Source organism: Polyangium sp. 15x6, from assembly GCF_029960785.1.
Classification (GTDB): Bacteria; Myxococcota_A; Polyangia; order Polyangiales; family Polyangiaceae; genus Polyangium.
This window is the reverse complement of the sequence record NZ_JASBQE010000070.1, coordinates 1-57,671: the sequence shown is the minus strand read 5'-3', so window position 1 is coordinate 57,671 and position 57,671 is coordinate 1. Positions and strand designations below refer to the sequence as shown.

Genomic DNA, 57,671 nt, shown 5'->3' with positions numbered 1-57,671 from the left:
GATGCGCCGGGGCTCTTCGCAACGAGCCCGGACGACACGCACGGCGAGGTGGAGGTCGTCGAGGCTGCCAGCGGGTTCGACGCGCTCCGCCTCCTGCCGCGCGGGAACTACGACCTCGTGATCACCGACATCAACATGCCGGACATCAACGGGCTCGAGCTCCTGCGGTTCATGCGCGACAGCGAGCGGCACCGGAAGGTCGCCACGATCGTCATCTCGACGCAATCCTCCGAGAAGGACCGGGCGCGCGGCCTCGCGCTCGGCGCCGACGCGTTCCTCGCGAAGCCCTTCACGGTGGAGGCCCTGCAGCGCGCCATCACGACGATCCTGCAAGCGCGGAGCTCCCTTCCGGCCGAGAGCAGCGAGGGGTCGCGTTGACGAGCGAGAGCGAACGCGCGCGCGAGGAGTTCTTCTCCGAGGCGCAGGAGATCGTCGAAGGGCTCGGGCGAGACCTGCTCGCGCTCGACGAGGCGCAGAAGTCCGGCCACGTCGACCCGGATCTGATCAACGACGTCTTCCGCGCCGTGCACACGCTGAAGGGCCTCGCGGGCCTCTTCGGCGCGACGCGGATGTCGAGCCTCTCGCACAAGCTCGAGGAGCTGCTCGACGATCTTCGCCTCGGCAAGGTCGACGTCACGGCCCCCGTGCTCGACCTGCTCTTTCTCTCGGTGCAGCTCTACGGCAAGCTGCTCCAGGCCGAGAAAGAAGGCCGCGATCAGCCCATGCCGGAGCTCGAGAAGCTCCTCGCGCAGCTCGATCGCGGGGCGAGCGCGGGCGGCGGAGCGGGGAGCGGCGGGCACATCATCGACCCGAACCTGCTCGCGGTGCTCACCGAGTTCGAGGAGCACAAGCTCAAGACGAACATCGCGCAGGGCAACACGCTCTACCGGCTGAAGGTGCGGTTCCAGCTCGCGACGATCGACCAGGGGCTCGACGAGCTCAAGGCGACGGCGAAGCCGCACGGCGACATCATCACGTACCTGCCCGCGAGCGACGGCGACGACATCGACTCGATCACGCTCGAGATCCTGATGGGCTCGCGCGCCTCGGCGTCCACGCTGCGGAACGCGCTGCACCACCTCGGCGTGGAGGTCGAGGAGCTGCCGCGGCAGGGCGGAGGGCCCGCACCCGCGGCGGCGCCCGCGCCTGCGCCGGTCGTCTCCGCGCCCGTGCCGGCGCATCACATCCCCACGCCCACGCCTTCGCCGCCGCCGGTCGCGCCGAGCGGCGTGCCGAGCGCGATGCCGCCGCTCGGCCATGCGCCGCTCGACATGACGGCGCCGCACCCCTTCCCGGCGCCGCGCCTCGACACGAGCGCGAGCATCCCGCCGAAGGCGCAGGAGCTCGGCACGATCAAGAGCGTCGCGCAGACGGTGCGCGTCGACATCCAGAAGCTCGACGTCCTGATGAACATCGTCGGCGAGCTGTCGATCGTGCGCACGGAGCTCGAGCGCCTGCTCGAGAAGATGCGCGACGCGCACACGAACCGCGAGCTCCGGATCAACCTGCACCGGCTGCAGCGCGACTTCGAGCGCAACGTCATCAGCCTGCGCCGCGGGATCCTCGAGGTCCGCATGGTCCCGCTCGGCCAGGTCTTCGACAAACTGGCGCGCGTGGCCCGGCAGATCAGCCGCGAGGCCGGCAAGCAGGTGAACCTCGTCATCACGGGCGCCGAGACCGAGGTCGACAAGCTCATCGTCGAGGAGCTCAGCGATCCGCTCATGCACATGATGCGGAACGCGATCGATCACGGCATCGAGGAGCGCGAGATGCGCGAGGCGGTGAACAAGCCCGCCGTGGGCACGATCGCGCTGAACGCGTTCCAGAAGGGCAACCACGTCGTCATCGAGATCGAGGACGACGGCAAGGGCATCGACACGGAGCGCCTGCTCGAGAAGGCGATCCGGATGGGCGTCGTGCAGGCGGACGAGGCGCGCACGATGAGCCGCCGCGAGGTCCTGAACCTGATCTTCGTCCCCGGCCTCTCGACGAAGAGCGCCGTCAGCGAGATCAGCGGACGCGGCGTCGGCATGGACGTCGTCAAGACGAACATCTCGAAGCTCGGCGGCGTGATCGACGTCCAGAGCGAGCCGGGCATCGGCACGAAGTTCACCGTGACCCTGCCGATCACGCTGGCGATCATCAGCGCGCTCATCGTGAAGGTGAGCGACCAGCAGTTCGCCATCCCGCTCGCGAACGTGCAGGAAGCCGTGTGGCTCGACGTCGAGGCCGTGCGCGTGATCGACGGCCGCGAGGCCGTCACCTTGCGCGGCAGCACGCTCCAGCTCTGCTACCTCGCGCGCCTCTTCGGCCTCTCGGACACGCCGGATTCGAACGGCACCGGCCCCTTCGGCGCGAGCATGGAAGTGCCGCCGATGGGCCCGGTCGCCGGGGTCCCCCCGCGCGGCTCGCTGCGCAGCGAGAGCATCCGCCAGGACTACGCGGCCGCGGCCTTCCCGTATCGCCCCGCGGGCACCTCCTCGCCCTCCGCGCGGACCGCGCTCGCGCCGCGGCAGAGGCGAAGGTTCATCGTCGTCACCGCGGTCGGCACCCGCCGCCTCGGCCTCGTCGTCGACTCGCTCGTGGGCGAGCAGGACGTCGTCATCAAGGGCCTCGGCCCGAGCCTCAAGAACGTCGCGGGCTTCGCGGGCGCCACGCAGCTCGCCGACCAGCGCATCGCGCTCGTGCTCGACGCGCCCGCGCTCGTCGAGGAGATGTTCGCGCACGCGGATCGTGCCCGCATGCACGGAGGGACCCATGGCTTCTAACCTGGCCCGCCGCACCTCCTCCGCGGTGGTCCCCGCCGCCGCGGGCGCCAAGCGCAAGAAGGCGCAGCGCGATCGTGGCCCCATCACCGAGTACCTCGCGTTCCGCCTCGCGGGCGACGTCTACGCCGCGCCGGTCTCGATCATTCGCGAGATCCTGAAGCTGCACCCGCTCACGCCCGTGCCGCGCGCGCCCTCGTCGATCATGGGCATCATCAGCGTGCGCGGGCAGCTCGTCACGGTGATCGATCTGCGCCGCCGCCTGCGCCTCGCCGAGGGGCCCGTCACGAGCAAGGCGCGCATCCTGCTCGTCGATCCGATGGGCGTGGAGCTGCTCGGCCTCTACGTCGACGAGGTCTTGCAGGTCTATCGCCTCGCCGACAGCGAGATCGAGCACACGGCGACGGCGCTCGGCGGCGAGGTCGCGAGCTACATCGCGGGCATCGCGCGGCCTGCGCAGGCGCAGGCGACACCGCAGGAGGGCAAGGGCGTCGCGTTGAAGAGCGTGGGCGTCGTTCGGCAGAACGCGTCCGTGGTCATCCTGCTCGATTTGAAGGTGGTGCTTTCGTCCTGACGGCTCGCCGATCGGGAGAGACGGACCCAGATGCCCGACTATGGCCAGAGACACCGCGCCGATCCCCAGAAGAGCCTCGTCGGCTTCGTCGTGGGGGACGTGCACTACGCGATCGGGATCGGCCAGGTGCGCGAGATCGTGAACCCCTTGCCGGTCACGCCGCTCCCGCACACGCCGCCCGAGGTCTCGGGCGTGGCCGATCACCGCGGCGACGTCGTGCCCGTCCTCGATCTGCGCGTGCGCTTCGGCTTGCCGCCCTCCGAGGCGACCCGCTCGACGAAGTGGATCCTCGTCGACGCCGGCGTGCGCATGGTCGGCCTCGTCGTCGACGCCGTCTCCGAGGTCTTCGGCACCGGCGCCGACGAGATCCGCCCGACGCCTCCCGTCGGCGGCGGCCGCGATCTGCGCGGCATCTCGGGCGTCACGAACCACAACGGACTGCTCGTCTTCGTGCTCGATACGAAGCGGTTCACGGAGATCGTCGACGACATCGCCGATGTCCTGCCGCCGGTGGACGACCTGTGAGGAGAGCGCCGTGAACCCCCCTTCGAGCCGTTCCGTCTCGCCTCTGCTGATCGAAGCGGCCCTCGACGCCGCGGACGCCGAGGAGCGCCGCCAGGCCACCTCCCTCGCCGCGGACTTGCCGCTTTACGACGCGCTCCCGCTCCTCGTCCGCGCGCTCGGCGACACCGACTGGCGCGTGCGCAAGGAGGCCACGTACGCCGCGCGCGCCTTCATCCCGGCGCCGAGCCTCATCGCGGCCATGGTCAAGGCGTTCGAGCCCTGCGACAACGTGGGCCTCCGCAACGCCGCGATCGAGGTCCTCGCGAACTGCGGCAGCGCCGCCACGGCGCCCCTCGAAGCCTCGCTCGCGCGCCTCGACGCCGACGGCCGCAAGCTCGCCGTCCAGGCCCTCGGCTACACGCGCGATCCGCACGCCCTCGTCATCCTCGAGCGCTCGCTGCGCGACCCCGACGAGAACGTCCGCCAAGGCGCGGTCGAGGCCATCGCGCAGCTCGGGCCGATCGCGCCCGTCGAGGTCCAGCGCCTCCTCTTCCGCTGCCTCGACAGCGCCGATCCCTTCGCCAGGCTCGCCGCGCTCGAAGGCCTCAACGCCCTCGGCGCCGTGATCCCCTGGGAGCGCCTCGCGCCGCTCCTCGAGCACCCTTCCTTGCGATCGGCGGCCCTCTCGGCGGCCGCCGCCTCCGACAGCCCCGCGGCCGCCTCGGCGCTCGCCCGCATGCTCCACAAGGCACGCGGCGGCACCTTCATGCAGGCCATCGCCGCGCTCGCGCGCCTCGCCGAGGGCCCGCTCCTTCCGGCCGTCACCGAGGCCCTCACGGCCGAGGGCCCCGAGCTCGGCGAGCGCCTCGTCCGCGTCGCCACGGCCGAAGGCAGCGACCCGCCGCACCACCGCGCCATGGCGCTCCTCCTCGCCGCGGTCGCGCGCGCCCCCGGCGTCGTGGAGGCCGCGGTCCGCGCGCTCGCCGAGGAGACCTTCACCGAGCAGGCCGAGCGCGCGCTCATGCTCCTCGGCCCTGCGGCGCTCGAGGGGCTCGTCGTGCAGTTCGCGTCCAGCAACAGCCCGCTCCCGGGAGACGTGCGTGCTGCCCTCATCGAGGTCGCGGCTGCCATCGCGCTCTCGCCGGGCGCGCCCGCTCGCCCCTACACGCTCCTCGCGGCCCTGCGCAAGGTCGCGCTCGAGGACGAACGCCGCGTCGCCACGAGCGCCCTCTTCGCCCTCTCGAAGCTCGGCACCGAGGACGACCTCCAGCTCGCTGCGCACCTCGTCGCCTCGCCGAGCCGCCCTGTCGCCCACGCCGCCGAAGGCGCGCTCGCCTCGCTCGCGACCCGCCACGAGAAGGCTGCGCGTGCGCTCGGCGATACCCTCGTGAACGAGGCTGGCGACAATACCTTCGCCGCCGCGATCATCCTCGGCGCCCTCGCCGCCACGCGCAGCGCCGAAAGCCCGCCCCCGTCGCCCGGCGACCTCGGCTTCCTCGCGCGCGCCGCCGCGGCCGAGGACGTACGCACGCGCCGCGCCGCGATCGGCGCCGTCGCCGAGATCGGCGGCGACTCTGCGCTCGACGTCCTCTCGCTCGCGCTCGCCGACGAAGAACGCGAGGTCCAGCTCGCCGCGGCCCGCGCACTCGGCTACCTCGGCGCGGCGGCTCGACGGCGCGAAACCTCGCCCGACGCGCACGAGCCCCCGAGCCTCCGCACCATCCTCGACATCGCGGGCCGCTCCATGGATGCCGAGCTCGTGGCCACCGCGATCCGTGCGCTCGGCGAGGCCCTCTCCACGATCCCGCCGGACGCTGCGGGGCGCGCTGCGGCCGCGCTCATCGAGGCCCTCGCGCCGCTCGCCCGTGAGGCCGAAGCCGCCGTGGCGATCGCCGCGGCCGAGGCCATCGGACGGCTGCGCTGGGGCACGGCCGGGAGACAGCCGGCCCTCGTCGCTGCGCTCGACCATCCGGACGCGGCCGTCGTCAAGGCGGCGATGCTCAAGGTCGAGACGAGCGGCCCCGACGGCGAAGCGCTCCTCCGTTTGCTCGACCATCCCTCGCCCGACGTCCGGCTCCTCGCGGCCGAGACGATCGCGGCCAGCGACAATACGAGCTTGCGGGAGCGCCTGGCGCAGCGCGCGTCGCACGAGCTCGATCGGGACGTCCGCGACACCCTCGAGGGTGCGCTCTCGTCGATCCGGTGGCGGGGGGAAAGGGGCTTCTTCGGGTCGTGATGCGCTTCCCGGATGAGATCCGCCTTGCGCCGGACGAGTTCCGCCTCTTGCGGGATCTCATCAACCAGCATTGCGGCATCTCGCTCAGCCCCGAGCAGCGCCCCGTGATCGAGCGGCGCTTGCGCGAGCGCCTCAGCGTGCATGGGCTGCACTCGTTCGGCGAGTACTACCAGCTCCTCCGCTCGCCGGACCGGGGCCGGGCGGAGCTCGACGAAGCGCTCGACCTCGTCACGATCAACGAGACCTATTTCTACCGCGAGGACTACCAGCTCACGGCGCTGCGCACCGAGCTCTTCCCGATGCTCCGCCGCCCGCCGCTCTCCCGCGAGAGCCTCTCCATCTGGAGCGCGGGCTGCTCCACGGGCGAGGAGGTCTACTCCATCGCCATCACCGCCAAGGAGGCCGGTTTGTCCGGGCGCCGCGACCTCCGCATCTTCGGCAGCGACATCTCGCGCCGCTGCGTGGCCCACGCGCGCCGCGGCGTGTATGGCTCCTCCTCGTTCCGGGCGATTCCGCTTGACCTCAAACGAAAGTATTTCATCGAGAAGCCCGACGGCATGCACGTGCAGGACGACCTCCGGGCGTGGTGCCATTTCGGCCATTTGAACCTGCTCGATCCGGTCCGGGCCTCGGTCGTGGGTCGGGTCGACATCATTTTCTGCCGCAACGTTCTCATCTATTTCGACGACGCCTCGCGGCGCCGCGTGATCGACATGTTCTACGATCGACTCCTGCCGGGCGGGTTCTTGCTCCTCGGCCACTCGGAGTCGCTCCTCAACGTCTCGACCGCGTTCGAGCTCGTGCATTTGCGAGACGACCTCGTCTATCGAAAGCCCATCACGACCTCGCGGTTTGCCCCGCAGGGTCTGGAGGGCGGAGCGCACGGATCGGGGAAGCCATGAGCACTTCGGCAAAGGATGCAGCAGAGGTGAAACGGTGGTGAAGACCGGTCCGCTGCGGGTACTCGTCGTCGACGACTCCGCCTACAACCGAAGGAACATCGCGGACATCCTGACCGGCAGCGACGAGGTCGAGGTCGTCGGCAAGGCGGGCGACGGCGAGGAAGCGCTGCGCCTCGCCTTGAGCCTCAAGCCCGACGTCATCACGCTCGACCTCGAAATGCCGAAGATGGACGGTTTTACCTTCCTCCGCATCCTCATGGTGCGGCAGCCGACGCCCGTGATCGTCGTGTCGAGCTACAGCCAGAAGGAAAACGTCTTCAAGGCCCTGGAGCTCGGCGCCGTCGACTTCGTCGCCAAACCCAGCCAGAGGCTCGCGCCCGACGCCGCGCTCCGCCGTGAGATCCTCCAGAAGGTCCTCCTCGTCCGTTACCTGCGCCCGCTCGCGGCCGTGAGCCAACGCAACAGCGCCATCCCGCCGCTCCCGCGCTCCACGGCCACGCCGCCCGTCCTCTCCACGGCGCAGCCCGACCAGCCGAGCGCGCGCTCCGTCGCCAACATCGCGGCGCGCTTCATCGTCGGCATCGGCTCCTCGACGGGCGGACCGACGGCGCTGCTCGAGATCTTGAGCCGCGTCCCCGAGAAGTTCCCCGGCGCGATCCTCATCGCCCAGCACATGCCGGAGAAGTTCACCCGCACCTTCGCCGAGCGCCTCGACAGGAAAAGCTCGATCCGCGTGAGCGAGGCCGTCGACGGCGACCTCGTCACGGCGCGCAGGGCCTTCATCTGCCCGGGCAAGATGTGCATGGAGGCGGTCATCTCGCAGAGCCCGAGCGGCATGGGCTGGAACGAGATCCGCCTCCGCGTCGGTCCACCTTCGCAGCACGACCGCTACATCCCGAGCGCCGACCGCCTCCTGCGCAGCCTCGCGCCTGTCGGCTCGCGGGCCTACGGCGTCATTCTCACGGGCATGGGCGACGACGGCGTCGCCGGCGCCCGCGCGATCCGGGCCGGCGGCGGCACGATCATCGCCGAAAGCGAGGAGACCGCGGTCGTCTACGGCATGCCACGCGCCGCGGTGAAGGCCGGCGTGGTGAACGAGGTGATGGGGCTCCCCCAAATCGTGGATTGGGTCGCGCAGCTCTCCTGATCAGGAACGCCGCGAACGCGCCTTTTTGGTGCTCTTTTTCCGGCGCCTTCCGCGGCGCTTGCGGGCTCTTCCGGGACGGCCGGTGCTTCCTCGTCTGGCGCGCAACCGAAGCAACCCCTCGCCCCCGCGCGAAAGTTGACCCCGCGTCCCCACCATGAGACACCCGCCTTCGGGTCATGCGCTTTCGAAAGGCCGCACGCGCGTTCGTCACGGCCGGCTGGCTCCTCGCCGGCGCGCTCGTTTCTCTGCCGGGCTTCGCCCAGCCCAAGCCCGCGCCTACCGGCGTGAAGCCCGCGGCCCCGAAGCCTGCGGCCCCGAAGCCCGCCGGCAAGCCCAAAACCCAGGCCGCCAAGCCTGCGCAGAAGCCCGCCGCGAAGAAGCCCACCGGCAAAAAACCCGCCACGCGCAAGCCCGGCGAGCCCGGCGAGCCCGACGAGAATGCCCGCCGCGCCATCGCGGGTTTGCCCCCGACGCAGCATCGTGGCGTCGACGAATCTGCCGAGCTCCGCGCCCTCCGTGAGCTCGACCTCGCCCTCTTCTCCCCCGCGCCGAATGCCGGTGCTCCCTGGCCCTCGGACGACCTACCCACCCTCGATCGTGGCGGCCCCGTCCTCCTCGCCACCGGCGTTCCCCCGTCGGCACCACTCCCGGCTCCGCTCAAGCCCCCGGCGCCGACCGACCTCTCCTTCATCAAAAAGCTCGACCTCCCCGACATCCCCGTCCGCTGGGATGCTCGCGTCCTCCGCTACCTCGAGTTTTACAAGAACAACCCTCGCGGCCGCGCCATGGTCGCCTCGTGGGTCAAGAAGAGCGGCCGTTACGGCGCGGCCATTCGCCGCGTCCTTCGTGAACAGGGTTTGCCCGAGGACGTCGTCTGGCTCGCGCTCGTCGAGAGCGGGTTCGATCCGACCATTCATTCCCCCGTCGGCGCCGCCGGCCTCTGGCAATTCATGCCCGAGGGCGCCCGCATCTATGGCCTCACCGTCGACCGCTGGATCGACGAGCGCCTCGACCCCGAGCGCTCCACGCTCGCTGCCGCGCGTTACCTCTCCGACCTCCACCGCCGCTTCGGAACCTGGGAGCTCGCCTTCGCCGCCTACAACATGGGGTATGGCGGCCTCCTCGCCTCCATTCGCAAATACAACACGAACGATTTCTGGGAGCTCAGCCGCCTCGAAGCCGGCCTCCCGCTCGAAACGGCGCTGTACGTCCCGAAGATCGTCTCCATGGCGATCGTCGCCAAGAATTGCGCCGTCTTCGGCTGCGACGGCGTCGAGCCCGAGCCTGCGGTCACCTTCGACAAACTCGCGGTCGGCCACGGCGTCGCGCTCCGCACCGTCGCTGCGGCGGCCGGCGTCGATCTCGACGCCGTCGAAGACCTGAATCCCCAGCTCCCCGTCGGCCGCACCCCGCCGCTCGGCCCCGACGCCAAGGAGGGCGCCTCCTTCGTCGTCCGCGTCCCGCCCGGCACCGGCGCCCGCGCCGCCAAGACCGTCGCCAAGCTCCTCGAGCGCGAGGACAAACTCGAGCGTCACCTCGTCCGCTGGGGCGAATCGATCGAGGACATCGCCGCCCTCCGCGGCACCACGAAGAGCACCCTCCTCTCCCTGAACGGCCTCCGCTCCGGCGAGCAAGTCCGCCCCGGCACCGTCCTCCTCGTCCCCGAGGGCGGCCCCGACAAACCCACCGTCGCCAGCGTCTTCTCCGGCGCCCGCGGCGAAAAACCCATCATCGTCGTCCCTGCGGAGACCTACGCCTACCCCGATCGCCGCCGCATCTTTTATCGTGTCGTCGCCGGCGACACCGTCCGCGAGGTCGCCTCCGCGCTCTCGGTCTCCGCCGCCGAGCTCTCCCGCTGGAACACGCTCGACCCCTCGGCCACCCTTCACGACGGAATGACCTTGCAGGTCTTCGTCCCGCGCGAGCGCGCCCTCACGAATGCGCTCGTCCTCGAGGACGCCGAGGCCCGCGTCCTGCCCGTCGGCTCCACCGAGTTCTTCACCCATTTCGAGAACCTCAAGGGCCGCAAGCGCCTGGAGATCGCCGCCGCCGAGGGTGACACCTGGCGCGGTTTGTCGAAGCGATACAATCTCAGCCTCGGCATGCTCGAACGCATCAACCACCGATCGCGCACGAGCGCCCTCGCGCCGGGCGACAAGATCGTCGTGTACGTCGCGCAGCCGAGCCCGCCCAAGGCCGCGCCGCCTCCCGCCAAGGAGACCCCGGACGACAAGGCCGAGGCCGTCGCCGTCGCGCAGCCCGTCGAGGACAAACCCGCGGCGGCCGAGGAGCCCGACGAGTCCAAGCCGGACGACAAGCCCGCGGCCGACGAGGGGCCGACCAAACCCGCGACGTTCCGCAACGAAACCCCGGCGCCCGCCCCCGACAAGCCTGCGGCCAACAAGCCCGCGGCCGACAAGCCTGCGGCCAACAAGCCCGCGGCCGACAAGCCTGCGGCCAACAAGCCCGCGGCTGACAAGCCTGCACCCGACAAGTCCGTGACGCCCAAGGAGCCCCCGGCGGCGCTCCCCCCGCCTGCCCCCTGATTTTCTCGTAGCCAGCCACCGGGCTCGCGCGCGATGATGGAAGCCGATGCGCCGCGCTAGCTCTCTGCTCCTCGCTTTGCTCCCGACCCTCGCCCTCGTCGGCTGCACCTCCGACGAGGACCCGCAGACCACGCCCCCGCTCCCTGGCCCCGCGGAATGGAACCGCGACGTCGTCCCGCCGAGCGACGACGAGGCCGCCGCGAAGCGGACCTCGTGCGGGTACACGGAGGGCATGCTCCCCGCGGAGACGCAAGGGGCGTCGCGCCCCTACGGCGCCGAGATTCCCGTCGACCACATCGTGGTCGTCATGATGGAGAATCGCTCCTTCGACCATTACTTCCAGAAGCTGCCCGAGTACGGCCAGGACGATGTCGAGGTCGCGCCCGAGAGCTTCACGAACCTCGACCAGACCGGCACCGCCGTCGCCCCGTTCCGCGACAACCAGTTCTGCTTCGTGGACACGAACCACGAATGGACCGGCACGCACGAGCAGATCAACGGCGGCCAGATGGACGGGTTTTTCAAGACCAACGACGGCTGGCACGAGCTGCCGAGCCCCGGCGCCCCCGAGGAGATGCTGAGCGGCCGCCGCGCCCTCGGCTACTACACCCAGGACGATCTGCCGTTTTATTACTGGCTCGCGAACGAGTTCGCCATCGCGGACCACTACCATTCCTCGATCCCCGGCCCCACGTGGCCGAACCGCATGTACCTCTACGCGGCGACCTCCTTCGGCGCCGTCCACAACGAGTTCGTCGAGGTCGACAAGACCCTCTTCGATTACCTCGAGATGCGGCAGGTCTCCTGGCGCGTCTACGTCTCCACCACCCCCGGCGTCGCGATCTTCGTCGACAAGTACGTCCAGTACAACAACGACGAACACGGACATTTCGCGCCGATCGAGAATTACTTCCAGGACCTCGAAAACGGCACCTTGCCCCAGGTCGTCTTCGTCGACCCGGGCATCGCGCGCGAGGGCTACGCGCAGAACGACGAGCATCCGCCCGCGATCGCCATGCTCGGCGAGCAATTCACCGCCGGCGTCATCGAAGCCCTCGCGAAGAGCTCGGCCTGGGAGCGCTCCGCGCTCTTCGTCACGTACGACGAGCACGGCGGCCTCTACGACCACGTCCCGCCCCCGTCCGCCTGCCCGCCCGACGACATCGCGCCCGCGTTGAAGCAAGGCGACACCGACGCGAAATTCGACCAGCTCGGCGTCCGCGTCCCGCTCCTCGTCGTCTCTCCCTACGCGAAGAAGCATTTCGTCGGTCACCGGACGTACGATCACACCTCGATCGTCCGCTTCATCGAGGCCCGCTTCCAGATGCCGGCGCTCACGAATCGGGATGCGAACGCCGAGGCGCCGTGGGAAATGTTCGACTTCGAAAACCCCCCGCATGCCGAGCCCCCGACGTTCGCGATGCCCACGGTCGACCAGGCCAAGCTCGATGCTTGCAAGGCGCTTTACGAGCCCTGAACGCCTCTCCGCGCTCGTCCTCGCGGCCCTCTTCCTCGCGGGCTGCCCGGACGAGCCGGAGGCCCCCGCCCCCGCGGACGCGGGCGCGCCTCAAGACGCGGGTGCCGTCCTCCCCGAATCTCCGATATCCCCGCTCTCGCGAATCGTGGAAGAGCCCGCCCGCCGCGGCCTCGGCGCCCTCGAGGCGCTCGCGGCCGCCATGCCCCAGGGCCGCGGCGACTCCGATTCGCATTACCTCGACCTTCGCCGCGCCCTCGCCGCGGGCGCGCCACTCTGGCGCAGACCGGAGAGCCTCGGCGGCGAGGTCGTCTTCGGCCCCCCGCGCTCCGTCGACGAAGGCGGCGGCGCGCTCCTCCGCCTCGACGCCGCCCTCGTCCACGGCGACGCCGCCGCCGCGCGCACCGAAATGCGCACGCTCGAACGCGCCTTGCGCCTCTTCCAGAACGAGGCGCGCCGCATTCCGCCCGCGCCTGGCATCGTCGCGCATGCCCTCTCGCTCGCCGCGTACGACCTCGGCGCCCTCGCGCTCGAATCGATGCAGGGCGTCCCCGAAGGCTCCGCCGCCGTCCTCGCCGATCTCCGCGGCACCCTCGATTTCATCGAATCCGCCGCGGCGGCCCTCGCGACGCCCGGCACTGCCCAGACCCCGGCCGCCCTCGATTCCGTCAAAGAAGCCACCCGGCCCCTCCGCGCCCGCCTCGACGCCGCGAAGACCGCGGACGACCTCGACGACCGCGCGGGCTTCGCCCTCGCCACGGGCCGCCTCGGCGTCGCCCTCCGCCGCCTCGTCGCCGCCGCCGGCGCGACGGTCCGATTGCCTTATCGTGCCCGTTTCCCGGTCGCGAAGACCGACGCCGACGAGCCCGTCTCGGCCCTCACCCTCCCCGCCCCGCGCAGCCGCCCGCGCAGCACCGGCGGCGACGAAGCTCCCTGGGTCGCGCTCGGCCGCAAACTCTTCTTCGACAAACGTTTGTCCAAGAACAACGCTCGCTCCTGCGCCACCTGCCACGTCCCCGAGAAAGGCTTCGCGGACGGCCTCCCTCGCCCGCCCTCGCTCGATCCGGCCGTCACGCTGCGCCATACCCCGACCCTGCTCTACGCCCCGCTGCACGCCGCGCAGCTCTGGGACGGCCGCACGCTCACGCCCGAGCGCCAGGCCCTCGGCGTCATCCACGCGCGCGCCGAAATGGGCCTCGAGCCCGGCGAGCTCGTCACCGCCATCGAATCCGCCGCGGACCTCCGCGCCCTCTTCCAGACGCTCCCCACCCCGGGCGTGACTCCCGACAACGTCGGCCGCGCCCTCGCCGCCTTTGAATCCGAGGTCTTCGTCCCCGGCGACGCCCCGATCGACGCCTTCGCCCGCGGCGACGAGACCGCGCTCTCGCCCTTGCATCGCCGCGGCCTCGACGTCTTCGCCGGCAAGGGACGCTGCGCCCGCTGCCACATCCCGCCTTTCTTCGGCGGCTCCCGCCCGCTCGATTTTGCGGTTCCCATCTTCGCCGTCCTCGGCGTCCCCGACAAACCCGGCGGCACCGCCCTCGATCCGGATCGAGGCCGCGGCGCGTTCACCTCACGCCCGGCCGACGAGGGCGCCTTCAAGACCCCGACGACCCGCGACGTCGCGCGCACCGCGCCTTATTTCCACCACGGCGCCTTCCGCACGCTCGAAGAGGTCGTCGATTTCTACGACAAGGGCGGCGGCAAAGGCTTCAGCCTCCCTGTCCCGAACCAGGACCCCGACGTGCGCCCGCTCGGTTTGTCCGCCGACGACAAACGCGCCCTGCTCGCCTTCCTGCGCGAGGCGCTCCTCGACAAAACGCCGCCCGAGAAGCTCGCCGCGACCCCGCGCTAATCACTCGCCTTCGTGGGCACCTCGAAAAAAAACACCGCGCCGCCCGCCTTCCCGTTCTCGTATCCGACGCGGCCGCCGTGCATCACCACGATCGTCTTCGCGATGTAGAGCCCGAGCCCCGTCCCGCCGACGCTGCGCGTGCTCGACGCATCCGCCTGAGAAAAACGCCGGAAGATCTTGTCGCGGAACGCCTCCGGCACCCCGGGCCCCCGATCCGCCACCTCCACGCGAAACCCCTCCGGAATCGCCCGCGCGCGCACCTGCACGACTTCGCCGGCCGGCGAATGCTTGATCGCATTCGACAGGAAATTCAAGACCACCTGCTGGATCCGTTGCGGATCGACGAACACCGGCATTCCCTCGGGCGCGTCCGTCTCCACCACGATCTCCTTCGCCTGCGCCGCTGGCGCGTGCAGCTCGATCGCGCCTCGCACGACGTCCGCGAGGTCCGCCTGCGCGAGCTTCAGCGAAATGCCCCCCGCCGCGAGCTTTCGCACGTCGAGCAGATCGTCCACGAGCCGCCCGAGCCGCTGCACGTTCTCCGACGCCATCTGCAAAAGCTCCGCCTCGAGCTCCGGATCCTTGCCCGCCACGCCGCCCACGACGAGCCCGATCGCGCCCCGGATCGCCGTCAGCGGCGTGCGCAATTCGTGGCTCACCACGCTCACGAGCTCGTCCTTCGCGCGCTCCGCCTCGATACGCGCCGTCATGTCGTGCGCGCTCACCAGAATGCCGGGTTTGCCCGTCACTGGATCCGGAATCGGCCGCGCCGCGACCGAGAACCACCGCGGCCCCTCCGTCGTCACGACCTCCACGTCCTCGAAAAACGGCTCGCCCCCCGCGACCTCTGCGAGAGCGCGCGCCCCCTCCGCGGGCTCGGCGAAGATCCCCTCGAACGAGAATGCATGGCCAAACGTCTCGCGCGCCAGCGTATTCGCCTGCAAGAGCGATCCGTCGAGCGCGTGCGTCGTCACTACGAGCGGCGCATACCGGACCGCCTCCGCGGCGCGCACCACCTCGGGATCCGCGGTGTCGCGAATCGGCGTCCCCTCGACGAGCAGGCCCCCACGGCCGTCGGGCAGCGGAAATGCTTTGAAACTCATGTGCACGCGGACCGCGTCGCCCTTCGGATAGATCGTCCGCTCCGACGTGAAGCGCTCGCCGGCCGCCACGCGATCGCGCAGATGCTGCAACGTCGCGCGAATCGTCGGCGATGGGGCGAGGTCCCGGTTGACGAGCTCGCGCAGATCCTCGGCGCGCCAGAGGGCCACGGCCGCGCGGTTCGCCCACACGATCCGCACCGCGTCCGGGTCCGTGATCCAGACGGGCTGGTCGAGCAAATGCAGGATTTCGAGGCGGGGATCCGCGAGGGGCGAGAAGCGCATGGGCGGCTCTTGCGGCCATCCCCCTCCGCGAAAAGCGAGGGGCCGACGCGAGGCAAAGCGCCATCCTAGTCGCGTACGCGGCCCGGGTGGGGTAAAAACGACGGCGCGCGTGGGTGTCGATGGACACGTCCATCGGGAAGACCCACGCGACGCACGACGTGGAGCGAGGACCCCGGAGAGCACGATGGACAAACGAAGGGACCCGAAGGCGCGAGCAGGAGCGCCCGAGCAACCGGAACCGGCGCCGCTCGACGAAGAGGCGCTCGAAGAGGGCGAGGAAGGCGAGGATGAAGACGAGGACGAGCTCGCGCCCACGGTCATCGTCGGTCGATTCGGCGATCTGCGCGGGTTCGCCGACGCCGCGCTCGTCAAGAAGCACGCCGAGCGGCCCATCTGGTTTCTGATCGAAGACGACGCGGACCTCGTCGAGCTCTTCGTCCGTCACCCCGAAAAGCCCGCCCCGCGCGCCACGGCGGAGACGTTGCTCGGCGTCTTGCGCTCGTTCGCCGCGGCGGAGAGCGAGGCGCTCCAGGCCCTGCTCGGCCCCACGGACCAGATCGGGTTCGGCTATCACGAGAACGCTTCGTTCGACGATGTGGTCGCGTCGTTCGAGGACGACGGCTTCGAGGTCGCGTTTGCCCTGTACGAAGGGAAGGTCGTGCCGGAGGACGAGGACGACGAATGAGCGTCCGTTTCAAACCGTCCAGGTGATCCGGACCGTGACGGCCTTCAGGGGAGTACCGTCGCGCTCGCCGTCGGGCATCGGCGCCGACCACGAATACCGCACGTCCCGCGCGCCCACGCCGCTCAGCGCGCCCTCGATGAAGCCCTCGTTGCACCACAGGTAAAACCCCAGCATGGGCGCGGGCATGCCGGCGAACCGCCCCTCCACGAGCCCCTCGGCCGCGAGCGACATCTCCGCGCGGCAATGGTCGAAATATCGCTCGAAGATGCGCGGCAGCCGGGCGGCCATGTCCCCGACCGACGAGCTCCGCATCTGCGCGCGATAGAGGCCCATCACGTTGTGCTCGCCCGCGTGACGCGCGCGTGCCCGGACGAACCTGTCGAGCGGCGTCCCCTCGAGCTTCGCCAGCGCGCGGACGAAATGGACGGCCGGCACGAGATCGTAGCTCGACGCCGCGAGGAAAATCGTACGTCCGAGAAACGCCACGACCTCGGGGTGGTCGATCGCGGCATACGCTGCCGAAAGCCCGCCGGGCGTGCGCTTGTTCGCGTACTCGAAATTCCCTATGTACATGACGCCGCGGACGCGAAACGGCCCTTCCCCGATTCGATGTCGCCCCGGCGACGGATCGCAGGCCCACGTCTCCTTGTACATGGCGGGGGAGTTTATCGACCCGGGCAGAACCCCGCAAGCGCGCCCCCTCACCTCGCGCGGCGCGACGAAAACGGGAGGCGCGGCGGCCGTGAGCGGGCTTGGCGCGCTGGAATCGATCGAACCCCAAGCCCCTCGCCGCCCGCGCGTCCAACGAGGCAGCGATGCCCCGTTCTGCCCGCCTCGCGAGCGCTCTCGCCGCGCTCGCCCTGCCTTTTGTCCTCGGGTGCGGCGCGAAGGCCCTCCCGCGCGGAGACGAGGCCGCCGCGCGTGGCCCCGCGATCCCCGCGCCGGATTCCCTCGCGACCGAACCCACGAATCCCAGCGGCGCAACCTCCCTCGTCCTCCTCGAACCCCACCAGGGCGATACCCCGTTTTCCGCGTTCCGGCTCGTCAACAAGAACCCCGATCCGATCCGCGGCGCGCGCCATTGGCCCGGCCTCTTCGGCACGATCGAGCGGCTCGGCCTCGACGACGTTTATCGCGCCTTTCCGCCCCCGCAGGGGTATTGCTTGACCGTCTCCGCCCAGCCCGAGCTCGCGCCCTCCGCGGCGACCATCGTCTCCGAGCTCCCCCTCATGGGCGGCGAGCGTATCCTGCCGCCAGGCCGCTATAGGTTCGTCCTGCCACACCTACGCGGAACGTACCCCAACAAACTCTTCGCCGCCACCCTCGCCTTCGAGGTACACGGCCTCGATCCGACCGAGAGCGAGGAGCTCGTGCGCCTGCTCGATCGGGACGACGTCCGCGCCTGCCCCCTCGTCGCCTCGTATTTGCTCGACACCATCGAGCGCTCGGCCGCGCCCGAGGCCCTGCCGCGCCTCGAATCGGTCCATGCGGAAACCCTCGACGAGCGGGCGCGCCTCTACGCTGTCCTCGCCCATTTCCCCGAGCACGTCCCGCGCCTCGCGCGGATTGCCGCCGGCCCCACGCCGGGCTCCCTCGCCGCGGCCGTCGTCCTGCTCGAAGAGGGCGCCCGCGGCGCCGCGCTCACCGCCGCCATCACGCGCGTCGCGCTCTCGCTCGCCGCCTCCGACGAACCCCCGATTCGTGTCATCGACGCCCTCGCTCGCGAGGCCGACGAATGGCCACCTGAAATCGCCCCGCGCCTCGTCGCGCGCCTCCTCGCCACGCGCTCGCCCGAGCTTCGCCTTTCCCTCGCGACGGCCCTCTCCGCGGCCGGCAAAGAGGTCCTCGGAAAAGAAGCGCGCCCGGCCGTGAAAGCCATGCGCGCGGCGGCGCGCGCGAGCGCGGACGCGCGCATTCGCGAGGCCTTGCTCGACATGGCCGCGGCCCTCGCGGAAAACCTCGGCGACGAGCCCCCGCGTGATCGCCCAGGCCTCGCGCTCAAGGCCATGCCCGAGCTCGGCGGCGCGGCGGACGACCCTTGCCACATCCTCTTCGAATCTCTCCGCCCCCATCCCCTCTTGCGCCATACCCCCGCGGCGTGGCCGCATGGCGAACGCGAGCCTTTGCGCACGCGTTTCGGTGCGTCGGGCGTGGAGCTTTACCGTCCTGCCAAAGACGAATGAGCCGGGAACCTCGGACCGCCTCGCCTGTCGATCCCCACCTCGTCATGCGTTTGCGCCGCCCCTCGCCTGCCGCCGCCGTGCTCGCCGCCCTCGCCGCCGCCTCCGCGGCCTGTTTTCCCGGCGCGCGCCCCCCGAAACCTCCCGCGGCGCCCGTCCGGGGCGAGCTCGCCCCCCGCGCAGCCCTCGTCCCCCGCGCTCCGGAGGCCGGCCCGCTTCGCGTCGTCTATGCGGGCCCGAGCGGCGAGACCGGGACAAGCCCCGAGATCACGCTCGTCTTCAGCAAACCCATGCGCGCGATCGGCGCGGATCCGCGCTCGCCCGAGGCCCCCGTCCGGATCACGCCGGCCCTTCCCGGCGCATTCTCCTGGGTCGGATCGAGCGCAGTCCAGTTCGTCCCTGAAAAACCCTTTCCTCCCGCGACGGCATTCCGCGTCGAGGTCCCCGCGGACACCCGCGCGCTCGACGGCAGCGCCATCGAAGCCCCGTTCGTCCTTTCCTTTTCGACCCCGCGGCCCTCCCTCTCCGGCAGCGAGCCCGCGCGCGACGCGACCGGCATTCGCCCGGACGCGACGATCACGCTCTTCTTCACGCAGCCCGTGAAGGCCTCCGAAATCTCGCGCGCCGTCACGATCGACGCGGGCCGCGGGCCCGTCCCATATTCGATCGTCGAGCTCACGGACGATCGCGCCGTGCTCGCTCCACGCGCCCCGCTCCCGCGCGACAGGGACGTCCTCGTGCGCATCGACGCCTCGCTCCGCGGCGCCGAGGGCGAGCTCTCGGCCGGCAAGGCCGAGGAAATCCGATTTCGCACCCTCGGCCCCGCGGGACTCGCCTCCGCGAAATGCAATCCGCACCCCCTCGAAAAGGACCGCTGCGACCCGACCGAGACCACGATCACGCTCGCGTTCGCGACGCCCATCTCGGAGGAGGTCATCGAGCGCGCCATCGCCGTCGAGCCTCGCCCGGACTCGTTCCATGTATCCGGCTCCTACGACGACGGCGAATCGAGCCGCGAGGTGTACGTGAACGGGAGCTTCGAGCCCGGGAAAACCTATCGCGTGGAGGTCCGCGCCCACGGCGGCGGCCGCGCCTTCCAGGACATCCACGGCCAGCGCCTCCCCGCGGACATCAAACGCGAGTTTCGTTTCGGTGACCTGCCCGCCGAGCTCATCATCGGCGCGAGGGGCACCTACTGGGCCCCCGCCAGACGCCTCCTGCCGATTGGCGTGACGAACACCGTCGACGCGACGGTCTCGCTGATTCCTCTCGACAAGGACCAGGTCCTCGCGCGGCTCGCGGGCCCCCCGATCCCCCTCGCCTCTCCTGCATCGAGCTACGCCGCGCTCACGGGCAAACGCAACGAGGAGCGTTGGTCTCGCCTCGTCGTCCAGGATCACTTGCCTCCGGGCGTCGCGAGTGGCCCCGTGCTCGTCCGGGCCGGGTATCGCAGCGCGCCGGAGCAGGCTCCGAAGACGGTCGAAAAGGAAATGCAATTGACCGACCTCGGCCCCTTGACCAAGATCGCCCCGGACGAGGCGCTCGTCTGGCTCACGCGCCTCTCGAATGCGGCCCCCGTGAGAGGCGCGCGGGTCGAGGTCCACCACGTTCCGCCCGGCGGGCGCCCCTCGCTCCTCGGCGCGGCCGAGGCCGACGACAAGGGCCTCGCGGCCATCCCCTTGCGCATTCCCCCGCGAAAGCCGGGCGAGCGCGAGGCCCAGCTCGCCGTCGTGGCGCGGAGCGGCGACGATTGGATGTACCAATCGCTCGCCGCGCCGCCCGCGCCCGAGCCCGTCGGCCGCCTCTTCTCCGCTCGCGGAATTTATCGACCCGGCGAACGTGTGGAGCTCAAAGGAATCCTCCGCGTCCCCGTCACCGCGGGACTCGAGACGCCGAGCGGCCGCGAGGTCACCTTGCATATCCTCGACCCCGAGCGCCGCCCGATCAGCACCACGCGCCACGTGCTCTCCCGCTTCGGCACCTTCGCGACCGTCGTGCCCCTCGCCGAGGACGCCCCGCTCGGGCGTTATCGCGCCGAGGCCGAGATCGACGGCGAGCGCATTCACTGGGGATTCTCGGTGGATCATTATCGCCCCGTGCAGAGCAAGGCCGACGCGCGTCTCGACAAACACGTCTACGAGCCGGGCGACCGCATGACCTGCACCGCACGCGGCGAGATGCTCTACGGCGCCCCGATGGCCGGCGGCCGCGCCTCGATCGTCGTGACGCGCGGCTCCGGCGAGCCAAGCGTTCCCGACTTCGACGATTACGTGCTCGCCGAGCACGACGTTCGGGTGCCTTCGGCGCAGATCGCCCAGGGCACGGGCAAGCTCGACGGTGACGGCGCCTTCTCGCTGGGGATCCCCGTCGTATTGTCCGGCCAAACGACGGTCGAGACGGTCACCTGCCGGGTCGAGATCATGGATCTCAACCACGAGACTCGGTACACGGAGGAGAGCGCCCTCGTCTACCCTGCCAGCGTGCTCGTCGCGCTCTCCGAGGACGACCGAGCCTGGGTCAAGCCCGGCGAGAAGGTCACGCCGCGCGTGCTCGTGGTGACGCGGGACGGCGAGCGGCGCTCGCACCCGGTGCACCTCGAATTTTCGCGCCGCGCCCGCCGCGAGGACAACGCCGTCGAGGACCGCACCCTCGGCACCTGCGACGTCACGAGCGGCGCGGCGTCCGTCGGCTGTGATTTCACGATTCCCGCGCAAATCGTCGGGACCGACGACGAGATCGAGCTCATCGTCCGCGCCACGACGAAGGACGAAAAAGGCCGCCGCGCCGCGGCCTCGTATTCTCTCCGCGTCAACACCGCGGTCACGACGACCACGACACCGCCGCCGCCGCCGCCTCCCCCTCCTCCGCCGCCTCCGCCTCCCGCGCCGGAGCTCGCCCTGCGCGTCGAAGAAAAAGAGTATCGGGTCGGACAAACCGCCCGCCTCGTCCTCGACTCGCCGCATTCGCAGCCGAACCAGGCGCTCATCACGGTCGAGCGCGAGGGCCTGCTCTTCCGCCGCGTCGTGCCCCTCGCGCCCGCGGGCACGCAGACGATCGTCGACGTCCCGATCACGTTCGCCATGATGCCGAACGCGGAGATCAAAATCACGACGCTCATGGGCACACGCTCGGAATCGCGGGAGACTTGGATCCACGTCAGCCCCAAGGACCGCATGCTCGACGTCGAGGTGCGCCCGAGCAAGCTCCAGGCGGCGCCCGGCGAGACGCTCGACGTCGAGGTCGTTGCGAAGGACGCCGCGGGCAAACCGGTCCGAGCCGAAATCACCTTGTGGGCCGCGGACGAGGGCTCGCTGATGCTCACGTATTACATCACGCCCGAGCCCTTCCTGGCGCTTTATGATCCCCGTTATCCGAGCGTCCGGACGAAGGACGTACGCGACGATCTCCTCCGCACCTTCTCGGGGGGCCACCGCACGAAGCCGCCCCTGGTCCGCATGGGCGCGACCAGCGTGAGCCCCCGCCGCGGCGATTTCCGACAAACCGTGGCGTTCCTTCCGGACCTCGTCACGGACGCATCGGGCCGCGTGAAGCGCCGCATCAAGCTGCCCGACGGCCTCACGGCCTATCGATTCATGGCGATGGCCGTGGCCGAGGACGATCGTACGGGCTCGGACGATGCCACCGTCCTCACGTCGAAGCCCCTCATGGCGCGCCCGAGCATCCCGCTCGCTTTGCGCGCGGGGGATCAATTCGAAGCTTCCGTGGCCCTGTCCGCGCTCGACATCCCCGGCGGCAATACCGTCGTGACCGCGAGCGCCGAGGGCCTCACGCCCGCGGGCCCGATGCGACGCGAGGCCACGGTCGACCCCGAACACCCGGCCCTCGTGCGTTTTCCCTTCCGCGCCGAGCGCGCCGGAAAGGCCCGCCTCTCCTTCGAGGCGAGCCTGCAAGACGAGACCGACGGCGTCGACCTCGAAACCCAGATCGCCGTGCCCACGACGTTCGAAACCGCGGCCCTCTCGGGCGAGACGTCCACGGCCATTGCCGAGCGCCTCGAGGATCTCGCGGGCGTGCGAAAAGACGCGGGGGGACTTTCGATATCACTCGCCTCGACCCCGCTCTCCGGCCTCGCCGCGGGCATCGAGCAACTCGTCGAATACCCGTACGGGTGCACGGAGCAAACCGTGAGCCGCATGGTCCCGCTCCTCGCGCTCCGCGACCTCGCCGATTCCCTCGGCGCGCCGCTCGTGCCCGGAAAAACCGGCCCCCAAAAAGAAGGCGACGTCGACGCCGCGCTGCGGGAATCGGTCGACCGGCTGCTCACGCACCAGCGAAAAGACGGAAGCTTCGGCCTCTGGCCCGGCTCGTCCGAGGGAGATCCCTACATCACGGCCTATGCACTCTGGGGCCTCGACGAAGCGCGCCGCCGCGGAATGCCCGTGCCTGCGGGCGCCCTCGATCGCGCCGCCCATTCCCTCGCGTCGAGCCTCGCGGCGCCGTTCGCCGGGGCAAACCCTTCCGCGCTCGAACGCGCCGCCTTCGCGCTCGACGTGCTCGCCATGGCCCGGCGCCCCGACGAGAGCCGGATGCGCGCGCTCTTCGGCGAACGCGCGCGCATGCCTCTTTTCGCGCGCGCCCTCCTGCTCCACGCCTTCGCCGTCGCAGGCCACGGAGCCGGGAACGAAAGCCGTGAGCTCCTCCGCGACCTCGAAACGAACATTCGAATCGACGGCCCCGGGGCGCATGTGGCAAGCGCGTCCGAGGCCAAGGCCCCCTGGCACGACTTCGACTCCGGCGTGCGCACCGACGCCGCGGCCCTGCTCGCGATCGTCACGACGAACCCCACGCACCCCCTCGCGACTCGCCTCTCGCGCGGCATCCTCGACGGGCGCGCCGGCGGCGCTTACCGCACGACCCACGAGGCCGCGTGGGCGCTGCTCGCGCTCGACGCGTACCGCAAGAAAAACCCGGCGCCTCTGGATCCCGTGGAGGCGCGGGTTTTCCTCGGCGATACGTTGCTCGCGGACGCGCCCCTCGGCGGCGAATCGGGCAAGCTCCGCCGTACGGCCTTCGTGCCCATGGCCGACCTCGTTCGTGGCCGAGGCGCGCCGCTCACGTTCGAGGCCGTGGGCGGAGGCCGCCTCCATTACGAGGCCGTCCTCCGCTACGCCCGCGAGGACATGCCCCGCGAGCCGCTCGACGCCGGGTTTTACCTGACAAAAACCTTCCGCCCCGTCGCTGACCTCGGAGGCCCGGTCCTCGCGACCAGCGCCGCCGCCGAACCCCGCTTCGATCCCGGGCAGGTCGTGCTTTGCGAGATCGAGGTCGTCACGCGTGAGCCGCGCCGCTTCGTCGTCCTCGAAGACCCGGTCCCCGGCGGCCTCGAACCCATGCGCTTCGCGCACGACGTCGGCGGCCCCTGGCTCGCGAACCTGCAAATGACGCCGGCACAGCGGCGCGAAATGCGCGATGACCGCGTCGTTTATTTCATCGACACGCTGCCCGCCGGCATCACGAGATTCCGGTATCTCGCCCGCGCGGCCCACGTGGGCCGCTTCGTGGCGCCGCCGACGCACATCGAGGAGATGTATGCGCCCGAGACGTTCGGTCGCACGGGGGGGACGTACGTGCGGGTGGGAGCAAAATGAGCGTCCTCAGGCGAACGCGTGGATCCATTCCACGGCGGCTTCGCGGGTCTCGAACACCCCGAAGTGCTCCCCGCGGTTCTCCTCGGCGACCACCTCGCCGAAGCGGCTGCTATAGCTGACGCTCCCCGGCGGGCATACCACGGCGAGCCGGATCCGATAGTTTCTCAATTTTTGCAGGATGTCGCCGGCCACGCGCGAGCTCAGGTCGAAGAAGGCCGCCGGCAGGTTCGCCGCGTAAAGGAGGACGCATCCTGCCGTGCTCCCGAAGCAGGCCTCGATCACACGATCGACGTCCCGCGCGCTCGTCAGGAACGCCTGGTCCGGCTGGCCTTCCACGACCGTCACGCCCCCCTCGTCCACGATTCTCGGCTCCATGGCCGCGCATCTAAGCCGAGAGGCCCGGCGCTCGTCAATCACGATGTCGTGGCGGCGTTACCGGCAAACGGCCTCCGCCGAGAACGACGCATCCCACGTCTTCGGAACGTCGCACGGGGTGGGATAGACGCAGCACTCGCCCGTCTCCGGGTTCTTCGCGTACGTGAGCGCCTGCACGCAAGCCCCGACGACCTCGCCCACCCGCGCCTTCGGGCAAGCGCTGTTCACCACGCGAACGCCCTTCGAGGGGAGATCGCCGCTCGAGCCGAGCTCACCCTTCGGGGGAAGCTTGCCCTTCGAGCCGAGATCCCACTCCTTTTCGACGGCGTTTCCTGATTGCGAGCTCTCCTTGCCGATCGACGTGTTCTCTTTCGTCACCCCGCCCTTGCCGAGGCCGTCGGGCAGCGGCTGTTTGAGCTCTTTGCCTTCGATACCTTTGCCTTCGATCTCCTTGCCTTCGATCTCCTTGCCTTCGATTGACGCCTCATCCGTCGCGTGGCCGTTGCCCTCGACCGGCACGAACTCGACGTCGCCCTCGAGGGAGATCCCCTTTCCCTTCCCCTCGTCTTTCGAGGGCACCTGGGTATCCCCGCCCTTCTCGGCGCCCGACACGTTCTCCTGCCCGAGTGCGAGGTCGTCGTCGTCTCCGCTCCCGAGCGAGCAAGCGGCGACGAGGAGGCCGAAGAGAGGCAGCACCGCGGCACGCGCGACCGTGAATGAACGCATGGGCATTCCCTCCATCCTGGACTTTTTCCGGCTGCCCACGACGGCAGCCGCTCCAGGGATTGCAAAGGAAGGACCACGCAGAGGTGCTGAGAAACCCGTGCGCGGCCGCCTGCTTGGACAGAACGCCCGCGTATTTTTCCAGAAAGCCGGAGTTCCATGTCGAGCGACTTGACACGGCCGCGAGAGGTCACGGACACTGCCCGGCGCGGAGGCCCCCTGGAATGGCCTGCTGCGGAGGACTTCGGTGGCGGAGAAAGACGACGAGCCGCTCGATGAGGAGGCGTTCCTCGAGGAATTGCTGCAGCGGGAGCTCCGCGAGCAGGGGCGCACGTCGCCGCGGCCGCCGTGGCTCCGGTATCCGGAGGTCCCGCGGTACTCCATTCACTGGCGCATGGGCTCCGGCGAGAGCTACCTGATGGCGTGGTGGCAATGGGCCGAAGGACGCTCGGCCGAGGAGAAGACGGCCTACTTCCGCGAATTCGCGCCCATCCCGGTCGAATGGGTCGATTGGGTCGGCATGCAGTTCCGGCACGACCTCGAGGACGAGGAGAAGGCCTCGTTCGACGACCTCACCCGCATATACGCCGATGCCATCGCGGACCTCGGCCTGTACGACGTCGCCGCCTGGCAGGTTTACATGAAGGGCGACGGAACGAGCGAGTGACCCCGATTACGCGGCAGCCGACATCGATCGCGATGTTCCGTCCGACCGACGACGCTTTTATACGAAAAATCGGCAGCTAGCAAGCGTTTTCGGCATGCTCTATGCACGTCGCCGGAAGGAGAGGTCTTCGAGCATGAGCGTACCCATCCGCAAAACACACCTCCGCGGCGACATCGAGATGCATGTGGACATCCACGGCGAGGGCGAGCCGCTCGTCCTCCTGCACGGCTTCTTCGGCTGCGGCCGCGATTTTCGTCATCTCGGCGGCGAAACCCTCCACGAGGGGTTCCGCGCCATCGTCCCCGATCTGCCCGGCCACGGCCTTTCGGGCAACCCCCGCGGCACGTTCGTGTTCCGGGAGGTCGCCCGCGACATGTACTCGCTCCTCGACGAGCTCGGCATCGATCGATTCCGCGCGATCGGCTTCAGCGGCGGCGGCAACGTGCTTTTGCACATGGCGACGCAGCAGCCGAGCCGCGTCGAGGCCATGGTGATCGCCGCGGCGACGCCGTACTTTCCGGAGCAGGCGCGCGCCGCCATGCGACAGTTCACCGTGGAAAGTAGATCCGAGGAAGAATGGCGCGAGATGCGCGAGCGGCACGTGCGCGGCGACGAGCAAATCTTGGCGCTCTGGAACCAGTGCCGCGCATTCGCCGAACGTTACGATGACATGAATTTCACGCCGCCGTACCTCGCGACGATCACGGCGCGGACGCTTATCGTCTACGGCGACCGCGACCATCTTTATCCCGTCGAGCTCGCCCTCGAAATGTACCGAGCGATCCCCGACGCGAGGCTCTGGGTCATTCCAGGCGGCGGTCACGGCGCTGCATTCGAGGCGGGAGAGACGTTCGTCCGCGTGGCGCGGAGCTTTTTGGCGACGCAATAGCCGCTCAGGAGCGACCCGTGTCCTGCCGGGACCGAGGATGCTTCGGGGCCACGACCTTGTGAACCCCGGTCACCTCGGGGTGGACGCTCTTGAAGATGCCCGTGACGAGGTCGCGTGAATCGGGTGCATTACCCATGATCAGCAATTGCACGTCGTCGAGCCGCGGCACGGACGACGCCTCCACGACGGTGACCTCCGGGGCCTTTTCGACGCGCAAGGGCAGCTCGACCGTGAACGTCGCGCCGAGCCCCTTCCCCGGGCTCTCCGCGACGACGACGCCGCCGTGCGCCTCCACGAGATAACGCACGATCGAGAGGCCGAGGCCGAGCCCGCCATGGCTGCGGGTCGATGAGCTGTCGCCTTGCCGGAACCGTTCGAAGACGTGCGGCAAGGTGGTCGGCGAAATGCCCACGCCGTCGTCCTTCACCCAGAGGATCACCTTGTCGCCGCGGCGGCAGCCAATCTCCACCGATCCCCCCGGCGGCGTGAATTTGAGCGCATTGCCGAGCAGGTTCTCGATGATCTGCCGAAGCCGGACATCGTCGCCGAGGACGGGGAGCGGGCTCTTCGTCTCGAACACGACATCGAGGCGGATTCCCTTCGCCTCCGCGACCGGGCGCATCGCCCGCACGGCCTGCGTGAGCGGCTGCACGAGGTCGAGATCCATGAAATCGAGCTGCAGCGTGCCCGCGATCATGCACGTCGTGTCCATCAGGTCCTCGATGAGCCGCGCCTGCGTCTGCGCATTCCGCTCGATGGTCTCGAGGGCCTTGCCGCGGCTCGCCTCCGGCACCGAGTCCCGCCGCAAAATGCCGGTCCAGCCGAGGATCGCCGTGAGCGGCGTGCGGAGCTCGTGCGAGATGACGGCCAAAAACTCGTCCTTCAGCCGGCTCGCCTCCTGCACCGCCCGATAAAGCCTGGCGCGGTCGATCGCCATGCTCGCCCGCCGCGCGATCTCCTCGGCGAGGGCGCGCTCCGCGTCCGCCACGAATCGCCCGGGCGCGCCGCCGAGGAGCGTCAGGTGGCCGAGCGCATACCCCTGGATCACGAGAGGCACGACGAGGAGCGAATGAACGCCGCGCCCTTCGAGCTCGCGGCGCGTGGCGGGATCGAGATCGCCGAAGCCGAACGCGCGCCCCGACGGGACGAGATCGAGCAAGTCCTCGGCGAACGCGGCCCCGCGCCCGAGCGCCGCGAGGCAATATCGATTGCCAGACTCCTCCACGTGCATCGTGCACCCGTCGGCGAACGACGGCACGAGCAGCCGCGCCATGGAAGCGAACGTGCTCTCGTACTCCAGCGACGAGCCGAGAATGCCGCTCACCTCGGCGAGGAGCCGCTGCGCCTCCTCCGCTCTCCGCCGCGCCGTGACGTCCCGCGAGATCCCCACGAGGCCGATGACCCGGCCCTCCTCGTCGTACCAGGGCCCCTTCGTCGATTGCCAGTACCGCGTCGCGCCGCTGCTGGTGGTCGACGTGCATTCATAGGTCGTCGTGCGCCGCGTGCGCATGATCTCCCGATCGCGCCGGGCGATCTCCGCGGCGTCGTCCTGTGCGAAAAGCGCATTGTCGTCCTTGCCGACGACGTCCTCGGGCACGAGGCCGAAGACCCGCGCCCCCGCCGAGTTGATCATCACGTACCGGAGGTTCAGATCCTTCACGAAGACGCAATCGTTCGTCCCTTCCGTGACCGCGCGGAGCAGCTCCCGGCTGAGCCGCAGCGCCGAGAGCTCCGCCTCCTCGGCGAGGACCCGCGCGAGCGCCGGGGCGCAATGCATGGCCAGCCGGGACAAACACGCTTTGATGGCGGCGTCCCGCCGCAGACCCTGGAAAGCGACGACGCCGAGCACTCTGTCGCCGACGGCAAGCCGGACGGCCCACCCTTCGCGCCCCGCGATCCGCATCTGCGTGGGCCCCGGCGCGGAGAGCGCGGCGGCGAGCCCGCGCGGGGCCGGATCGTTCGTGCCGGGGACGGAAAGCTCGTCGGCCACGAGGACGGCGAGCAGGCCGGACGTGGCGCCGAGCGCCCGCGCGCCTTCCGCGGCGACCGCGGCGGCGACCTCCTTCGACCTCCGGCACGCGTGCAAAGCAAACACGAAGGGCGCGAGGGCTGCGTCAGCCCCCGGATTCCAGCGTTTGCCGCGACCGCGCGAATTCCTGGGTGAAGGCAACGACAGATGTTGCCAGACGACGGATTTCCCTTCGAGCCGGCCGGTACCTGATTCTCGAATCCGGCGTCGCCTGATGAATACAGTGCTCCAGGAAGGACGGCGCGGGCGTCGCGTCACGCTTTCATCGTCACGAGAGCGCTGCCCGGCGTTTGCCGGTGTGTCCTCACCGTTCGAGGCTCACGGCGCGCGGCACATGCCGGCGAGGAGGGCGGCGAACGAGGCTTCGAGCTCACCGTAGAAATCGACGCGCAGCGGGACCATTTTCGGCGCGGCGAGCACCTTTTTCATGGCGCCGACCGGGTGCCCCATCGGCCAGAGGCCCGAGACGAGCGCGCCGAGCCGCAGGATCGCCCGCACGCCGCCGCCCTCGGGCAAGGCCGGGAGCGCCGCCTCGAACGCCGCCCCCGCGACGACGATATGCTCGAGCATCCACCGCTGGGAGGCACGCGCCGCCTCGAGGGAGAGGTTTTTCTCGATGTCGCAAGAGTTGATCGCGAGGAGCCTCAGCATGGGCTCCCGCGGCGCGAGCGTGCGCACGACGAGCGCGGCCACGTCGTGCGGCGAGGTATCACGAGAGAGGCCCCGGAGCGCGGGCATGATCTCGTCGAACCATGCGCCGAGCCCCTGGAGGAAGAGCGCCTGGAAGACTTCTTCCTTCGTGGCGAAATATCGATAGACGCTGCCCTTCGCGAGCCCGGCGCGCTCGGCGACCTCGCCGATCGAGATGTCGTCGAGCGATCGCTCCCGGAAGAGATCCGCGGCGGCCCCGAGGATCGCCACGCGCCGCTGCTCCTTTTGCTCGGCGCTGTGCGCCCTTTGCCATCCTTCGCGCGCCTGGGGCTTGCTCGTGCTGCGCATGTCGACAACAACGTAAACGGACCCGCGGTCGTAGGCGACCGTCGATCCGCCGTCAAGCGTGGACGGGACCGATGATCCGTTGTCTTCGTGGTAACCTCGGCGCATGGCCACGTCGTTCGCGCTCGTCGTGCTCGCAGGACTGCCCGGGGAGATCGGAGGCGTCATCCCGCTCGCCGAGGGCGCCCAGGTCTTCGGGCGCACGGAAGGCGCCGATATCCGCCTCCGGTCGGACACCGTCTCGCGAAGGCACGCGCGGATCACCGTGGAGGAAGGGCGCGTCACGATCGAGGACGTCGCGAGCACCTCGGGCACGTTCGTGAACGACGAGCTCTTGCGAGCGTCGCGGGAGATCTCGCCGGGCGCGAGAATCAGGATCGGTGGGGTCGTCCTCGAGCTCGTGCGCGCCGAAGACGGAGTCCCGAGTCGTTAGCCGTCGCTGGAATGTTACAGTCGGACAGACCGCCCCGGGTCAGGCTTTTTTGGGGCCGGTCACCGGGACGAACGAGCCGTGCTGCACGCGCTCGGCGCCGGGCTTCGGGAGCGCGCCGGGGAGCACGGTGATCTTGGCCTCGCCCACGATTTGACCACGCGAGGCGACCCACTCGTTGCGCTCCTCGATCCACGCCGTGCACGCCGCGCGCACCTCGTCCGAGATGCCGCGCGGATCGTCCGGATCGGCGAGCTGGAGGCCCGTGTCGTAGCGGTAACGGACCTCCATCGGGCGGTTCGGATCGAGGTTCTTCTGCGCCTCGCGATGCGCCGCGCGCGCCGCCTCGTTCTCCTTCTCGCGCGCGAGCGCCTGCGCCTCGGCGGCCTTGTCGCGCGCCTCGGCGAGGGCCTTCTCGGCGGCTTGCTCCTCCGCGTCGAGCGGGCGCAGCGCGGCCTTCAGGCGGTCGTTCTGTTCGCGCGAGAGGCCTTCGAAGACCACGCCGAGCACATCGGTGAAGCGCGGGCGCTCGCGGAGCCACGCCGTCGTCGCCTCTTCGTCCGGAAACTCCTGGAAAGACGTCTCGCCGGTCTTCAGGTTTTCGAGCTTGAGCATGATCTTCATGGCCCGCATCATCGCCGGGCTCGAAGCGCAAGGCAAGGGCATGCACCTTGCTGTCCGCGGGCCCAGGAGACGCTCCGATGCTTGCAGGAAAATGCGCGTTTATCGGGATCGTCCTTTCGACGGTCTCGCTCTCGTCCTGCCTCCCGGTGACCCGGGAATACGAGGACGGCATCTCGATCGCCCCGAAGCGCGCGCTCTGCCCCCCGGGGCTCGCGCGGCGGGGCGATACCTGCGAAGAGCCTCTCTGGGCGGAGATCGCGCCCTTGCCGGCGAACGCGCTGCGTATGCGCGACGTCGTGGACGTGGACGGGCACGAGGCGTGGATCGTCGGCCATGGCGGGCTCGTATTGCACAGTAACGACGGCGGTGAGAGCTTCGAGCGCGTCGACGTCGGGACGGGCGAGGATCTCGCCTTCGTGTGGGCGGACGAGCAGGCGATCGTGCTGACGGCGGCGCGGCGCGCGTGGGTTTCTCTCGACGAAGGCCGGACGTTCGAGCCTTCGCCCGAGGCGCCCGAGGAGCTATCGCGGTGCGTGCTTTTTTTCGGCCGCGTGGTCTGCGGCTCCGCGCAGGGCGGCCTTTATCACGGCAAACCCGGCGACGCGGCATTCGCGAACGTGCCGCTCGGCGGACGCACGGCGGTCGCGGTCGGTCCGGGGTATCTCGTGGCCGCGACCGAGAGCGGCGGGACGACGATACGGATCCGTTCGACCGAGGAGCCGGATCTTCGTGCATTCCACGGGGACACGCAGATCGCCGGCGGAAATTCCGGGACCGTGGACTCGCTCTGGGCCTCGCGCCACGAGCTCCTCGCCTGCGTGGTGGGTGACGATGAGGCGTATATGAGCGGCCTGGCCCTGCATTGCTCGACCACGCGGGGAAACACGTTCGAGCGGCGCGGATCGCTCGCGCCCGAGTGCGCGCGCGGTCCGCAGATCGCCGGCAATTCGAGCTCGCTCCACGTGATGACCCATTGCAACACCCTCGACATGCCGACCACGTTCGAGGTCTGGACCTCGCGCGACGAAGGACAAACCTTCACGCGGGGCACGTGGGGCGCCGAATTCGAGAGCTCGTGGCGCGGCGCGAACCGCGTGAGCTTCGGGACCGCGAACCACGGGCTCTTGCTCACGCACCGTCTGCGCCGCTCGACCGACGGCGCGAAGAGCTCGGAGCCGATCGAGCAAAACGCGATGTCCGCCGACTGGGCCGGCGGCATGAACGAAAACAAGGCCGTCTTTTTCCCGACGAAGGCGCGTGGATACGTGATCGCGATGCAGAACACGACCGCCGTGTTCAAGTTCCGGCTCCATCGCACGGACGACGCGTTCCATTTCGACGACGGGACGGACCTGCCGGCGTTCACGGACGACGGGGCCCGCCCGCCTTCTCTGTCGGCGCACGAGGATCTGCTCTGGCTCGCGTTCCCGAGCGAATACGTGCAGCAGACCTTCCTGCGCAGCGAAGACGGCGGCCGGACCTTCCTCCACGACGGTTTTCCCGCGCAGGGGCAGCCGCTCGCGGCCGCCGTGCTCGGTCCGGGCAGGCTCGGGTTCGTCGCGACCGCGCGGGGCGCCGTCAATGCTCGTCCGCTCTACCGATCGAAGGACGGCGGCGCCACGTTCAGCGAGCTCTCGCTCCCGGATGGGACGTACATTCGTGATCTACGGCTCCTCGATTCGGGGCGGCTCGTCGGGGTCGGCGAGAATGGGCTCATTCTGACGAGCGACGATGCCGGGGAGACGTTCGTGGTTCGTCGCGGCGGAATGCCCGACGAGGAACAACTCGTCTCGGTGGCCTTCGCGCCGGGCACCTCCGTCGGGTGGGCCGGCGGTGTGACGAGCACGGGAGAGCCGCTCCTCCTTCGCACCGAGGACGGGGGCACGACCTGGGTCGCGCATGCGCTCGGGGTTTCGCCGGCCTCGGTCGTGCAAGTGGCCGCCGCGACGGAGACGCGCGCGAGCGTCGTGCTCGAAATGCAGGGCGTGCGTTCGCTCGTGATGACGCAGGATGGTGGGCAATCGTGGTCGCGGCGGGAGACGCCCGGCGGTGATCCACTCCGGATGGTCGCGCGGCTCCCGGACGGGGAGACGACCTTCGCGCTCGGGGCGTACGGCCTTTATCGCAGCCGCACGCCCTGAGCCACGCGCCTCATTCCGCGAGCTTCCTCCGCAGGAACGCGCGCACCTTGTCCCAGGCGTCCGCCGCGCTCTTCTCGTCGTACCGCTGTCCCGACGGGTTCGCGAAGCCGTGCTGCGCGTCGTAACGGTAAATGGTGTGCGTGACGCCGGCCTGGGTCAAAGCCGCGTCGAACGCGTTCACGGTCTCCGGCGGGATCGCCTGATCCTTGTTGCCGAAAATGCCGAGGATCTCGGCCTTGATCGGCTTGAGCTCCGCGGGGTCGGTGACCAGGTGGCCGTAATAGATCACGGACGCGTCGAGGTCGGGCTCGTGCATGGCGAACTGCAAGGACCAGGCGCCGCCGAAGCACCAGCCGATCACGCCCGTGCGTTTCGCCTGGATGCGCGGATCCTTCTCCAGGAAATCGTGCGCCGCGACGACCGTGGCCATTGCCTTCTTGTTGTCGACGGCCTTCATCATGGCCATCGCCTCGTCCGGGTTCTGGGCGGTCTTGCCGCCATAAAGATCGACGGCGATCGCGGCATAGCCGTCCTCGGCGAGCCGATCGGTCCAGTGCTGGATGTGCTCGTTCAGGCCCCACCATTCGTGGATCACGACGAGCCCGGGCACGGGCGCGGTTTTCCCTTTGGGAAGGCTGAGGTAGGCGCTCGTGCCGTCGATCGTGACACGCTCGCCCCGCGGCGCCGGGGCCTTTTCGGCCTTGAGCTGGTGCAGCGCCTTGAAGCCCTCCTCGGAGAGCGTGCCCAGCATGCCCTCGGCTGGCGACGTGGTTTGGGTCGTTGCAGGCGTGGTGTTCGCCGGCGCGGGGCTCTCGGCATCGGGCGAGGGCGCGCCGCCGCAAGCCGCGAGGGCGAACACGGAGAGGCCCACGGCGAGGGCGCGGGCCGAGCGGAGGAAACCATCGAGTCGGACGAACCTCATGGCGCGCACTCTACACCGAGGCGCGGCCTTGGGAACCCCTTCGTTCGCCCGCGCGAAGCCCGCCGTCCGGGGCGAAGACAAGACGCGCCGAGCTCGTCTAGAATGGCTCGATGCGATACCGATCCCTCGCGCTCCTCGTCCCCTTCGCCCTCGCCGCCTGCGGCTCGGAGAGCGACCCCTCGAAACCCACGGCGGGAGCTCCCGCGTCGATCATCCTCGAGCTCGCGCGGCAAGACGGGCCCGCGCCCTATCCCATCGAGGTCACGGCGCGCGTCACGTCGATCGACGGCAAACCCGTGTCCGGTCTCTCGGTGGAAATCACGGCCGAGGGCGGAACGGCCGGCGCGGCCTCCGAGACGGCGGCGGGCGTGTATCGGTCCACCGTAAAACCCTCGCTCGCCGCGGGTGACGCCGGCGAGGTGCTGGTGCGGGCGAAGGTCGCGGAGCTGTCGGCGGATGCGACGGCCGTCGTGCTGCCCGTCGTGGACGCGGCGTGGGGGCAGCCGGAGCGCGTGCCCGGGCTCGTCAATACCGCGGGCACGGAGGACTCGGCCGAGGTGAGCCCGGACGGTGAATGGCTCATCGTGAGCTCGTATTCACCGGTCGACCTGCTTTGCTGCATCGCGGGCAAGGACCTGCCCGGCTGCACGGGCGAGGCCGCGAGCCCCGCGGCCCCCGAATGCAATGCGACGCATGGCCCGTCCGCGGCCCCCGAGCGGCCCGACATGCCCGGCGCGGCGCGCATCCTGTCACCCACCGAGATCGATCACACGATTCCCCAGCTCGGCGTGACGGAGGCGCTCTTCGCGCTTCCGCCCGTGGCCGCGTACGGGTTCCGCAGGCAAGGCGACGGCTCGTTCGGCGAGCCGTTCGTGATCGCGATCGACATGAACGGCTTCACGTATTCGCCGTTCGGCTTCACGTACCTCGGCGCGCCCAAGGACGGCGCGGCGTCCGTGCTCTTCGCGTTCGACCCGCTGCATGGGCCGGATACGGCGCCCGATCTGTATCACGCCGACGTCACGCTCGGCGCGCCCGTGAGCCTCGGGAAGTATTCGTTCGAGAACAACTTCCTCATCGCCGACCCCTTCCCCGTGACGCAGCTCCCGCTCGTGCCGCTCGATCAATTCCATTCGAATCCCTCGTTCGGTCACGGCCACGTCTGGTTCGATACCGAGGGGCCCGTGCAGAAGGACCTCTTCGTCGCCAAACCCTCGGGCGCGCTGCCGGGAGCGACGTTCTCCGAGACGGTCGTCGCCGCGATCAGCAAGCCCGACGTCGAAGAGTTCCAGCCGTTCGTGGACGAGGCCGCGTCGAAGCTCTATTTCTCGCGGGGCTTCCGCGACATCTCGACGAGCGCGTATTCGGGCGGCGATCCGGCGCTACCAGCCTCGTTCGGCGATCCGGTCGTCGAGATCGGGCTCGACGCGCCGCCCGATGGGCCGGGCGACATCGTGTCGATCGGCGAGCCGAGCGTGGCGCGGACGGCGGACGGCGAGGAGTGGCTCTACTTCGTGTACTACGTCCGGAGGGAAGGCCACTACGACGGCTCGGTCGGGCGGGTGAGGAAGCGCTAGCGATTTTGGGGGGCCTCGGGAACTTCCACGCAGGCCCGGGGTCCGTCTGCCCCGCCCCGCTGGATCTCGTATCGGCGGGGCGACGCACGACCCACGAACGACCCTGACAAACGGAGGTATCCCATGGGAGAGGCATTCAGACTCGGCGGCTTCGGCATGTATCCGACGCTGTTCTTCGGCATCATTCTTTTCGGCGCAGCCATCGGTTACGCCAGAAACCCCGCGAAAGGGCGGCTCCTCCTGCCCGCCGTGCTCGCGCTCCTCACCCTGATCGCGGGTTTCCTCGGCTTCTTCACGGGGATCATCACGACGCTGACGTACGCCGCCAGCGATCGCTCCTTCGACCTCGATCAATTCGTCCGCGTCGTCGCGATGGGGACGGCCGAGTCGCTGCACAACGTCGGCCTCGCGCTGGCAATGAACGTCATCGCCGGAATCGTGGTCGCGGTGGGAGCCTATCGACGGGGTCGGATGAAGCCCGAGGTCACGAAGGTGGGCGCGCCGGTCGCGTCAAACGGCTGACCCGACGCGTCTTCAAGGAGACCCCGCCTCCCGCGCGGCCTGCTCCTCCGCGGCGCAGGTCTGCGCGAGGCAGGACACGCAATCGCCGGCGTCACTCCCCTGGCACCGATTCGCGCAGTCCGCGGCGCGCTTCGCCTCGTGGCAACGCACGACCGCGGAAACCTCGGCCGCGAGGGTAGAGCAGGCGGCATGTACGCAATCGTAATACGCGTAGCCCACGCCCTTCTCGCGCGTCATCGCCTCCCTTAGGCAATGGACGGTCTCCGCCCCGCTGGCCTTTCCGCTGCCCACCCACGTCGCGAGGGGCGCGCCGCTCTCGTCCTCGCAACGCTCGAAGCGAGCGTTTTTCGGGAAATACGGGCCGATGAGCTGGCACATCTCGTCCGACGAGGAGAGGCCATACGCGACGGGCCTGGCTTCAGTGTTCTTGTAATCGCAGCGCATCTCGACGGTGCTCCCCCGAGGGAAGAGCAGGGGCGGGTCGAGCTCGCGTACGGGCGGCTCCTGCCAGGACGTCGTCGAATAGATGGATGTGGTCGTCCCCGAGGGCGCGAGGAGCGAGGCCTCGAAGGTGACGCCGCGCGCGTGCATGTGCGATTGCAAGCTCACGACGTGCACGTCTTCGGGCACGGGGCAACGCATACGCGCCGACGCTTCGCCGAAGGGCGGGACGCGGAGGGCGCGGTTGTCCATGTAGAGGAGCCCGGCCTCGATGCGAAGTTCTTCGCGCGGCATGGTGAGCATGTTGATGCGAGCGTCGACCTCGAGCGGTGCGCTCCTGGTGTTGAGGTAATGGGTGCTCATCACGAGCACCACGTTCGGCTCGAGGACGACGCCGACGCCGTCGGGCAATCGATGGAGCATGCCCACGCTGCCGAAGCTCTCGGATCCGCCGAGGACGGCATCGACCTTCCAGCGCGCGGTGGCGCCCTCGGAGCAATCGTGCTCCGTGAGGGCGTCGACGGCGACCCCCTGCTCGTCTTGGGACGGAATCGCCCGATAAGGGGTCCGGTAGAGCAGGACGTGATGTCCGCCCGGACCGAACGCGACGTCCTGCCCGCGGATCACGAGCCCCTCCGGCGGCACCTGGAAGAGGCGACAACCATAGGATTCACTCCCCGGGGCGATCGTGGAGGTCATGCGATATTGAAGTCCCGAGCCATCCGTGGGCGGGTCGAGAAGCGATTTTCCCGCAGACTGGGTGGATGGTTCGTCGGGTGCACAAGCCGGCGCAAGGAGCGCCGTGATGAGGACGATGTATTTGATGGATTTCAATCGATTCCCCCCGTCGTTCATGAGCCGTCCCTTCGCAGAAGTAAACGGACGCGCGGGGGTTTGCACGCAACGTGCCCGGCGTTCACGCCGAGCGTCCGCCACGAACGATGACTATTTCGTGACGGGTGCGGGCGCGGGCGCAGGGGCCGCGGGCGCGGGGGCCGCGGGCGCAGGCGCGTCGGGCGCGGGTTTTGCGGGCGGCGCAGGCGGCTCCGGGGGTTTCCTGGAGTATCCGAGGCCGAGCGTGAGCATCATTCCGTTACGTATCTGCCATTGATCAGTGAGCTGGGGCTGGCGGACGAGCTTGATCTCGTAATCGAGCGTCGCCCACTCGACGACCTTGAACGAAATGGCCGCGCCGATGTCCAGGTTCGTGAGCTGAAGAGGGTTCTTCTTCGCTTCTCCGGCCGCGGGCATGTCGTTGTTCCACGCCGGGATCAGCGCGCCGACGCCGATCTTGTAGCTGATCTTCTTCGCCTGGAACGAGCCCCACATCTCGAGCGAGCCCTCGACGCCGACCTGGAGGACGTCGCGGAGCTCCTGCACCTCGACGCGATCGGCCGTGGCGGCGTCGTCCTTCAGGATGAGCTGGCCGTCCGCGAAGGTCTGCAATCCGCCGAGACCGATGCGGGTCTCCAGGTTGAATCGATCGCCGGAGACGGGGCGCGCGAAGGGGCCGATGGTCTCCTTCAACGTGAGCGGGCGGAAGGGCTCGGTGAGCGTGAGGCGGCGCGAGGTGACGGTGTCGGTCGTGCCGGCGACGCGGGCAATCGTGTACGTGGTGTCGGTGGGGCGAACGTCGAAGCCACGGAAGAGCGGCGTGCCGACGGTGAAGCGCGCGAAGGGGCCGAACCAGGGGCGCACGAAATAGAGGTAGGTGCTCTCCACGTTGAACGCGTCGGCGCTCTTGACGGGCTCTTCGAGGGCCGGCGTCTTCGTGAGCGCCTCGTTGATGCCGAGCACCGTGCGCCATTCGTGGCCACCATTGCGGTAGGTCGCGACGCCGTCGAATTTGAGGCCCACGGTGAGCGTGGAGCCATTCGGCGTGACGCCGACGACGTCGCGGGTATCCACGAGCGAGAACGTGGCGCCGTTTTTCATGGTGATCTCGAGCCCGCCTTGCTTGGGCGGCTCGGCGATCTTGACGTCCACGTATTGCTTGGCGGCAGCGTCCTGCGCGCGGGACGAGAGAGGTGCGGAGAGGAGGGCGGCCAGCATCGAGGCCGATACGAGGGTTTGTCGAGACATGGTTCCTCTGGACCGAAGGGTGTACAGGGCGGGAAGTTGTGCGCGCAACAGCAAACGACGTGCCAGAGGGGAAACGCGCGAAAGTGCCGAGGAGCCTGCGTAGGGGTGTCGGGACCGCGCGGGTAGGTCGATGCCTCGACGCCGCGACGAGTGATGCCTCGGGTCCTCACCGCTCGTGCGTGGGTGCAGAGGGCCACCGGAGGCGCGTGATGAAGCCGGAGGAACGACGCAGGCAGGGCCGGTCCGGCTTCGCCGGGGGTCGAGGGTGGGCGCGGGTACAGGCGCTCCGACTTCGCCGGGGGTCGAGGGTCGGCGCGGGTACAGCCCGCCCGACTTCGCCGGGGGTCGAGGGTAGGCGCAGGTACAGGCGCTCCGGCTTCGCCGGCGGTCGAGGGTGAGCGTGGGTACAGGCGGTCCGTCGGAGGGGCCGATCGAGCGGCGTCCTTCACGGGTCCGACCGGATGCCTATGGAACCCCTCTCAGAGGCCGATGTTCATCACGGGGAAGAAGGGGAGCCCGCCCTGCTTGGAGACGTTCACGAGGCCAATCTGGACGCCGCGGAGGCGCTCGGTCTGATTGACGAGGCCGATCTGGACGCCGCGGACGTGCTTCGAGCGGTTGTAGAGGCCGATCGTGGCGCCAGCCAGGCGGTCGGAATAATTGACGACGCCGAGCTGCATGCCCGTGACCTCCTCGGCGCTCGCGAAAAACCCGGCCTGCAGGCCGTGCATGTGGTCCTTCACGAGGTTGACGAAGCCGAGCTGCGCGCCGAATTGGTCGTCGCCGGTCATGTTCACGACGCCGATCTGCGAGACGCCATAAAACTCGCGGCGCACGCCATTGAAGGTGCCGATCTGGAAGACGCCCCGGAAGTCGTCGTCGACGAAGTTGAAGAGGCCGCCGAGCTGCAGGACGCCGGAGAAGGAATCGTCGACGTAATTGAAGAGGGCGCTCGTCTGGAAGACGCCCTGGAACTCCTCGTCGACATACGCGCCGAGGCCGAACTGGCCGAAGCCGTGGAAGCCCTCTTCCAGGAGGAGGTTCGCGACGCCGGCCTGGAAGACGCCGCGAAACTCGTCATCGACGATGTTGACGACGCCGAGCTGGCCGATGCCATAAAACCCCTCGTCGATGAAGTTCGCGGCGCCGATCTGGAGCGCGCCGTAAAAACGTTCGTCGGCCCCGTTCAGGAGGCCGATCTGGGCGACGCCGCGGAAATCGCCGTCCTCGATCGCATTGAAGCCGCCGATCTGGGCGATGCCGGAGAAATTGCCGTGGTCGATCTTGTTGTACGCGCCGAGCTGGAGCGCGCCGACGAACCCGCCGCCGCGCGGGCCGCCGTGATCGTCGTTCCAGTCGAGGCCCGCGCCGATGACGTTGTAGGCGCCGAGCTGCAAGCCGCCGATGAACGCGTCGGCGCCGTTGCGCGTGCCGATCTGCGCGAGGCCGAGGAAGCGGCGCGTGTCGTTGCGGACGAGGGCGTACTGCGCGAGGCCCACGAAAATGTCCGTGACGACGTTGCGGTAGAGCGCGATCTGCGCGCCGCCGTAGATCTCCTTCACGAGGTTTCTGCCGAGCGTGAGCTCGACGCCGCCGCGGAAGACACGCTCGACGTTGGTGTGCAAAAGACCGACCTGCGCGAGGCCCGTGAACTCATGGGCCTCGGCGCCGAAGAGGCCCACCTGCGCGCCGCCGTAAAACTCCTTCGCCGACGGCGTGACGAGGCCGATCTGCAGGGCGCCCGCGAAGAGGTCGGCCTCGGGGAAGACGCCGGGGTGCAGGAAATACCAGCGGCTCGGCTTGGGCGGCAAAGGCGGCGGCACGTACGGCGGCGGCACGTATGGAGGCGGAGGCGGAGGCGGCGGCGGGATGTCCGTGGCGACGTCGACGGGCGGCGGCGGGACCTCCAAGGCGGCGTCGATCGGCGGGGGCGGCGGCGCTTCTTCGGGCGGCTCGACCGCGGCCTCCTGGGCCCACGCGCGAGGGCCGCTCGCAAAAACGAAGCCCAGCCCGACGAGGAAAGCCACGAGCCCCCTCTGCCTCGGATTACGTATTCCCATGTCGTCCCGCATGAACGTGGTGCCCCGGGGGAGCTTACAGGAAGGTTCCCCAGGAAAACCAGGGCGCAGGCGCCTACCTGCGGAACGCGCTCGGGCCGACCTCGTACTTGAGCATTTCGCCGAGCAGGTCGTCCTCCCTGTCCACGATGCGGAAGCCGAGCTTCTCGAGGATGCGGCAAGACGCGAAGTGCCACGTGAACGTCGAGGCCCGGACGGCGCGCACGCGCGGCTCGGCGAGCGCCCACGCCACGGACGCGCTCACGGCCTCGAAGCCGAAGCCCTGCCGCTGCGATTCCTCCTCGATGCCGTACGCGACCTCGACGATGCCGTCCTCATCCGGTCCGCCATGGAAAACCACACTGCCGATGACGCGCGGGGAAGGCTCGAGCGACAGGGCCACGCGGTCCCCCCAGAGGCGATGCTCGGGATCGGCGCGCACAGCGTCGAGCCGCGCGAGGAACGCACGCTCGACGAGCGCGCGGCCCGGCCAGGCGTTGGGCATCTTCGCGCCGAGGAGCGCCTCGGTATCGGCGCGGCGCCCATCGAACACGGCCTCGACGACCTCCACGGTCATGGGGACCAGCTCGAGGCGCTCGGTGATGAGCTTGGGGCACGACACGCCCTCGAATTTCTCAAAGCTTCGGCGCTCCCGCAAGCGTCAAAGGCCGACGCGCTGCGGCGAAGCGCTTGACAGCGGGCGCGCTCGGGTATGAAACCAATGGGCGCGCATGGCCCCGAGAAGCAAGCCCCTGCCCGCCGGAACGCTGGTCGCGCGGCGTTTCGTGGTCCGCTCGCTCGCCGGGCGCGGCGGCATGGGCGAGGTCTACCGGGCCGCGGATCAAGAGACCGGAGAAGACGTCGCGCTGAAGCTCCTGCATCCGGACGCGACGTCGCTCGATACGGAGCGCTTCGCCCGGGAAGCGCGAATTCTGTCCGAGGTCCGGCACCCGCGTGTCGTGTCGTACGTGGCGCACGGACAGAGCGAGGACGGTCGGCATTTCCTGGCGATGCAATGGCTCGAAGGCGAGGACCTCGCAAAGCGGCTTTCGCGCGGGCCGCTCTCGACCCGCGAGGCCCTGCTCTTGCTCCGGCGCATCACCGAGGGGCTCGCCGCGCTGCACGAGCGACGGATCGTTCACCGGGACCTCAAACCCTCGAACGTGCTCCTGCGTGGAGGCGACATCGATCAAGCGACGATCGTGGACCTCGGGATCGCGCGGTCGATGGGGCCGGCGACGGGCATCACGGCGACGGGTCGATCGATCGGGACACCCGAATACATGTCGCCGGAGCAGGTGGGCAGCGAGCAGCCGATCGGGCCCGCGTCGGACATGTTCTCGCTCGGCTGCATCCTGTTCGAGTGCCTGGCCGGTCGGCCGCCGTTCGTCGCGACAGACGCGGTGCTCGTGATGTCGAAGGTCCTGAGCGAGGATCCGCCCGAGCTTTTGCCGCTCCGGCCCGGGGTGCCGCCGCCGGTGGCGGCGCTCGTGCGGAGCCTCTTGCAGAAGGATCCGCACAGGCGGCCGGCGAGCGCGTCGAACCTGCTCGAAGAGCTGCCGGCGCTCCTCGAGCTCGGCGCGCGGAGGGGCGCGTTCTCTCCGTCCGTCGCGCGGGATGTGCCGGAGCTCCTGAGCGTGCTCGTGCTGGCGCCGCCCGCAGGCGCCTCGCGCGAGGAGCTCGCGCGGATCCTGCTGCGAAACGGGGCATTTTCGCACGGGTCACGGGCGGAAGGGTGGGACGTCGCGGCGTTCGCGCGGTTCGGCGGGGACGCGACGGATCAGGCAGCGGCGGCCGCGCGCGCGGCGCTCGCGGTGAAGGCGGCCCTGCCGGAGACGACGATCGCGGTCGCGACGGGGCCGGGGTTCGTGTCGGGCGAGCAGCCAGTCGGGGAAGCGGTGGATCGCGCGGTGGAGGCGCTGCGCGAGGAGGGCGCGCCGCGCGGGGCGGTGATCGTCGACGCGGTCACGGCGGGGCTCGTCGGAGGTCGCTTCGCGACGGCACGCGAGGGCGGGCGGATCCTGCTCACGGGCGGGGCGGCGCGGGACGACGCGCGGTCGCTGCTCGGAAAAACCATGCCGTTCGTGGGGCGCAAGCGGGAGCTCGCTCTCTTGCTGCGGGCGTTCGAGGCGACACGCGAGGAGCCGGTCTCGAGGGCGGTCGTGGTGGTGGCGCCGGCGGGCATGGGCAAGTCGCGGCTGTTGCGGGAGCTCCGCGCGAGGATCGAGGCGCGCGAGAAGGACGTGCTCTTCCTCGTCGGTCGGAGCGAGCCGCTCGGGGCGACGGCGTACGCGATGCTCGCGGACGCGCTGCGCGGGCGCGGGGCGCGGGAGCTGTCGACGACGAGCGAAAGGCAAGTGTCGGCGGGCTTCGTGGACGGGCGGGTCGCGCGGGCGCAGATCGAGCGGACGTTCCTGGAGTTCCTGCGTGGCGAGAGCGCCGCGCGTCCGGTGGTGCTCGCGCTCGAGGACGTGCATCACGCCGACGCGCGGAGCGTGCGTCTCGTGGAACGCGCGCTGGTGGAGCTCTCGGATCAGCCGCTCTTCGTGCTGGCGCTGGCGCGGCCGGACGTGGAGGACGTCTATCCGCGGCTGTGGGGCGATCGGGCGGAGCGGATGGTGCTGTCGCCGCTCGTTCGTCGCGACGCGGAGGAGCTCGCGCGGGCCGCGCTCGGCCCGGAAGCGAGCGAGGTCGTGGCGGAGCGGATCGTGGACCGCGCCGCGGGAAATCCGCTGTTCGTGGAGGAGCTCGCGCGCGCGGCGCGCGACGCGGGCGAGGAGGGAGAGCGGCCGGCGACGCTCGTGGCGATGTTGCAAGCACGGCTCGGGCGGCTCGGGCCGGAGGCGCGGCGGGCGCTGGTCGCGGCGAGCATCTTCGGGACGCGGTTCTGGCGCGGAGGCGTGCTCGCGCTGATGGATCGGGAGGGGCACGGGGCCTTCGTGGATCAGGCGCTCATGGCGCTCGTGCGCGCGGAGCTCTTGGAGAAGCAACGAACGAGCAGGCTCGCGGGGGACGTGGAGTACGGCTTCCGGCACGTGCTCGTGCGCGAGGCGGCGTATGGGCTGCTCGGCGAGGAGGAGCTCGCGCTCGGGCACGCGCGCGCGGCGGCGTTCCTGGAGGCCGCGGGCGAGCGCGAGGCGCAGGTGCTCGCCGAGCACTGGGAACGCGGGGGCGATCCGGCACGCGCGCGTGTGCTGCACGTGCGCGCGGCGCGCGAGGCGTTCGAACGGAACGACCTCGCAGGGACACGCGCGCACGCGGCGAAGGCCGAAGCGCTCGGCGCGGCAGGGGCCGAGCTCGGGCTCGTGCGCGGGATGGCGTGCTGCATCCTGTACTGGAACAAGGCCTGGGCCGAGGCGTGCCAGATGGGGATCGAGGCGCTGCCGCTCTTGCCGAAGGGCTCGACGTGGCACTGCCGGGTGCTCGGGCTCGTCTGCACGCTGACGGGGCTCGGGGTGAACGCGGAAGGATTCTCGTCGTACCTCGACGAGCTGCTCGCGCTGACGCCGGATCTGGAGGCGCAAGGGGCCTACGCGGAGTGCCTCGGGCGGCTGCTTTGCTTGCTCGCGATGCGGCTCGATCGGGGCGAGTCGCACAAGGCGCTCGAGCGGATGCGCGAGACGCTCGAGCGGACGGGCGCGGTGGATCCGAGCGCGCACGGCTGGGCGCGGCTCGCGGCCTACGAGTACGGTCGGACCACGACGAACGAGCCGCTCGCGCTGCTGGAGATCATCGAGGACGCGACGCTCGCCTTCGAGGCGGCGGGCGACGCACGAATGCGGGCGCTCTGCGTGGCGCGCATCGGTGAGGCGCTCGGGGCGCTCGGGGCGCTCGGCGAGGCCGAGGCGCGGTTCGCGGAGGCGGAGGCCCAGGCGACGGCGATGGACGACGCGCTGACGAAGATCGGGGTGCGGATCCTGCGCGCGACGTCCCTGGCCGAGCAAGCCACGAAGGAGGCGCGCGAGGAGGCGCGCGCGCTCGCGGGGGAGCTCGCCAAGGAGCCGGGGATCGGGCCGTTCGACGCGGGGATCGCGTGGGGGATCGCGGCGCGGGTGTCGCTCGCGGAGGGAGACGCCGCGCGGGCGCTCGCCGAGGTGGATCGGGGGCTCGAGCTCGTCGATCGTATGGGCCTGCGGCGGCTGTCGCTCACGGCGACGCGGATTCGCGCGCTGTCGCGGCTCGGGCGGGTCGCCGAAGCGAAGGCGCTCACGCGCGCGGCGCTCGCGGACATGCGGGCGGCCGGGGGCCTGGGCGCGGGGGAGGTGGATCTGCGGATGGCGGCGGCGGAGGCGCTCCACGCGGCGGGCGACGTCGACGGATTCGAGGGGGAGCTTCGCGCGGCGCTGCGGCTGATCGGGCGCGAGCTCGCGGACGTGCGAGATCCGGAAGGACAAACCCGCCTCTTGCGTGACGTGCCAGCGAATGCAGAGGCCGCTCGTCTTTCGCGGGAGCGATTCGGCGAGAGCGCCGTGCTCACGTTCCTGGGGGCGAACTAGGACGCGAGACGGCGCAGGCGGCGTACCCGAGGATGACGGGCCCGTCCCGCGTGGCCGTGGGCGTGGGTGTCCAGCCGCGCGCGAGGCGCGCTTCGAGCATCTCCGCCGCGGTCGGCTTGTGATCCCAGACGGCGACCGCCGTCAATCCGCCCAGTCAGGTCGTGTCGTAGACGAGATAAACGCCGGCCGAATGTTCGAGGACGACGTCGTGGTTGTATTCGTCCTGAACGACCACGTCCGCGATGAGCTGCGGCGGCGCGAGCGAGAGGCTCCAGCGGACGACGTCTTCGAGGGTGTGTTGCGAAGAGACGAGCGCCTCGATCACGCGGCGCGCGCCCGGGTCCACGTCCGTCCGCCATTCGATGTCCATGACACCAGGATGGTGACGCGTCCGGGCGCGCGCGGCAATGAATGCTCGACCCTACTGCACGTTCCCGCTCCGGATGCCGCCGCTGCCGCCCTCGCCGCCGCCGCCCACCGGTCCGCGGCCGATGACCGGGCCGTTGTCGACGGGCGCGCGGGCGCCGCGGATCGTCGGCAGGATGACCGGGAGGAAGCCCTGCGTCGCCTGGAGGACGATGGCGTCCCCCGCCGGCCCATAGTCCTCGATGGTTACGTTCTGGCCGGTGAGGATCATGCCGAGCGTCGAGAAGAGCGCGCGCCCCGAGTCGAAATCGTCCCGGCCATTGCCGGGGACCTCTTTGAGATCGATCTCGTGGATCGTCCGCACCGCGCCCGTGTTCAGGTGCTCCTGATCGAAGCTCGGGCAGGGCGCGGCGACGCAGACGACGCCGTTGTGCCAGACGCGGTGGAACCCGCCCCGGAGATCGGCGTTCTCGAGGGCGACCCAGGCAAACCGGAGCGAGAGCGAGCCGAGGCCGCTCTGGCCGGGGAAGAGATCGCCAAAAAGGACGGCGCGCGTCGATTGTCGCTGCACGCCGATGGCTTCGCGGATCGTGCCCTCGACGCCGGCGAGCTGGAGGAGGCTGGAGAACTGGATATCGGCGACGTAACACTCCTCGGCGGTGGTGCCGTCGGCGCAGACCGTCTTGTCCTGATTGACGGCGGAGATGAAGAAGCCCCCGCAACTGGGATACGCGCAGCGACGAAGATCCCGCCGGGCGATGTAATACGTCGCGAAGGAGATATCGGCCTCGTGCTCCGCGGTGGCCTCCGGCGCCTCGGAGACGTCGGAGCCGAGACATCCTGCAAAGAGCGGCACGAATGCAAGAGAGGCCGTAACAAGGGTGCGGTGGGGTGACACGGATACCTCCTCCATCCGCGCCCCAGCAAGCCGGGTGCCGCCGTACGGCCTCCGAAAACCGGTCGGACTAGTATTTCTGGAGAAAGGCCCGGAGGCTCGGTTCGAGCTTCTGACGCTGGGCCACGCAAAGCGAGATCGACTCGAGCGACTGCGCGAGGGAGCGCGGCGCGCCGACGATCTCGGAGACGCGGCCCTCGAAGACGCGCGCGACGGCGGCGCGGTTCGTGTCGTCGCAGGAGCCCTGAAACACGAGGGGGAGGTAGCCGAGCGCCTCGGTCGGCATGCGCGCGACGAGGGCGCTCCAGTTCTTTTCGACGTACCCGAGGGATCGATCGAGCATTCGCTCGTCCTGGCCGAGGAGCCACACGGCGTCGCGCGGATCGAAGCCGCCGTCGAGGACGAGCGCGAGGGATTCGTCGACGAGGGCGCGATCCCGGAAGCTCGTGAGCGCCTCGAGGAAGGCGCCGCGGCGGCGCTCGTCGCGCTCTTTCCTGGCTGCCTCGCGCAATCGATCGAAGAGCGCGCGATCGCCGCCGTGCCGCGCCGCGAGGGCGAGCGCGGGGCCAGCGATGTCGAGCGGGGCGGCCGTCGGGTCGTCGAGGAAACGCGCGGCGAGGGCGCGAAGTTCGGCGAGCAGGGCCGGATCCTCGCCGCGATCGGCGACGAGCGAGAGGAGGAGGGGGCGGAGGAACGTGACGGATTCGTCCTCGCCGGGCTTCGGGAGGACGCCGAGGGCGCGGGCGCGTTTGCCGAAGGTGCGGGTGACGAAATGGGCGAAGCGCGGGCGGAGGTCGGCAGGGACGTGCGCGTCGCGGACGCGGGCGACGAGCGTGGCCGCGCCGCGCTCGAGGAGAGGCTCGGGCTCGGCGACGACGTCGGGGACGAGGGAGAAGATGTCGCCGGGGACGAGGGCGCCGCTCTCGACGAGGGCCGAGGCGTCATCGAGGAGCGAGAGGCGCTCGGGCAAACCGAGGAATTTTCCGGGCTTGCCGAGGAGCCGCGCGAGGGCCGCCTTTCCGGGATCGACGTGGTAATAGCCGACGCCTTCGTCCTTCAGGGCAAACGCCGCGGGGCACGATTTCGCTTTGTCGAGGGGGAGCTCGGCCGTCTTCGTGGTGAGGAGCGTGCAGGCGCGCGCCTCGGGGCCGGGGCCATAGCGGAGACAAACCGGGATCTGCCAGGTCGATTCGGCGGCGCCGGCGGATCCGGCCGGGAGCCAGCGCGATTGCGAGAGTTTTACGTGAGGGGGTTTGCCCTTCTCGCAGGCGAGCTCGGCCTTGACGAGCGGGACGCCGGGCTGGTCGAGGAACGTGGCGAACGCGGGGCCGATCTCGGGGCTGGTCTCGGCCGAGAGCGCGCGCAGGAAATCGGCGGCTTTTGCATTGCCGTGGGCGTGCTCGTCGAGGTAACGGCGGACGCCGCGCTGGAATTTTTCGGGGCCGACGTAGGCCTCGAACATGCGGAGGACGGCCGCGCCTTTCTGGTAAGTGATGCTGTCGAAGGCATTGGAGATGTCGTCCTGGGTGCGAATCTCCTGCCGGATTTTTCGGGCGCTGAGCAGGCCGTCCTCGCCCATGGCATAGGAGGCGGATGCGACGCGGCGGGTGTCCTCGCGCCAGGAGGGGGAGAAGCGCTCGACGATTTTGCTGCCCATCCAGGTGGCGAAGGCTTCATTGAGCCAGATGTCCTCCCAGAAGTCCATGGTGACGAGGTTGCCGAACCATTGATGGGCGAGCTCGTGGGCCATGGTCGCGGTGAATCCGCGCCGGAACATGGGCGTCTCGTCGGCGGGCGCGGCGAGCGAGCCGCGGGCGCCATACGTGACGAGCCCCGGGTTTTCCATGGCGCCGAACGAAGAGAGGCGAGGAATGGTGACGACGTCGAGCTTTTCGTAGGGATAAGCCGTGCCGAGGTACTCTTCGAGCATTCCGAGCAGCGGCGGCGTGGTCTTCGCCGCGAACGAGGCTTTGACGGCCGCGCCGCGAGGGACGGCCACGCGGACCGGGATCTTGTTTTTCCCGGCCGTGCCCGCATCGACGATCTCGAAAGGCCCGACCGCGAAGGCGACGAGGTAACTCGGCAAAGGCGGCGTGGGCGCGAAGCGGACGAGCTTCATGCCGCCCGGCTCCTTGGTCTCGCCGAGAGCGGGTGTATTCGAGAGGGCGACGTCGGTTTCGCGGACGCGGAGCGAGACCTGCCAGGGGACCTTCACGCCGGGGTCGTCGATGCAAGGAAAGACGCGGCGCGCGGCGGTGGCCTCGAAATGGGAGTAGATGTACGAGGCGCCGTCGGCCTCCTCGCGGAAGGCGCCGTGATCGTCGAGGGACGATATCGCGCCGCGATACTTTACGATGAGGCGCGCCGAACCGGCCGGCGCCGGGGTGTCGAGCGCGAATCCGACGAGGTCGCCTTCTGTCGGCACGACGCGGAGCGGAAGGTGTTTGGCAGCGGCCTCGATGCGAGCCTCCTCGACGGTGAGGCGCTCGGCGTGGAGCCAAATGGCGCGCGTGGGCTCGGCGAGGCTGAGGTCGATGGTGATCTCGCCGCGGAGGACGTCGTCGCCGGGGACGAGGGTGAGCGTCGCGGCATAACGAAGCGGATGCACGGCGCGCGGGAGGCGCAAGCCCGTCGGAGGCGCGGGGAGGTCGGGCGCAGGCGCGGCGGCCGTGGGTTTGGCGGCGGCGGCGGGAGCCGGGGGCGGCGCGGGCGGCGGCGCGGCGGAGCAAGCGACGGTCGTGGCGAGGAGCGCGAGGAGCGAGCGAGGGGATTTCATGATTCGGCTCGGAGGGCGGGAGGAAAGCGCGCGCATGGTGGCACGAGGCGCGCCCGAGATCACGGTGGTTCGGCGCTCCCCGGCGGCCGCCGGCCATCGGCATGGCGCCGTCACCCCGGAGGAGCATTTTCATGCACGAGAGCGGTGCTTTTTCCTGGCACGTCGTTCGCCATGGGGCGCGGGATGCAGCCCAGGAAGCGGAAGGGCGAGGCGGGGCTCGACGACGATGTCGATCTCGTGCTCCGCCACGTGTCCCGGCAATTCCCTCGCGAGGTGGCGCGCGCGCTCTGCGACGCGGATCAGAAGCTCGTCGAGCCCCTCGGATGGGTGGAGACGCAGGTGACGGGGCGCCAGCGGAGGCTCGATCGCGCGCTCTCCGTGAAGGTCGGCGACGAGCGGCGGCTGCTCCACGCGGAGTGGACGCTCACGATGACCGAGGAAATCGCGTTCCGGGTGTTCGAATATCACAACCTCACGGCGCTCGCCGCGGCGGACGAGGCGCGCGGGGGCCGAGGCAAACCCCTGCCGATCGAGAGCGTGGTGATCGTCCTGTCCGGTCGGGAAGAGCCGTGGCCCGCGCACGCGGCGTACCGGACTTCCCCGGCGAGAGCCCCGTTTTGCGGGGTGCATTTCCGGATCGAGCCGGTCTACCAGCGCACCGTGGCCGAGCTCGAGGCCCGCGGGAGTGCGTTCTGGATGATCTTCACGCCGCTCGCCGTCGACGCGGACGCGCGCAATCTGGAGGCGGTGCTGGAAGCCCTGCGTGCCCGGACGAACGAGCGCGAGTTCGCCGAACTCGGCGCGGCCATGGTCGCACTGGCGGATGCGGACAAGAGAGAGCGGAGGCTCGCGGATGTGGTACACTCCTGTTTGTCGCGGGAGATCGTCATGCAAAACCGGATCTTCAGGGAAGGGAAGGCGATGGGGATCGAGGAGGGGTTTGTCCAGGGCCAGCTCGCGGTGCTCGCGCGCCAGGTCGAGCGACGGCTCCGGCGCCCACTCCGCACGGACGAGCAGGAGCAGCTCGCCGAGCACCTGCGGGTGGACGGTCCAGACGCCGTGGCCGATGCCATCTTCGATCCCGAAAGCCACGAGCGCTGGCGCTCGCTCCTTTCGCCGCGAACGTCGACGCAATGACCGCCCCATTCTAGGGCGCGCCCGAGAAGCAGCCGGGCCGTGGTATACCCGGGCCATGCAAAAACGACGGGTGTTCTCGGGCGCGGAGTGGGAGGCGCGCGTGGGGTATTGCCGGGCCGTGGCCGTCGGCCCGCACGTGTACGTGGGCGGGACGGCGCCCGTCGCGGTGGGCGGAGGGACGCACGCCAAGGGAGACGCCTATGCCCAGGCGATCCGCTGCTTCGAGATCATCGAGGCGGCGCTGCGGGAGCTCGGCGGGTCCCTCGCGGATGTGGTCCGCACGCGGATGTACGTGACCGACATCGAGCGCTGGCCCGAGATCGGGCGCGCGCACAAGGAGATGGTCGGCGCCCACGCGCCCGCCGCCACGATGGTCGAGGTGCGGCGGCTCATCGCGCCGGACATGCTCGTGGAGATCGAGGTCGACGCTTACGTCGAGGGCGCGGGCTGAGCAGGGCAAGCGCGCCGCGAGCTCATTGCTCGAGCACGAGGATCGATTTGTCGTAATAGGACGCGGCGACGGCGCGGGAGCTGTCGCGCGTGACGTCCACGGCGCAGACACCAGGTCCCGTGGGGATCGTGGCGACGATGCGGAGCGGTTCGCCGGCGATGACGGCCACGCCGCTGCCCTTGGGGGGCCGCTCGGTGCCGCCGAGCGCGACGAAGAGCGTGCGCCCATCCGGCGAGGCCGCGCCCGCGCAAGGCGAGCCGTCGAGCATGAGCGTGCTCGTGACCTTCATCGTGGCGAGGTCGACGACCGTGACCGTGCGCGCCTTGCTGTCGAGCGTGACGCCGAGGCGATCGTCGTTCAGGAGGAACCCCTGCTCCGGGCTCAAGCCCACGGCCGTCGACTTGACCTGCGTGGTCGCGGCGATGTCGAGGAGGACGGCCTTGTTCGAGACGCGGTCCGGGAAGAAGAGCGTGCTGCCGTCCCGGGAGAGCGCTCCGGCGCGCGGCTCACGGCCGACGAAGATGCTGCGGCGGGTGGCGCCGAAGGGTTCCTCGCTCGGGTCGAAGAGGTCGATCCACGCGCCCGCGGCGCGCCCGCCATGCGAGAGCGCGCCCATCGCCGCGATGTACGGGCGGTTCTCGGCGCGAACGAGGAAGAGCTGGCCCGTCGCGTGCGGCAAGGTGATGTCCGCGAGGCGCACGCCCGTCGGCAGGTCGAACCGCGCGACACGTTTGCCGTCGATGGTCGAGGCCACGACGCTGCGGCCGTCCGGCATCGGGACGATTTCGCCCGGGCTCTTGCCGACGTCGAGCAGCACCGGATCCCGATCCCACGCCGACGTGTCCATCACCGGGATCCGCGCCGCGTCCTCGTGCCGGAGGACCGCGACGTACCGGTCGAAGATCATCCGGATCTCGTCGCCCTGCGCGGGCATCGAGGCCTTGTGCACGAGCTCGCCCGTCTTGAGCTTGTACTCGCGCAGCGTGGCGTCGTCGGCGCTGACGTAGACGCTCGTGCCCTTCGGATGGAAGACGACGTCGAGCGGGTGGGCGTCACCGAGGCGGATCTCGCGGGTCTTCCAGCGCTTCTGGGGGTCGGCCGGCGTGGGCTCGGGCTCGGCCTCGATCTCGGGGCCGATCGAGCCGGGACGCGGCGCGCCCGCGGCGCTGCTGGATCCCGAAGGATCGAGGTTCGTCAGCGGCGGCGCCTCGCCCACGGGAGATTCGCGGCCGCCCACGACGACGGCGAAGATCGTCCCGGCGAGCGCGATGCCGCCGAGGATCACGCGCGGCACGCGCGGCTGCGCCTCCGGGACGAGCCACGCTTTGCACGCGCGGCACTTGCGCGCCCCGAAGACGATCGGCGCTTTGCAGGCGGGGCACGGGACGCGCTGCTGGCTCATCGCACCACCCACGCGACCTTGGCCCAGTCCGAGAAGACGAGCGCCATGCGGCCGTCCGGCGTGAGCCGCACGCGCTTGGGCTCGCCCGAGAGCGGAAGGAGCTTCACCGCGTAGGACTCGAGATCCACGATCGCGAGCGAGCCCGCGCCGTCGCCGGTGAGCGTCACGAGCGCCTGCTCGCCGTCGGGCGTGATCACGAGATCGGTCGCGCGCCCGTTGAACGGGATGTGCCGCGCGAGCTCGCCCTTCGCGAGGTCGAAGACCTCGAGCGCGCGCCCCTCGTGGCAACGCACGAGCGCGCGGCGTCCGCGACGCACGAGCTCGATCTGCTCGGGTTCGTCGCAGGTCTGGATCCGCGCGCGGCGGCGCACCGCCCCCGACGGCAGCCATTCGAGCGGCACGAGCGCGTCCTCGGCGCGGAGGACGACGTAACTCGCGCTGCCATCGGGCGTCATGAGCACGCTGACGGGGTTGCCCAGCATCGACGTGCGCACGCGATCCTGTTGCGACGCGAGCCGGCTCGGATCGAACGCGTACACGGCGCCGCCCGCGGGATCACGCAGGCCCGGCAGCGGGACCTGTCCCGTCGTGCCGAGCGCGCGCGTGCCCGTGTCGTCGACGCCCATCGGCCCCACGGGATCATCGCCGAAATGGATGCGGTCGATCTCGGCGTGGTACTCCGTCGCCAGGATCGCGACCGCGTGCGCCGACGGGAGCGATACGAGCGCGCGCCGGCCGTTCGCCCCGACCGACACCTGCCCGACCATCGCGCCGAGATCGATCGTCTTCTGCAGGCCCATCGAGGCCGCGTCGACGACGTAGAGCCTCTGCGGCGAGGTCGCGTAGAGGTGCTCGCCGACGCGGTAGAGACCCTTGATCTGCGGCGCGTCGCTGACGAGCGTGAGCAGCGCGCCCGTGCGCGCGTCGTGCACCTCGATGCCCGTGAGCAGCGCGAGCGCGAAGCGATCCGCGTCGAGCGGCAAGGCGTCGGAGACGTCCTTCGGCAAGGCGAACGGCCCCGTCACGAGGGGTTGGTCGCCGAGGTGTCCGACATCGTTCGGCTTTTGCCAGACGCACTGGCCGACCTGGCACGCCTCGCCATGCCAGCAGGGCGAGGTGCAGGTCGGCGTGACGGCGGTCGGCGAACGTGAAGCGGCCCGCGGCGGGAGGAAGCGTCCCGGGGCGAGGCTGCGCAGGGCGATGCCGGTCGCGAGCACGCCGGCCATCGCGAGGCCCGTGACGAGCGGACGCCAGTGCAGCGACAGCCAGCTCGGCGCCTTGACCGTGGTCGCGCCGGCCTTGAGGCTCTTGCTGCCCGCGAGGGGCTCGTCGCACTCGGGGCAGAGCTCGAGGCCGGGGGCGACGGACTCCAGGCACGTCGGGCACCGCAGCCGCTTTTTGCCGGCGTCGCGGACGGAGATCGGCGCGCTGGTCTTGGCGGGTTGCGGGGGAGGCGGTGCGGCGTCGTGCACGTTCGGCCGGTGAATACCCCGAGCGCGGTCCGGCGTCGAGGGGGGCAAAGCCGATCCGCCCGCGGCGGTGCCGGGGTTTGGGGCGAAGGCCACCGTCAGGCGAGCCGAAGCCTCATTGTGGACGTAAGATGCGCCGCGTGACTCCCCGAATCCTCTCCCCGCTCCTGCTGGTCTCGGCGCTCTTCGCGAGCGCGTGCGGCGGGAGCCAGCACGCGGAAAGCGGCGGCGCCCTCGAGATCCAGCGGCCGAAGGAAATGGAGGAGCTCGTGCCGCGCGAGCGCGAGACCGTCGAACGGCTGCTCGACGAGCAGATCGCCCCCTGCCCCGACCAGGCCGTGCCGCTCTCCACCTGCCTCGACGAGAAGCGTTCTTGCAAGGCCTGCGAGCCCGCGGCGCGTTTCATCACGGAGCGCGTGAAAGCCGGCCTCGGCCGCGCCGACGTCGCACGCGCCTACGAGACCCGCTTCGGGAACAAGGTCACCACGGTCGACGTCGCCGGCTCGCCGACGAAGGGCTCCGCGACGGCGCCCGTCACGATCATGGTGTGGTCGGACTTCGAGTGCCCCGCGTGCCGAAGGATCGTGCCGATCGTCGAGCGCGTCGCCGCGGCGCACGAGAACGACGTGCGCCTCGTGCACAAGTTCTACCCGCTGCCGCGGCACACCCACGCGGAGGTCGCGGCCCGCGCCGCCTACGCCGCGCAGAAGCAGGGGCGCTACTGGGAGATGGAGCGCGAGCTCTTCGAGAACCAGGAGAAACTCGGCGACGCGACGATCGGCGAGATCGCCGAGGAGCTCGGGCTCGACATGGGCAAGCTGCGCGCGGACATGCAGTCCGAGGCGGCGACGAAGACGATCGAGCGCGACAAGGCCGACGCGGATCGCGCGGGCCTCATGGGCACGCCGTTCATCCTCATCAACGGGCGCGAGTTCGACTTCGGCCTCTTCAAGCCCGAGCCCGACCTCGACGCCTGGGTCTCGATGGAGATCGAGCTCGCCCGCGGGCGCTAGCGGTTCACGCCCGCGACGATGATCGCGGCGATCCACACGAGGAGCGCGGAGCCCGCGAGGATCAACGTCGCGAGGTCGTCGCGCCAGCGCACGCGCAGCGGCACGAGGTCCTTCTCGGGCAACGTGACCGTCTTGACGAGCGCGTGGATCGGCAGCCCGCCCGGCCGCATGCCCTGAGGCATCGAGGCCGGGTAGAGGCCCATGCTCTGGAACCTCGCCACACCCGCGCGTTGCCGGTCGCCGACCCCAGGCACCGCGCTGCCGATGGAAAGCGCGCGGAACCACGGCACGCGCTCGTACGCGTTCGGCATCGCGAGCACGCCGAAGAGGGTGCGCAGTCGATCGAGCAGCTCGCGCACCTCCACGAGATGCTGGTAGGCGCGGATGCGCGTGTCGACGTGCTCCTCGCCCGAGAGCTTGGCGAAGCAGAACATCTCGAAGCGCGCGGCGAGCCCGTCGATCTCCTCGCGGATCTTCGGCAGCGCGTCCTGCGGCGCGACCTCCTGGTGCAGCGTGAAGCCCCACGGGTCTTCGCGCTTGCGCTCGGGCGTCCACTGGAACACGTCGGCGAAACCCCAGACCGTGTCGAAGCGGGTGAGGATGACGTAGGTCGGCACGTCGCCGCCGAGGTGCCTTCCGATCTCCACGAGCACGTCGCGGTAGTTCTTCGCGTACGCCTGCACGCCGGCCTCGTCGAGGTCGGCGATGGCGGCGACGTTGAGCACGAGGATGAGCGCGTCGAGCGGCTCGCGCGGCCGCTTGCGCAAGAGCTCCTCGCAGAGCGCCTGCAGCAGCGCCGGGTCGCGGCGTGGTCCCATCACGTGGCCTTCGGGCTCGATGAAGGCGCACTCGTCGGCCATCCAGTACGTGCAGAACGGCGTCGACGTCGCGGGCGGCAAGGGGCCGTCATTGCCGGACCACGTGAGGAACTGCGAGCGGATCGCCGTCGATCGCCCCGTCCCCGGATCGCCGACGACGAGGTAGATCGGCACCTGGTAGGGCGGCTTCTTGCTCGGGTGCTTCTGCGCGATCGCCGCGAGCAGCGCGTCGATCTCTTGCGTGAACGGGCCGATCTCGTTCGCCATCACTTGCCCCCGACGGCAGAGACGATGATCAGGATCGAGCCCACGACCACGAAGAAGATCCCGATCCCGCGGGCCATCCACAGCGATTTCCACCACGGCGTCTGGTGGTCGATCGGGCGCACCGTCTCCTCACGCACGGGCCTTAGCGCGCCCGCGTGCCAGTCGCGATCCGGATCGACGCCGAGGATCCGCGCCACGTCGATGCGCGTCTGCGTCGCGCCGTACTGCACCTGTCCGGGCAAACCGAACCTGCCGAGGAAGCCGAGGCCGAGCACCACGTAGTACGTCGCGAGCACGCTCTTCGGTCCTTCCTTCACGCGCTCGAGGCGCTGGTAGAACTCGACGCCCGCGTTCGTCGTGTACCAGCGCGTGGCCTGCAGCGAGTATTGCGACCAGAGCGGACGCAAGTCCGGAAGGCTCATCGCGATCTCGTCGATGATCGCCGCGATCGCGAACTGGCCATCGTCGGCCGAGACGACGGGCAGCTCGTCGGTCACCTTCGAGCTCTTGAGCTCGTTCATCAAGGAGTTCGCCTGCTGGAGCAGGTGCTCCGCGGGCGGACGCCTCGGGGACTGGCGCACTGCGCAGATCCAGAGGAGCAACTCCTCGCCATACACGCCGATCGAACGTTCCACGCGGCCGGGGAGCATAACGCGACTCGCGCCCGAGGGAGGAAGACTTCTGTCGCGATCGGCCCCTGTTCGGCGGCGCCCATCACGCTATGCTGCCGGCCCTCTGCCGAAGGAGCGTTCTCATGTCCGAGATTCAGAGCGTGATGGCCCGTGAAATCCTCGATTCCCGTGGCAACCCCACGGTGGAGGTCGAGGTCAGGACGACCAACGGCTTGGGGCGCGCCGCGGTCCCGAGCGGAGCCTCCACCGGCGCCTACGAGGCCGTCGAGTTGCGCGACGGCGACAAGAAGCGGTACCTGGGCAAGGGCGTGTCGAAGGCGGTTCGCAACGTGGAGACCGTCCTCGGCCCCGCCGTCGTGGGCATGGACGCCCTCGATCAGCCCGCCGTCGACAAGGTCCTCATCGAGGCCGACGGCACGCCGAACAAGGGCAAGCTCGGCGCGAACGCGCTCCTCGGCGTCTCGATGGCCGTGTCGCGCGCCGCGGCCGACACCGTGGATCTGCCGCTCTGGCGGTACCTCGGCGGCGCCGCCGCGCGTGTCCTGCCGACGCCGCTCATGAACATCCTGAACGGCGGCGTGCACGCCGACAACGGCCTCGAAGTGCAGGAGTTCATGATCGTGCCCTACGGCGCGGCTTCGTTCGACGAGGCGCTGCGCATGGGCGTCGAGGTCTTCCACACGCTCAAGGGGATCCTGAAGAAGGCCGGGCACGTGACGGCCGTGGGCGACGAGGGAGGCTTCGCGCCGCGGCTCGCCACGAACGAGTCGGCGCTGCAGGAGGTCGTGCGCGCGATCGAGGCCGCCGGCTACAAGCCCGGCGAGGACATCGGCCTCGCGCTCGACGCGGCGATGAGCGAGTTCTTCGACGACAAGAAGGGCGTCTACACCTTCGACAAGGGGCCGAAGACGCCCGAGGAGCTCGTCGCGATCTACGAGGATCTCACGAAGCGCTACCCCATCGTCTCGATCGAGGACGGCTGCGCGGAGAACGACGACAAGGGCTGGAAGCTCATCTCGGAGCGGCTCGGCAAGAAGGTGCAGCTCGTCGGCGACGACCTCTTCGTCACGAACCCCGAGCGCCTCGCGCGCGGCATGTCCGAGGGGATCGCGAACGCCATCCTGATCAAGCTGAACCAGATCGGCACGGTCACCGAGACGCTCGACTGCATCCGCACCGCCGGCGAGGGCGGCTATCGGTCGATCATCTCGCACCGCTCCGGCGAGACGGAGGACACGTTCATCGCCGACCTCGCGGTCGCCACGAACGCCGGGCAGATCAAGACGGGCTCGTCCTCCCGCTCGGATCGCGTGGCCAAGTACAACCAGCTCATCCGCATCGGCTTCGAGCTCGGCGAGGGGCAGATCTTCGCCGGCCGGAAGCCGTTCAAGCGCTGAACACGCGCACAAAACAGAAGCGCCCCGAAGCCTCGGCTCCGGGGCGCTTTCTTTCGGGCCGGCTCTCGCCGGGCCCTCACGTCTTACCAGCGATCGCCGCGATCCCCGCGACCGCCACGATCCCGGCCGCCGCCGCCGCCGCGACCGCCGCGCCGGTCGCCGCCGCGACCGCCGCCACCACCGCCGCGACCGCCGCCGCCACCACCGCCGCCGTA

At 70.0% G+C, this 57,671-nt stretch carries 43 protein-coding genes (1 of these 43 running past the window's edge); 24 read left to right on the top strand and 19 right to left on the bottom strand.

The features are described from left to right. From QHF83_RS36790 to QHF83_RS36745, 10 genes are all read left to right on the top strand, one after another. Positions 1–378 carry the 3' portion of a response regulator gene (locus tag QHF83_RS36790; RefSeq protein WP_282422719.1) on the top strand. Its footprint begins 66 nt before the window's first position, so the window shows 378 of its 444 coding nt (coding positions 67–444); its start codon lies beyond the left edge, outside the window; the stop codon is at positions 376–378. Continuing rightward, positions 375–2,768 (top strand): chemotaxis protein CheA, encoded by a 2,394-nt coding sequence (locus QHF83_RS36785; RefSeq protein WP_282422718.1) that lies wholly within the window; start codon positions 375–377, stop codon positions 2,766–2,768. Before QHF83_RS36790 ends, QHF83_RS36785 begins: the two co-directional genes overlap by 4 nt. Continuing rightward, positions 2,758–3,339: a chemotaxis protein CheW gene (locus QHF83_RS36780; RefSeq protein WP_282422717.1), complete on the top strand. Its 582-nt coding sequence runs from the start codon at positions 2,758–2,760 to the stop codon at positions 3,337–3,339. The genes QHF83_RS36785 and QHF83_RS36780 overlap by 11 nt, the downstream gene beginning before the upstream one ends. Positions 3,340–3,369: 30 nt before the next feature. Then, entirely contained in the window at positions 3,370–3,864 is a 495-nt protein-coding gene (locus QHF83_RS36775) for a chemotaxis protein CheW (RefSeq protein ID WP_282422716.1), read from the top strand. A gap of 10 nt (positions 3,865–3,874) precedes the next feature. Further along, on the top strand, positions 3,875–6,079 hold the full coding sequence (locus QHF83_RS36770) for a HEAT repeat domain-containing protein (RefSeq protein ID WP_282422715.1): 2,205 nt from the start codon (positions 3,875–3,877) through the stop codon (positions 6,077–6,079). Continuing rightward, positions 6,079–6,981, top strand: coding sequence for a protein-glutamate O-methyltransferase CheR (locus tag QHF83_RS36765; RefSeq protein ID WP_282422714.1), 903 nt, complete (start codon positions 6,079–6,081; stop codon positions 6,979–6,981). The genes QHF83_RS36770 and QHF83_RS36765 overlap by 1 nt, the downstream gene beginning before the upstream one ends. Before the next feature lie 37 nt (positions 6,982–7,018). Continuing rightward, a complete protein-coding gene (cheB, locus tag QHF83_RS36760; protein WP_348980509.1) occupies positions 7,019–8,128 on the top strand; it encodes a chemotaxis-specific protein-glutamate methyltransferase CheB in 1,110 nt (369 codons plus the stop codon). A 176-nt stretch (positions 8,129–8,304) separates the two neighbouring features. Continuing rightward, the gene (locus QHF83_RS36755; protein WP_282422712.1) at positions 8,305–10,674 is read left to right on the top strand and encodes a transglycosylase SLT domain-containing protein; all 2,370 of its coding nucleotides are present in this window, start codon (positions 8,305–8,307) and stop codon (positions 10,672–10,674) included. 46 nt (positions 10,675–10,720) lie between these two features. Further along, positions 10,721–12,151 carry an alkaline phosphatase family protein gene (locus QHF83_RS36750; RefSeq protein WP_282422711.1) on the top strand — a complete coding sequence of 477 codons (1,431 nt, stop codon included), beginning with the start codon at positions 10,721–10,723 and terminating at the stop codon, positions 12,149–12,151. Beyond that, the gene (locus tag QHF83_RS36745) at positions 12,123–14,003 is read left to right on the top strand and encodes a cytochrome c peroxidase (protein ID WP_282422710.1); all 1,881 of its coding nucleotides are present in this window, start codon (positions 12,123–12,125) and stop codon (positions 14,001–14,003) included. Before QHF83_RS36750 ends, QHF83_RS36745 begins: the two co-directional genes overlap by 29 nt. Here QHF83_RS36745 and QHF83_RS36740 read toward each other — a convergent pair. Further along, positions 14,000–15,388 carry a PAS domain-containing sensor histidine kinase gene (locus QHF83_RS36740; protein ID WP_282422709.1) on the bottom strand — a complete coding sequence of 463 codons (1,389 nt, stop codon included), beginning with the start codon at positions 15,386–15,388 and terminating at the stop codon, positions 14,000–14,002. The two genes, QHF83_RS36745 and QHF83_RS36740, sit on opposite strands and share 4 nt — an antisense overlap. Before the next feature lie 184 nt (positions 15,389–15,572). Here QHF83_RS36740 and QHF83_RS36735 point away from each other — a divergent pair, with 184 nt between their 5' ends. After that, entirely contained in the window at positions 15,573–16,073 is a 501-nt protein-coding gene (locus tag QHF83_RS36735; RefSeq protein ID WP_282422708.1) for a hypothetical protein, read from the top strand. A 9-nt stretch (positions 16,074–16,082) separates the two neighbouring features. Here the strand turns inward: QHF83_RS36735 and QHF83_RS36730 are convergent, their stop codons facing one another. Then, complete coding sequence (locus QHF83_RS36730) at positions 16,083–16,727, bottom strand: hypothetical protein (RefSeq protein WP_282422707.1); 645 nt, start codon at positions 16,725–16,727, stop codon at positions 16,083–16,085. A gap of 161 nt (positions 16,728–16,888) precedes the next feature. On the opposite strand from QHF83_RS36730, the gene QHF83_RS36725 reads away from it, so the two are divergent. Together QHF83_RS36725 and QHF83_RS36720 are read left to right on the top strand one after the other, a co-directional pair. After that, entirely contained in the window at positions 16,889–18,256 is a 1,368-nt protein-coding gene (locus QHF83_RS36725) for a hypothetical protein (RefSeq protein ID WP_282422706.1), read from the top strand. A gap of 44 nt (positions 18,257–18,300) precedes the next feature. Then, positions 18,301–23,862: an Ig-like domain-containing alpha-2-macroglobulin family protein gene (locus QHF83_RS36720; protein ID WP_282422705.1), complete on the top strand. Its 5,562-nt coding sequence runs from the start codon at positions 18,301–18,303 to the stop codon at positions 23,860–23,862. Positions 23,863–23,868: 6 nt separating this feature from the next. Here the strand turns inward: QHF83_RS36720 and QHF83_RS36715 are convergent, their stop codons facing one another. After that, the gene (locus QHF83_RS36715) at positions 23,869–24,237 is read right to left on the bottom strand and encodes a DUF4180 domain-containing protein (RefSeq protein ID WP_282422704.1); all 369 of its coding nucleotides are present in this window, start codon (positions 24,235–24,237) and stop codon (positions 23,869–23,871) included. A gap of 57 nt (positions 24,238–24,294) precedes the next feature. Further along, positions 24,295–24,963, bottom strand: coding sequence for a hypothetical protein (locus QHF83_RS36710; protein ID WP_282422703.1), 669 nt, complete (start codon positions 24,961–24,963; stop codon positions 24,295–24,297). 244 nt (positions 24,964–25,207) lie between these two features. On the opposite strand from QHF83_RS36710, the gene QHF83_RS36705 reads away from it, so the two are divergent. Together QHF83_RS36705 and QHF83_RS36700 are read left to right on the top strand one after the other, a co-directional pair. Next, the gene (locus QHF83_RS36705) at positions 25,208–25,627 is read left to right on the top strand and encodes a hypothetical protein (protein WP_282422702.1); all 420 of its coding nucleotides are present in this window, start codon (positions 25,208–25,210) and stop codon (positions 25,625–25,627) included. 133 nt (positions 25,628–25,760) lie between these two features. Then, complete coding sequence (locus QHF83_RS36700; RefSeq protein WP_282422701.1) at positions 25,761–26,516, top strand: alpha/beta hydrolase; 756 nt, start codon at positions 25,761–25,763, stop codon at positions 26,514–26,516. 4 nt (positions 26,517–26,520) lie between these two features. Here QHF83_RS36700 and QHF83_RS36695 read toward each other — a convergent pair whose 3' ends face one another. Continuing rightward, positions 26,521–28,611 carry an ATP-binding protein gene (locus tag QHF83_RS36695; protein ID WP_282422700.1) on the bottom strand — a complete coding sequence of 697 codons (2,091 nt, stop codon included), beginning with the start codon at positions 28,609–28,611 and terminating at the stop codon, positions 26,521–26,523. Positions 28,612–28,863: 252 nt separating this feature from the next. Next, entirely contained in the window at positions 28,864–29,544 is a 681-nt protein-coding gene (locus QHF83_RS36690) for a TetR/AcrR family transcriptional regulator (protein WP_282422699.1), read from the bottom strand. A gap of 103 nt (positions 29,545–29,647) precedes the next feature. On the opposite strand from QHF83_RS36690, the gene QHF83_RS36685 reads away from it, so the two are divergent. After that, positions 29,648–29,974, top strand: coding sequence for an FHA domain-containing protein (locus tag QHF83_RS36685; RefSeq protein WP_282422698.1), 327 nt, complete (start codon positions 29,648–29,650; stop codon positions 29,972–29,974). A gap of 39 nt (positions 29,975–30,013) precedes the next feature. On the opposite strand, the gene QHF83_RS36680 is transcribed toward QHF83_RS36685, so the two are convergent. Continuing rightward, entirely contained in the window at positions 30,014–30,595 is a 582-nt protein-coding gene (locus QHF83_RS36680) for a hypothetical protein (protein ID WP_282422697.1), read from the bottom strand. A gap of 77 nt (positions 30,596–30,672) precedes the next feature. Here QHF83_RS36680 and QHF83_RS36675 point away from each other — a divergent pair, with 77 nt between their 5' ends. Then, positions 30,673–32,736 (top strand): hypothetical protein, encoded by a 2,064-nt coding sequence (locus QHF83_RS36675; protein WP_282422696.1) that lies wholly within the window; start codon positions 30,673–30,675, stop codon positions 32,734–32,736. Between the two features lie 10 nt (positions 32,737–32,746). Here the strand turns inward: QHF83_RS36675 and QHF83_RS36670 are convergent, their stop codons facing one another. Next, entirely contained in the window at positions 32,747–33,658 is a 912-nt protein-coding gene (locus QHF83_RS36670; protein WP_282422695.1) for a dienelactone hydrolase family protein, read from the bottom strand. A 110-nt stretch (positions 33,659–33,768) separates the two neighbouring features. Between QHF83_RS36670 and QHF83_RS36665 the strand changes: the two genes are divergently transcribed. Beyond that, complete coding sequence (locus QHF83_RS36665) at positions 33,769–35,235, top strand: Ig-like domain-containing protein (RefSeq protein ID WP_282422694.1); 1,467 nt, start codon at positions 33,769–33,771, stop codon at positions 35,233–35,235. Between the two features lie 123 nt (positions 35,236–35,358). Further along, the gene (locus QHF83_RS36660; RefSeq protein ID WP_282422693.1) at positions 35,359–35,757 is read left to right on the top strand and encodes a hypothetical protein; all 399 of its coding nucleotides are present in this window, start codon (positions 35,359–35,361) and stop codon (positions 35,755–35,757) included. Positions 35,758–35,769: 12 nt separating this feature from the next. Here the strand turns inward: QHF83_RS36660 and QHF83_RS36655 are convergent, their stop codons facing one another. From QHF83_RS36655 to QHF83_RS36640, 4 genes are all read right to left on the bottom strand, one after another. After that, positions 35,770–37,053, bottom strand: a complete 1,284-nt coding sequence (locus QHF83_RS36655; protein WP_282422692.1) for a hypothetical protein — start codon at positions 37,051–37,053, stop codon at positions 35,770–35,772. 90 nt (positions 37,054–37,143) lie between these two features. After that, on the bottom strand, positions 37,144–38,280 hold the full coding sequence (locus tag QHF83_RS36650; RefSeq protein ID WP_282422691.1) for a hypothetical protein: 1,137 nt from the start codon (positions 38,278–38,280) through the stop codon (positions 37,144–37,146). A 479-nt stretch (positions 38,281–38,759) separates the two neighbouring features. Beyond that, positions 38,760–40,307, bottom strand: coding sequence for a hypothetical protein (locus QHF83_RS36645; protein WP_282422690.1), 1,548 nt, complete (start codon positions 40,305–40,307; stop codon positions 38,760–38,762). A gap of 106 nt (positions 40,308–40,413) precedes the next feature. After that, positions 40,414–40,959: a GNAT family N-acetyltransferase gene (locus tag QHF83_RS36640; protein WP_282422689.1), complete on the bottom strand. Its 546-nt coding sequence runs from the start codon at positions 40,957–40,959 to the stop codon at positions 40,414–40,416. Between the two features lie 109 nt (positions 40,960–41,068). Here QHF83_RS36640 and QHF83_RS36635 point away from each other — a divergent pair, with 109 nt between their 5' ends. Further along, positions 41,069–44,833, top strand: coding sequence for a serine/threonine-protein kinase (locus QHF83_RS36635; RefSeq protein WP_282422688.1), 3,765 nt, complete (start codon positions 41,069–41,071; stop codon positions 44,831–44,833). Positions 44,834–44,987: 154 nt separating this feature from the next. Here the strand turns inward: QHF83_RS36635 and QHF83_RS36630 are convergent, their stop codons facing one another. From QHF83_RS36630 to QHF83_RS36620, 3 genes are all read right to left on the bottom strand, one after another. Continuing rightward, positions 44,988–45,203 carry a hypothetical protein gene (locus tag QHF83_RS36630; protein WP_282422687.1) on the bottom strand — a complete coding sequence of 72 codons (216 nt, stop codon included), beginning with the start codon at positions 45,201–45,203 and terminating at the stop codon, positions 44,988–44,990. A gap of 51 nt (positions 45,204–45,254) precedes the next feature. Beyond that, positions 45,255–46,055: a DUF6748 domain-containing protein gene (locus tag QHF83_RS36625; RefSeq protein WP_282422686.1), complete on the bottom strand. Its 801-nt coding sequence runs from the start codon at positions 46,053–46,055 to the stop codon at positions 45,255–45,257. Between the two features lie 109 nt (positions 46,056–46,164). Continuing rightward, entirely contained in the window at positions 46,165–48,870 is a 2,706-nt protein-coding gene (locus QHF83_RS36620) for a M1 family metallopeptidase (protein ID WP_282422685.1), read from the bottom strand. A 183-nt stretch (positions 48,871–49,053) separates the two neighbouring features. Here QHF83_RS36620 and QHF83_RS36615 point away from each other — a divergent pair, with 183 nt between their 5' ends. Together QHF83_RS36615 and QHF83_RS36610 are read left to right on the top strand one after the other, a co-directional pair. After that, positions 49,054–50,007, top strand: coding sequence for a hypothetical protein (locus tag QHF83_RS36615; RefSeq protein ID WP_282422684.1), 954 nt, complete (start codon positions 49,054–49,056; stop codon positions 50,005–50,007). A gap of 55 nt (positions 50,008–50,062) precedes the next feature. Beyond that, complete coding sequence (locus QHF83_RS36610; RefSeq protein ID WP_282422683.1) at positions 50,063–50,458, top strand: RidA family protein; 396 nt, start codon at positions 50,063–50,065, stop codon at positions 50,456–50,458. 22 nt (positions 50,459–50,480) lie between these two features. Here QHF83_RS36610 and QHF83_RS36605 read toward each other — a convergent pair whose 3' ends face one another. Together QHF83_RS36605 and QHF83_RS36600 are read right to left on the bottom strand one after the other, a co-directional pair. Beyond that, positions 50,481–51,860 (bottom strand): hypothetical protein, encoded by a 1,380-nt coding sequence (locus QHF83_RS36605; RefSeq protein WP_282422682.1) that lies wholly within the window; start codon positions 51,858–51,860, stop codon positions 50,481–50,483. Then, a complete protein-coding gene (locus QHF83_RS36600; protein WP_282422681.1) occupies positions 51,857–53,332 on the bottom strand; it encodes a hypothetical protein in 1,476 nt (491 codons plus the stop codon). The genes QHF83_RS36605 and QHF83_RS36600 overlap by 4 nt, the downstream gene beginning before the upstream one ends. 137 nt (positions 53,333–53,469) lie before the next feature. Here QHF83_RS36600 and QHF83_RS36595 point away from each other — a divergent pair, with 137 nt between their 5' ends. Then, positions 53,470–54,342: a thioredoxin domain-containing protein gene (locus QHF83_RS36595; protein ID WP_282422680.1), complete on the top strand. Its 873-nt coding sequence runs from the start codon at positions 53,470–53,472 to the stop codon at positions 54,340–54,342. Here the strand turns inward: QHF83_RS36595 and QHF83_RS36590 are convergent. Both QHF83_RS36590 and QHF83_RS36585 read right to left on the bottom strand, forming a co-directional pair. Next, positions 54,339–55,427, bottom strand: a complete 1,089-nt coding sequence (locus QHF83_RS36590; protein ID WP_282422679.1) for a type VI secretion system protein — start codon at positions 55,425–55,427, stop codon at positions 54,339–54,341. The two genes, QHF83_RS36595 and QHF83_RS36590, sit on opposite strands and share 4 nt — an antisense overlap. Next, positions 55,427–56,062, bottom strand: coding sequence for a DotU family type IV/VI secretion system protein (locus tag QHF83_RS36585; RefSeq protein WP_282422678.1), 636 nt, complete (start codon positions 56,060–56,062; stop codon positions 55,427–55,429). The genes QHF83_RS36590 and QHF83_RS36585 overlap by 1 nt, the downstream gene beginning before the upstream one ends. A 119-nt stretch (positions 56,063–56,181) precedes the next feature. On the opposite strand from QHF83_RS36585, the gene eno reads away from it, so the two are divergent. Continuing rightward, positions 56,182–57,456: a phosphopyruvate hydratase gene (eno, locus tag QHF83_RS36580; protein ID WP_282422677.1), complete on the top strand. Its 1,275-nt coding sequence runs from the start codon at positions 56,182–56,184 to the stop codon at positions 57,454–57,456. Positions 57,457–57,671: the final 215 nt, after the last annotated feature.

What these genes read in the sequence shown, in the direction of transcription:
- QHF83_RS36780 (WP_282422717.1), top strand. Translation starts at nt 2,758, where the DNA reads ATGGCTTCTAACCTGGCCCGCCGCACCTCCTCCGCGGTGGTCCCCGCC.
- QHF83_RS36775 (WP_282422716.1), top strand. Translation starts at nt 3,370, where the DNA reads ATGCCCGACTATGGCCAGAGACACCGCGCCGATCCCCAGAAGAGCCTC.
- QHF83_RS36765 (WP_282422714.1), top strand. Translation starts at nt 6,079, where the DNA reads ATGCGCTTCCCGGATGAGATCCGCCTTGCGCCGGACGAGTTCCGCCTC.
- QHF83_RS36755 (WP_282422712.1), top strand. Translation starts at nt 8,305, where the DNA reads ATGCGCTTTCGAAAGGCCGCACGCGCGTTCGTCACGGCCGGCTGGCTC.
- QHF83_RS36750 (WP_282422711.1), top strand. Translation starts at nt 10,721, where the DNA reads ATGCGCCGCGCTAGCTCTCTGCTCCTCGCTTTGCTCCCGACCCTCGCC.
- QHF83_RS36745 (WP_282422710.1), top strand. Translation starts at nt 12,123, where the DNA reads ATGCTTGCAAGGCGCTTTACGAGCCCTGAACGCCTCTCCGCGCTCGTC.
- QHF83_RS36740 (WP_282422709.1), bottom strand. Translation starts at nt 15,388, where the DNA reads ATGCGCTTCTCGCCCCTCGCGGATCCCCGCCTCGAAATCCTGCATTTG.
- QHF83_RS36735 (WP_282422708.1), top strand. Translation starts at nt 15,573, where the DNA reads ATGGACAAACGAAGGGACCCGAAGGCGCGAGCAGGAGCGCCCGAGCAA.
- QHF83_RS36730 (WP_282422707.1), bottom strand. Translation starts at nt 16,727, where the DNA reads ATGTACAAGGAGACGTGGGCCTGCGATCCGTCGCCGGGGCGACATCGA.
- QHF83_RS36725 (WP_282422706.1), top strand. Translation starts at nt 16,889, where the DNA reads ATGCCCCGTTCTGCCCGCCTCGCGAGCGCTCTCGCCGCGCTCGCCCTG.
- QHF83_RS36720 (WP_282422705.1), top strand. Translation starts at nt 18,301, where the DNA reads ATGCGTTTGCGCCGCCCCTCGCCTGCCGCCGCCGTGCTCGCCGCCCTC.
- QHF83_RS36715 (WP_282422704.1), bottom strand. Translation starts at nt 24,237, where the DNA reads ATGGAGCCGAGAATCGTGGACGAGGGGGGCGTGACGGTCGTGGAAGGC.
- QHF83_RS36710 (WP_282422703.1), bottom strand. Translation starts at nt 24,963, where the DNA reads ATGCGTTCATTCACGGTCGCGCGTGCCGCGGTGCTGCCTCTCTTCGGC.
- QHF83_RS36700 (WP_282422701.1), top strand. Translation starts at nt 25,761, where the DNA reads ATGAGCGTACCCATCCGCAAAACACACCTCCGCGGCGACATCGAGATG.
- QHF83_RS36690 (WP_282422699.1), bottom strand. Translation starts at nt 29,544, where the DNA reads ATGCGCAGCACGAGCAAGCCCCAGGCGCGCGAAGGATGGCAAAGGGCG.
- QHF83_RS36685 (WP_282422698.1), top strand. Translation starts at nt 29,648, where the DNA reads ATGGCCACGTCGTTCGCGCTCGTCGTGCTCGCAGGACTGCCCGGGGAG.
- QHF83_RS36680 (WP_282422697.1), bottom strand. Translation starts at nt 30,595, where the DNA reads ATGAAGATCATGCTCAAGCTCGAAAACCTGAAGACCGGCGAGACGTCT.
- QHF83_RS36675 (WP_282422696.1), top strand. Translation starts at nt 30,673, where the DNA reads ATGCTTGCAGGAAAATGCGCGTTTATCGGGATCGTCCTTTCGACGGTC.
- QHF83_RS36670 (WP_282422695.1), bottom strand. Translation starts at nt 33,658, where the DNA reads ATGAGGTTCGTCCGACTCGATGGTTTCCTCCGCTCGGCCCGCGCCCTC.
- QHF83_RS36665 (WP_282422694.1), top strand. Translation starts at nt 33,769, where the DNA reads ATGCGATACCGATCCCTCGCGCTCCTCGTCCCCTTCGCCCTCGCCGCC.
- QHF83_RS36660 (WP_282422693.1), top strand. Translation starts at nt 35,359, where the DNA reads ATGGGAGAGGCATTCAGACTCGGCGGCTTCGGCATGTATCCGACGCTG.
- QHF83_RS36655 (WP_282422692.1), bottom strand. Translation starts at nt 37,053, where the DNA reads ATGAACGACGGGGGGAATCGATTGAAATCCATCAAATACATCGTCCTC.
- QHF83_RS36650 (WP_282422691.1), bottom strand. Translation starts at nt 38,280, where the DNA reads ATGTCTCGACAAACCCTCGTATCGGCCTCGATGCTGGCCGCCCTCCTC.
- QHF83_RS36635 (WP_282422688.1), top strand. Translation starts at nt 41,069, where the DNA reads ATGGCCCCGAGAAGCAAGCCCCTGCCCGCCGGAACGCTGGTCGCGCGG.
- QHF83_RS36630 (WP_282422687.1), bottom strand. Translation starts at nt 45,203, where the DNA reads ATGGACATCGAATGGCGGACGGACGTGGACCCGGGCGCGCGCCGCGTG.
- QHF83_RS36620 (WP_282422685.1), bottom strand. Translation starts at nt 48,870, where the DNA reads ATGAAATCCCCTCGCTCGCTCCTCGCGCTCCTCGCCACGACCGTCGCT.
- QHF83_RS36615 (WP_282422684.1), top strand. Translation starts at nt 49,054, where the DNA reads ATGCAGCCCAGGAAGCGGAAGGGCGAGGCGGGGCTCGACGACGATGTC.
- QHF83_RS36610 (WP_282422683.1), top strand. Translation starts at nt 50,063, where the DNA reads ATGCAAAAACGACGGGTGTTCTCGGGCGCGGAGTGGGAGGCGCGCGTG.
- QHF83_RS36605 (WP_282422682.1), bottom strand. Translation starts at nt 51,860, where the DNA reads ATGAGCCAGCAGCGCGTCCCGTGCCCCGCCTGCAAAGCGCCGATCGTC.
- QHF83_RS36590 (WP_282422679.1), bottom strand. Translation starts at nt 55,427, where the DNA reads ATGGCGAACGAGATCGGCCCGTTCACGCAAGAGATCGACGCGCTGCTC.
- eno (WP_282422677.1), top strand. Translation starts at nt 56,182, where the DNA reads ATGTCCGAGATTCAGAGCGTGATGGCCCGTGAAATCCTCGATTCCCGT.